This is a genomic window from Frankia sp. CgMI4, assembly GCF_001756285.1.
In the GTDB taxonomy this organism is placed as follows: Bacteria; Actinomycetota; Actinomycetes; order Frankiales; family Frankiaceae; genus Frankia; species Frankia casuarinae.
This window is the reverse complement of the sequence record NZ_MAQZ01000047.1, coordinates 57,672-115,342: the sequence shown is the minus strand read 5'-3', so window position 1 is coordinate 115,342 and position 57,671 is coordinate 57,672. Positions and strand designations below refer to the sequence as shown.

Annotated in this window: 44 protein-coding genes and 4 pseudogenes (2 of these 48 cut by a window edge); 30 read left to right on the top strand and 18 right to left on the bottom strand. The window is 71.1% G+C overall.

The genetic code is table 11. The annotated features are described in order from the left end of the window. Both hrpA and fxsT read left to right on the top strand, forming a co-directional pair. Positions 1-72, top strand: the end of a protein-coding gene (hrpA, locus tag Manayef4_RS05625; RefSeq protein WP_023840337.1) for an ATP-dependent RNA helicase HrpA. The gene continues 4,011 nt to the left of window position 1, outside the view; the window shows 72 of its 4,083 coding nt (coding positions 4,012-4,083); its start codon lies off the left edge, out of view; the stop codon is at positions 70-72. Between the two features lie 31 nt (positions 73-103). Then, complete coding sequence (fxsT, locus tag Manayef4_RS05620; RefSeq protein ID WP_023840338.1) at positions 104-3,259, top strand: FxSxx-COOH system tetratricopeptide repeat protein; 3,156 nt, start codon at positions 104-106, stop codon at positions 3,257-3,259. An 18-nt stretch (positions 3,260-3,277) separates the two neighbouring features. Here the strand turns inward: fxsT and Manayef4_RS24780 are convergent, their stop codons facing one another. From Manayef4_RS24780 to Manayef4_RS05605, 3 genes are all read right to left on the bottom strand, one after another. After that, positions 3,278-3,802, bottom strand: coding sequence for a hypothetical protein (locus Manayef4_RS24780; protein WP_070130870.1), 525 nt, complete (start codon positions 3,800-3,802; stop codon positions 3,278-3,280). Positions 3,803-4,397: 595 nt separating this feature from the next. Continuing rightward, entirely contained in the window at positions 4,398-5,750 is a 1,353-nt protein-coding gene (gene galK, locus Manayef4_RS05610) for a galactokinase (protein ID WP_023840340.1), read from the bottom strand. A gap of 66 nt (positions 5,751-5,816) precedes the next feature. Then, positions 5,817-7,034 (bottom strand): UDP-glucose--hexose-1-phosphate uridylyltransferase, encoded by a 1,218-nt coding sequence (locus Manayef4_RS05605; protein WP_254665478.1) that lies wholly within the window; start codon positions 7,032-7,034, stop codon positions 5,817-5,819. A gap of 252 nt (positions 7,035-7,286) precedes the next feature. Here Manayef4_RS05605 and soxR point away from each other — a divergent pair, with 252 nt between their 5' ends. The 3 genes from soxR (at position 7,287) to Manayef4_RS05590 (ending at position 10,133) form a co-directional block, all read left to right on the top strand. Beyond that, complete coding sequence (gene soxR / locus Manayef4_RS05600) at positions 7,287-7,778, top strand: redox-sensitive transcriptional activator SoxR (protein WP_011437832.1); 492 nt, start codon at positions 7,287-7,289, stop codon at positions 7,776-7,778. A gap of 140 nt (positions 7,779-7,918) precedes the next feature. After that, positions 7,919-8,656 (top strand): NADPH-dependent FMN reductase, encoded by a 738-nt coding sequence (locus tag Manayef4_RS05595; protein WP_254665477.1) that lies wholly within the window; start codon positions 7,919-7,921, stop codon positions 8,654-8,656. 220 nt (positions 8,657-8,876) lie between these two features. Then, entirely contained in the window at positions 8,877-10,133 is a 1,257-nt protein-coding gene (locus Manayef4_RS05590; RefSeq protein WP_070130868.1) for an ABC transporter substrate-binding protein, read from the top strand. Between the two features lie 24 nt (positions 10,134-10,157). On the opposite strand, the gene Manayef4_RS05585 is transcribed toward Manayef4_RS05590, so the two are convergent. Beyond that, positions 10,158-14,066, bottom strand: a complete 3,909-nt coding sequence (locus Manayef4_RS05585) for an ATP-binding cassette domain-containing protein (protein ID WP_070130867.1) — start codon at positions 14,064-14,066, stop codon at positions 10,158-10,160. Positions 14,067-14,456: 390 nt separating this feature from the next. On the opposite strand from Manayef4_RS05585, the gene Manayef4_RS05580 reads away from it, so the two are divergent. Beyond that, positions 14,457-15,437: a CAP domain-containing protein gene (locus Manayef4_RS05580; RefSeq protein WP_070130866.1), complete on the top strand. Its 981-nt coding sequence runs from the start codon at positions 14,457-14,459 to the stop codon at positions 15,435-15,437. Between the two features lie 414 nt (positions 15,438-15,851). Next, positions 15,852-17,801 carry a glycosyl hydrolase gene (locus Manayef4_RS05575; RefSeq protein WP_070130865.1) on the top strand — a complete coding sequence of 650 codons (1,950 nt, stop codon included), beginning with the start codon at positions 15,852-15,854 and terminating at the stop codon, positions 17,799-17,801. Between the two features lie 74 nt (positions 17,802-17,875). Here the strand turns inward: Manayef4_RS05575 and Manayef4_RS05570 are convergent, their stop codons facing one another. Both Manayef4_RS05570 and mshB read right to left on the bottom strand, forming a co-directional pair. Beyond that, the gene (locus tag Manayef4_RS05570) at positions 17,876-18,100 is read right to left on the bottom strand and encodes a DUF1918 domain-containing protein (protein WP_232235012.1); all 225 of its coding nucleotides are present in this window, start codon (positions 18,098-18,100) and stop codon (positions 17,876-17,878) included. 41 nt (positions 18,101-18,141) lie between these two features. Further along, positions 18,142-19,065, bottom strand: coding sequence for an N-acetyl-1-D-myo-inositol-2-amino-2-deoxy-alpha-D-glucopyranoside deacetylase (gene mshB, locus Manayef4_RS05565; RefSeq protein WP_023840348.1), 924 nt, complete (start codon positions 19,063-19,065; stop codon positions 18,142-18,144). 188 nt (positions 19,066-19,253) lie between these two features. Between mshB and Manayef4_RS05560 the strand changes: the two genes are divergently transcribed. Together Manayef4_RS05560 and Manayef4_RS05555 are read left to right on the top strand one after the other, a co-directional pair. Then, positions 19,254-20,339 (top strand): PLP-dependent cysteine synthase family protein, encoded by a 1,086-nt coding sequence (locus Manayef4_RS05560; RefSeq protein ID WP_070130864.1) that lies wholly within the window; start codon positions 19,254-19,256, stop codon positions 20,337-20,339. A gap of 97 nt (positions 20,340-20,436) precedes the next feature. Further along, positions 20,437-20,871, top strand: coding sequence for a response regulator (locus Manayef4_RS05555; RefSeq protein ID WP_011437840.1), 435 nt, complete (start codon positions 20,437-20,439; stop codon positions 20,869-20,871). 31 nt (positions 20,872-20,902) lie between these two features. On the opposite strand, the gene Manayef4_RS05550 is transcribed toward Manayef4_RS05555, so the two are convergent. The 3 genes from Manayef4_RS05550 to Manayef4_RS05540 form a co-directional block, all read right to left on the bottom strand. After that, a complete protein-coding gene (locus Manayef4_RS05550) occupies positions 20,903-22,000 on the bottom strand; it encodes an amidohydrolase family protein (RefSeq protein WP_011437841.1) in 1,098 nt (365 codons plus the stop codon). A 96-nt stretch (positions 22,001-22,096) separates the two neighbouring features. After that, positions 22,097-22,468 carry a hypothetical protein gene (locus Manayef4_RS05545; protein ID WP_070130888.1) on the bottom strand — a complete coding sequence of 124 codons (372 nt, stop codon included), beginning with the start codon at positions 22,466-22,468 and terminating at the stop codon, positions 22,097-22,099. 345 nt (positions 22,469-22,813) lie between these two features. After that, the gene (locus Manayef4_RS05540) at positions 22,814-23,764 is read right to left on the bottom strand and encodes a LysR substrate-binding domain-containing protein (RefSeq protein ID WP_011437843.1); all 951 of its coding nucleotides are present in this window, start codon (positions 23,762-23,764) and stop codon (positions 22,814-22,816) included. Between the two features lie 164 nt (positions 23,765-23,928). Here Manayef4_RS05540 and Manayef4_RS05535 point away from each other — a divergent pair, with 164 nt between their 5' ends. From Manayef4_RS05535 to Manayef4_RS05505, 8 genes and pseudogenes are all read left to right on the top strand, one after another. Next, the gene (locus tag Manayef4_RS05535) at positions 23,929-24,597 is read left to right on the top strand and encodes a succinate dehydrogenase cytochrome b subunit (RefSeq protein WP_349257426.1); all 669 of its coding nucleotides are present in this window, start codon (positions 23,929-23,931) and stop codon (positions 24,595-24,597) included. A 122-nt stretch (positions 24,598-24,719) separates the two neighbouring features. Further along, positions 24,720-26,657, top strand: a complete 1,938-nt coding sequence (locus Manayef4_RS05530) for a fumarate reductase/succinate dehydrogenase flavoprotein subunit (protein ID WP_070130862.1) — start codon at positions 24,720-24,722, stop codon at positions 26,655-26,657. A gap of 43 nt (positions 26,658-26,700) precedes the next feature. Next, a complete protein-coding gene (locus tag Manayef4_RS05525) occupies positions 26,701-27,447 on the top strand; it encodes a succinate dehydrogenase/fumarate reductase iron-sulfur subunit (protein WP_070130861.1) in 747 nt (248 codons plus the stop codon). Positions 27,448-27,629: 182 nt separating this feature from the next. Continuing rightward, positions 27,630-28,351, top strand: a pseudogene (locus Manayef4_RS25710) (transposase). A gap of 10 nt (positions 28,352-28,361) precedes the next feature. Next, positions 28,362-28,457, top strand: a pseudogene (locus Manayef4_RS05515) (transposase); the annotation flags it as partial. A 245-nt stretch (positions 28,458-28,702) separates the two neighbouring features. Continuing rightward, a pseudogene (locus Manayef4_RS26345) lies at positions 28,703-29,011 on the top strand (isocitrate lyase/phosphoenolpyruvate mutase family protein); the annotation flags it as partial. Between the two features lie 30 nt (positions 29,012-29,041). Then, positions 29,042-29,243, top strand: a pseudogene (locus tag Manayef4_RS22445) (transposase family protein); the annotation flags it as partial. A 247-nt stretch (positions 29,244-29,490) separates the two neighbouring features. Next, entirely contained in the window at positions 29,491-30,867 is a 1,377-nt protein-coding gene (locus Manayef4_RS05505) for an FAD-dependent oxidoreductase (protein ID WP_083282294.1), read from the top strand. Between the two features lie 75 nt (positions 30,868-30,942). On the opposite strand, the gene Manayef4_RS05500 is transcribed toward Manayef4_RS05505, so the two are convergent. Next, on the bottom strand, positions 30,943-32,985 hold the full coding sequence (locus Manayef4_RS05500) for a DUF4012 domain-containing protein (protein WP_254665476.1): 2,043 nt from the start codon (positions 32,983-32,985) through the stop codon (positions 30,943-30,945). After that, positions 32,982-34,793 (bottom strand): polysaccharide biosynthesis tyrosine autokinase, encoded by a 1,812-nt coding sequence (locus Manayef4_RS05495; RefSeq protein WP_023840355.1) that lies wholly within the window; start codon positions 34,791-34,793, stop codon positions 32,982-32,984. The genes Manayef4_RS05500 and Manayef4_RS05495 overlap by 4 nt, the downstream gene beginning before the upstream one ends. A gap of 117 nt (positions 34,794-34,910) precedes the next feature. On the opposite strand from Manayef4_RS05495, the gene Manayef4_RS05490 reads away from it, so the two are divergent. Continuing rightward, on the top strand, positions 34,911-36,911 hold the full coding sequence (locus Manayef4_RS05490; protein ID WP_070130859.1) for a nucleoside-diphosphate sugar epimerase/dehydratase: 2,001 nt from the start codon (positions 34,911-34,913) through the stop codon (positions 36,909-36,911). A gap of 159 nt (positions 36,912-37,070) precedes the next feature. Here Manayef4_RS05490 and Manayef4_RS24775 read toward each other — a convergent pair whose 3' ends face one another. Both Manayef4_RS24775 and Manayef4_RS05485 read right to left on the bottom strand, forming a co-directional pair. Continuing rightward, complete coding sequence (locus Manayef4_RS24775; RefSeq protein WP_023840357.1) at positions 37,071-37,238, bottom strand: hypothetical protein; 168 nt, start codon at positions 37,236-37,238, stop codon at positions 37,071-37,073. A gap of 723 nt (positions 37,239-37,961) precedes the next feature. Then, a complete protein-coding gene (locus tag Manayef4_RS05485) occupies positions 37,962-39,002 on the bottom strand; it encodes an NAD-dependent epimerase/dehydratase family protein (RefSeq protein ID WP_035731585.1) in 1,041 nt (346 codons plus the stop codon). A 164-nt stretch (positions 39,003-39,166) separates the two neighbouring features. On the opposite strand from Manayef4_RS05485, the gene Manayef4_RS05480 reads away from it, so the two are divergent. The 3 genes from Manayef4_RS05480 (at position 39,167) to Manayef4_RS05470 (ending at position 41,386) form a co-directional block, all read left to right on the top strand. Further along, positions 39,167-39,946 carry a NeuD/PglB/VioB family sugar acetyltransferase gene (locus tag Manayef4_RS05480; RefSeq protein ID WP_070130858.1) on the top strand — a complete coding sequence of 260 codons (780 nt, stop codon included), beginning with the start codon at positions 39,167-39,169 and terminating at the stop codon, positions 39,944-39,946. 71 nt (positions 39,947-40,017) lie between these two features. Further along, a complete protein-coding gene (locus Manayef4_RS05475) occupies positions 40,018-40,773 on the top strand; it encodes a tyrosine-protein phosphatase (protein ID WP_070130857.1) in 756 nt (251 codons plus the stop codon). Between the two features lie 85 nt (positions 40,774-40,858). Beyond that, positions 40,859-41,386 (top strand): lytic transglycosylase domain-containing protein, encoded by a 528-nt coding sequence (locus Manayef4_RS05470; protein ID WP_070130885.1) that lies wholly within the window; start codon positions 40,859-40,861, stop codon positions 41,384-41,386. A 50-nt stretch (positions 41,387-41,436) separates the two neighbouring features. Here the strand turns inward: Manayef4_RS05470 and Manayef4_RS05465 are convergent, their stop codons facing one another. After that, complete coding sequence (locus Manayef4_RS05465) at positions 41,437-41,643, bottom strand: RNA-binding S4 domain-containing protein (RefSeq protein ID WP_173645788.1); 207 nt, start codon at positions 41,641-41,643, stop codon at positions 41,437-41,439. A 279-nt stretch (positions 41,644-41,922) separates the two neighbouring features. Between Manayef4_RS05465 and Manayef4_RS05455 the strand changes: the two genes are divergently transcribed. The 7 genes from Manayef4_RS05455 (at position 41,923) to Manayef4_RS05425 (ending at position 50,477) form a co-directional block, all read left to right on the top strand. Next, positions 41,923-43,488, top strand: a complete 1,566-nt coding sequence (locus Manayef4_RS05455; protein ID WP_083282290.1) for a helix-turn-helix domain-containing protein — start codon at positions 41,923-41,925, stop codon at positions 43,486-43,488. Between the two features lie 216 nt (positions 43,489-43,704). Further along, a complete protein-coding gene (locus Manayef4_RS05450) occupies positions 43,705-44,736 on the top strand; it encodes an ACP S-malonyltransferase (protein ID WP_070130854.1) in 1,032 nt (343 codons plus the stop codon). Next, positions 44,733-45,680 carry a beta-ketoacyl-ACP synthase III gene (locus Manayef4_RS05445; RefSeq protein WP_175443329.1) on the top strand — a complete coding sequence of 316 codons (948 nt, stop codon included), beginning with the start codon at positions 44,733-44,735 and terminating at the stop codon, positions 45,678-45,680. The genes Manayef4_RS05450 and Manayef4_RS05445 overlap by 4 nt, the downstream gene beginning before the upstream one ends. Positions 45,681-45,872: 192 nt before the next feature. After that, positions 45,873-46,121, top strand: a complete 249-nt coding sequence (locus Manayef4_RS05440; RefSeq protein WP_011437861.1) for an acyl carrier protein — start codon at positions 45,873-45,875, stop codon at positions 46,119-46,121. After that, positions 46,118-47,344: a beta-ketoacyl-ACP synthase II gene (gene fabF / locus Manayef4_RS05435; protein WP_011437862.1), complete on the top strand. Its 1,227-nt coding sequence runs from the start codon at positions 46,118-46,120 to the stop codon at positions 47,342-47,344. The genes Manayef4_RS05440 and fabF overlap by 4 nt, the downstream gene beginning before the upstream one ends. A gap of 238 nt (positions 47,345-47,582) precedes the next feature. Continuing rightward, on the top strand, positions 47,583-48,992 hold the full coding sequence (locus Manayef4_RS05430; RefSeq protein ID WP_070130853.1) for a carboxyl transferase domain-containing protein: 1,410 nt from the start codon (positions 47,583-47,585) through the stop codon (positions 48,990-48,992). 132 nt (positions 48,993-49,124) lie between these two features. Continuing rightward, a complete protein-coding gene (locus Manayef4_RS05425; protein ID WP_070130852.1) occupies positions 49,125-50,477 on the top strand; it encodes an MFS transporter in 1,353 nt (450 codons plus the stop codon). Here Manayef4_RS05425 and Manayef4_RS05420 read toward each other — a convergent pair. Then, complete coding sequence (locus Manayef4_RS05420; protein WP_070130851.1) at positions 50,437-52,920, bottom strand: AAA family ATPase; 2,484 nt, start codon at positions 52,918-52,920, stop codon at positions 50,437-50,439. The genes Manayef4_RS05425 and Manayef4_RS05420 overlap by 41 nt on opposite strands. 2 nt (positions 52,921-52,922) lie before the next feature. Continuing rightward, entirely contained in the window at positions 52,923-53,642 is a 720-nt protein-coding gene (locus Manayef4_RS05415; protein ID WP_070130850.1) for a hypothetical protein, read from the bottom strand. A gap of 506 nt (positions 53,643-54,148) precedes the next feature. Between Manayef4_RS05415 and Manayef4_RS05410 the strand changes: the two genes are divergently transcribed. Further along, positions 54,149-54,571 carry a hypothetical protein gene (locus tag Manayef4_RS05410; RefSeq protein WP_011437867.1) on the top strand — a complete coding sequence of 141 codons (423 nt, stop codon included), beginning with the start codon at positions 54,149-54,151 and terminating at the stop codon, positions 54,569-54,571. Here Manayef4_RS05410 and Manayef4_RS25700 read toward each other — a convergent pair. Together Manayef4_RS25700 and moaA are read right to left on the bottom strand one after the other, a co-directional pair. Beyond that, on the bottom strand, positions 54,535-55,731 hold the full coding sequence (locus Manayef4_RS25700) for an NTP transferase domain-containing protein (RefSeq protein ID WP_254665475.1): 1,197 nt from the start codon (positions 55,729-55,731) through the stop codon (positions 54,535-54,537). The genes Manayef4_RS05410 and Manayef4_RS25700 overlap by 37 nt on opposite strands. Beyond that, a complete protein-coding gene (moaA, locus tag Manayef4_RS05400; protein WP_070130849.1) occupies positions 55,728-56,714 on the bottom strand; it encodes a GTP 3',8-cyclase MoaA in 987 nt (328 codons plus the stop codon). Before moaA ends, Manayef4_RS25700 begins: the two co-directional genes overlap by 4 nt. A gap of 272 nt (positions 56,715-56,986) precedes the next feature. On the opposite strand from moaA, the gene ppgK reads away from it, so the two are divergent. Next, on the top strand, positions 56,987-57,671 hold the 5' portion of the coding sequence (ppgK, locus tag Manayef4_RS05395) for a polyphosphate--glucose phosphotransferase (RefSeq protein ID WP_011437870.1). It continues 152 nt past the right edge of the window; only the first 685 of its 837 coding nucleotides appear in the window; its start codon is at positions 56,987-56,989; the stop codon falls past the right edge of the window.

Below are 57,671 nucleotides of genomic sequence, written 5' to 3'. Positions count from 1 at the left end.
CAGAGCCTGCGCACCCCGTACCCGGTTTCCGAGGAACGCGTCTACCGGGCGATCGACGCCATCCTCGGTTAATCCGTTTCGGTGACTATGCCATGCTGGGACGGTGACCGGCGGGGGCGATGGGCACGGCGCTCCCGACTGTTTCGTGTCGTACGCGGACGACGGGCGGGCCTGGGCCGAATGGATCGCCGGGACGTTGGAGGATGCCGGCTACCAGGTCCTGCTTGAGTCCTGGGCGCCGGCGGGGACGCATCGGGTGGGGTGGCTGGACCGGGCGGTGAGCCAGGCCCGGCACACGATCGCGGTGGTCTCCGACGGCTACCTGCGCTCCTCGCCCGCGGTCGCCGAATGGGCGGCGGCGTGGTCGGCCGACCCGACCGGAGGCGAACGCCGGCTGCTGGTGACCAGGGTGGCGGACCGGCCGCTGCCCGGTCTGCTAGGCCAACTCGTCCCGGTCGACCTGTTCGACCGCAGCGAGATCGCCGTCCGGGCCAGCCTGCTCGCGGCCCTGCGCGGCGACCGGCCACAACCGGAACAGCCGCCGGGCTTCCCGGGCCGGCGGGGGATCTTCCCGCCGGAGCTGCCGGCGGTGTGGAACGTGCCGGATCAGCCGGCCCGGTTCGTCGGCCGGACGGCCGCGCTCGCCCGGCTCGACGAGGCGCTGTCCCGCTCGCCGCTGGTCACCGTGACGGGAATCGCGGGGATCGGGAAGACCAGCCTGGTCACCGAGTACGTCCGCCAGCACCGGGCGGATCTCGACGCCGTGTGGTGGGTGCCGGCGAAACGCCCCGAGCTGATCGGCGAGCGGGTGCGCGAGCTCGCCCCGGCGGTGGGCCTGCCCGGCCACGCGGAACCGGCCGCCGTGATCGCGAACCTCGGCCGGGCCGACGGCCGCTGGCTGATCGTCCTCGACGACACCGCCGACGCCGACACGCTGCCGGACTGGCTGCGGCCCACCGAACCCGGCCGGCTGCTACTGACCTCCCGCAACCCCGGCTGGGACCATCTCGGCCCGGTCGTGCCGGTCGGACCGATGGACCGGGCCGAGTCCGTCACCCTGCTCGCCGGCCGGCTGCCCGCCGTCGAACGGACGGTCGCCGACCGGATCGCCGAGCGGCTCGGGGACCACCCGCTCGCCCTCGACCAGGCCGCCCACCGCATCAGCACCGGCCGCACCCCCGCCGAGACCTACCTTCAGGTGTTAATCGACCGGCCGGAGGTCCTCCTGGCGCAGGGGGAGGTGAGCGGGCGGCCCGGGGCCACCGCCGCCACCCTCTGGGACGAGCCGATCCGCCGGCTCGACGCCGAGGCACCGGCCGCCGGCCACCTGCTGCGGATCGTCGCGCACGGCGACAACGAACCGATCCCGATCCGGCTGTTCACCGCCGAGCCGGACGTGATCCCCGATTCCGGGCTGCGGGCGGCGGCCGGCGACCCGCTCGCCCTCGCCGACACCGTCGGCGTCCTGGAGCGGTACGGCCTGGCCCACCGCGACGCGGACACCGTGACGATGCACCGGCTGGTGCGGGCCGCCGTGCACACCCACACCGGCCCCGACCAGGCCGACGAGATCGTCGCGACCATGGCCCGGATGCTGCGCGCGGCCCTGCCCGACGCCGTCACGGCCAACCCGGAAGCCTGGCCCGCCTGGCGGGAGCTGCTCCCGCACACGCTCGCCGTGCTCGACGCCACCGACGCCGACTCCACCGACGCCGACTCCACCGACGCCGACGGGCCGGAGGCCGACGGGCCGGAGGCCGCCTGGCTGGCGGAACGCTCGGCGGCCTACCTGCTCGGGCAGGGCCGAGCCGATCAGGCCCTCCCCCTCGCGGCCCGCGCCCTGGCCGCCCGCGAGCGGCTCGACGGCCCGGTGCACGTCGACACCCTGGCCTGCCGGGAGACCCTCGCGCGGGTCGCCCTCGGCGCCGGACGGATCGACGCCGCCGGCCGCCTGGCCGAACACACCGTCGCCGACCGCGAACGCATCCTCGGCCCCGAGCACCCCGACACCCTGGTCAGCCGGGACACCCTAGCCCAGCTATTCCAGAAGGTCGGCCAGACCGACCGCGCGGTCGAGATGTTCCAGCGCACCCTCGCCACCCGGGAACGCATCCTCGGCCCCGAGCACCCCGACACCCTGGAAGGCCGGCACAGCCTCGGCCGCGCCTACGACGCCGCCGGCCGCGGCGACGAGGCGGCCCGGCTGCTGCGGGACACCCTCGCCGACCAGCGGCGGATCCTCGGCCCGGAGCACCCCGCCACCCTCGACACCCGCCACAGCCTCGCCGTCGCCTACCGCCGGATCGGCGCGGTGGGCGACGCCGTGCCGCTGTTCGAGCAGACCCTCGCCGCCCGCGAACGGGTCCTCGGCCCCGAGCATCCCGCCGCCCTCGGCACCCGCCACCAGCTCGCCGTCACCCATCACCAGGCCGGACGGCTCGACGACGCCACGCGCGAGTTCGGCCGCGCGCTGACCGGCCGCGAGCGCACCCTCGGCCCCGACCACCCCGACACCCTCGAAACGGTCGACGGACTCGCCCGCGCCCACCTGTACGCCGGACGGCTCGACGACGCCGCACGCGAGTTCGGCCGCGCGCTGACCGGCCGGGAACGCGCCCTCGGCCCCGACCACCCCGAGACCACCGAGACCCGCGAGAGCCTCGCCACCGCCCACCTCAGGCTGGGCCGGCCCGGCGAGGCCGTCCCCCATCTCGAACGCGCCCTCGACCGCCACGAGCACGTCCTCGGCCGCGCGCACCCTTACACTGTCGAGGCCCGGAACGCCCTCGCGACGACCTACCGGCGCACCGGGCAGCTTGAGGCGGCCGTGCCGCTGCTCGAACGGCTGCTCGCCGACCGGAGCCGGGCGCACGGCGTCGGCGACGCGCGCACCCTGCGCACCGCCGACGGGCTCGCCGAGGTCTACCGGACCACCGGCCGGCTTCCGCAGGCCGTCGGCCTGAACGAACGTGTCCTCGCCGTCCGCGAGCGGCTCCTCGGCCCCGGCCACCCCGACACCCGCGCCACCCGGGGCGCCCTCGCCGACACCTACCGCCAGGCCGGCCGGCCCGCCGACGCCGTCCCCCTCTACCGCGCCGCGCTCACCGACGCGCTGCGCGAGCACGGCCCGTTCTATCCGGACAGCACCCGGGCCCGTCGCACCCTCGCCGACACTGTCGGCGAGACCCGCCACGATCAGCCGCCGCCCCTCGAACGGCCGATCCCGGTGGAGCCGAGATTCCGCCACCGCGACCCCTGACTGGCGCCGGCACGCCGGTCACCGCGGGTCGGCTGGCTCGTCGGATGCGGCCGGCTCGTCGGGGTCGACGGGGTCGACGGGCGGAAATCGATCAAGCAGCTCCAGCTTGCGGAGCAGCGCCTCGTCCGCCGCCCCCCGCGCCGGCCGCCCGCCCTCCGCCACCGCCCGCTCGCGGTCCTCCGCCCGGCGCCGTGCCGCCTCCCGGGCGGACTCCGCATCCATCCGGTCCAGCAGCTCCTGCCTATACCRCTCGAACCACTTCCGGTTCTCCCGCCGCTCCTGTTCGGCGGCAAGCTCATTCGTCAGCTCCTGGCCATGCCGCGCCCTCCACACCCTGCTGAACGAGCCGTCCCAGTCGACCGGACGGAAGTCGAACCTGCCCGCAAACGTCGCCCCAGCCTCATCCGCCCCCGCGTCGGCGTCCGGCCCCGGCTCGGCATCGGGCGCCGGCTGCCCGGACGGTTCCCGACCGGCTGGCGACCGCGCCCCCGGTTCACGCTCGGCCGCGGGCTCACCTGACGGATCGGCGGTTTCCTCRGACATCACAGTCTTCTCCCGTCCCTGAGGCTCACCGTCATGATCCCACCATCACCGGCCCGCCGTGCCCCCCACCACGGTCCCTCCAGGGATGATCAGCGACATCTTGATGTGCCGGACCGGCCGCGGTGGTACCGGTGTTGCGATCCCTCCAGGGATGATCAGCGACCCGCTGGTAAAGCTGCAGGTCAACGCCATGATCTACGATGGTCCAGGGGCTACTTTTGCAGCGGTCCGGCGGTAGTGCAACAGCCCAGGCCAGAGCCATGATCGACAGCCATGAGCATCGAGCTCCGGCTGCCCATTGCGACGCCGAGCCACTCCGTCTCGACAAAATCYGGGATGCGGCAGACGTGGACGCTGTCAACGGCCTGAGGATCGGGTGGGACTTGGGGATCGGACGGGACTTGGGGATCGGACGGGACGAGTGGCCCGCGGGACATGAGAAGGGCCGCACGAGTGCGACCAGGTGTGACGCGGGCCTGGGCCGTGCGGCCTGCTGTTCCCATCCCGCCCTGACCATGATCTTCCGTGCGCCCCTCGCCGATCTGGCCGCGGAGCTCGCCCCCACCATGGGCCGCCGACTTCCGCCCCCCGGTCGCTACCCGAGGTCCAGGACGGACGTGCCGGCGACCGCCGAGCAGACGTGCAGCACGGCCCGCCGGTCGGTGAGCGCGGTATACGCCGGCTCGAACGCGTCGGTGAAGGCGGTCAGCCGGGACCGGTCGACGAGGGCCACCGCACAGCCCGCGAAACCACCGCCGGTCATCCGGGCGCCGAAGCACCCCGGAGCCGCCGAAGCCGCCTGGACCGCCGCGTCGAGTTCCGGACCCGACACCTCGAAGTCCTCCCGGATCCCGCGATGCCCCGCCAGCAACAGCCGCCCGGCCGTTGGGGCGTCGCCCGCGCGCAGTGCCGCGGCGACGGCGTCGACCCGGGCGTTCTCGGCGACGACGAACCGGGCCCGGCGCAGCGCGGCCGGATCCAGCGCGACCGGATCCAGCGCGACCGGATCCGGCCCGGTCCCGCCGGCCGCTCCGCCCGGCCGGGTTGTCCCATCCGACCGGGCGGACCTGCCGAGCCGGGCCACCGCCTCGTCCATCGACCGGGGCGTGAGGTCCCGCAGCGCGGCGACGCCCAGCGCCCGCGCCGCCCGCTCACACTCCGCCCGGCGGGTGGCGTACTCGCTGGTCACCACCTGTCGGCGCGAGCCGGTGTCGATGACCACCACGGCCAGCCCGCCCGGCAGCGGCACCGGCTCGGTTGTCAGCGTGCGGCAGTCGATCCGCAGCGCGTGGCCGGCCACGCCTGCGGCGCAGGCGAACTGGTCGAGCAGGCCCGTCGCCGCCCCCACCCAGAGGTTCTCCGCCCGCTGGGCGAGCAGCGCGAGCTCCGTCGGCGATGGCGTCAACCCGGCGAGATGCGCACCGGCCAGGGCGACGGCCAGCTCCAGCGCGGCCGAGGAGGACAGTCCCGCGCCGACGGGGATGTCGCTGGCCAGCGTGCCACGCCAGGGCACCAAGCCCCCTCCGGCGGGGAAGCCCGACCCGGCGGCGGCACGGGAGCCCCCCGATCCGGCGGCGGCGCGGGAGGCCGACTCGGCGGCCAGCATCACCGCGACGCCTTCGACATAYCGGACCCATCCGGGTGCCCGGGCGGACACCGGCGTGTCGAGGCCCGGCGGCGGCAGCGGGATCACGGCGGGCACCGCGTCCTGCTCGGACACCAGCCGGAGCTCGGGTGCCTCGTTACGGCGCAGGGCGATGCACAGCTCCCGGTCGATGGCCACCGGAAGACAGAAGCCGTCGTTGTAGTCGGTGTGCTCGCCGATGAGGTTCACCCGGGCGGGCGCGCGGACGAGGTGGGTGGGCCGCTCTCCGTAGGTCTCGACGAACGCGCGCACCGCACGCTCGGTGGCCGGATGCTCGGTGGCCGGATACTCGGCGGCTCTCATGACGCCAGTGTCGGGGAGTCGCGGGCCCTGCGGCACGCGGAATGACCACGGCCGCGCGGGCTCGGCTCAGGTCCGGTTCGCGGCGACGGGAGCCATGACGGCGCGCAGCCGGTCCGCGGCTGCCTCCGGGGTGAGGTCGCGCTGCACGTCGGCGAGCATCTCGTAGCCGACCTGATGCTTGCGAATGGTCGGGGAGCRCAGCAACGGCGGATAGAAGTGGGCGTGCAGCTGCCAGAACGCCGCGGGTGGATCGCCGGGTCCCCAACCAGGATCAAGGTCCGGCCCCAGCCCCCACTCCGGCCCCAGCCCCGACTCCGGCTCCGGCTCCGACCCCAGCTCCGGCCCCGGCCGGGGTCCGGGCGCGGGATGCGGCCCGGGAGCCCCGTGCCAGCCCATCGAGAACGGGAAAGGATGGTCGAACAGGGCGTCGTAGCCGGTGAGGAGGCGGCCGAGCAGGCGGGACAGCCCGTCCCGCTGGTCGTCGGAGAGCGCGGCGAGGCGGTCGACCGGATGCCGGGGCAGGAGCAGGGTCTCGAACGGCCACAGCGCCCAGAACGGCACGACGACGAGCCAGTGCTCCTCCGCCAGGATCACCCGCTCCCCCGCCGCCGTCTCGATCTCGGCGTAGTCCATCAGCAGGGAGCTGCCAGACCGGGCGAAGTGCTCCCGCTGCCGCGCGTCCTCGGCGGCTGGCTCGTCGGGCAACGCGTCGCAGGCCCAGATCTGACCGTGGGGGTGCGGGTTCGACGCGCCCATCGCGGTGCCGCGGTTCTCGAAGACCTGCACCCAGCGCCAGGTGCGGGAGAGTTCCTCCTCCTGCGCCGCCCAGGTGTCCACGACCGCCCGGACCTCGGCCGGAGTCATGTCGACGAGCCCGCGATCATGACGAGGGCCGAAGCACACGACCCGGCAGGTCCCCCGGGCCGGTTCGCTGCGCAGCAGGCCCGATCCGGGACCCGCCGGCCACACCGGGGCCGGGTCGGCGGACGGGGCGACAGGCGGGTCGGCGGGCGGGGCGACGAGCAGGGCTGCGGGCCGAACCGGGTCGGGACGCAGCGCCGGGAAGTCGTTGGTGAACACGTAGGTACCGGAGTAGGAGGGGTTACGTTCACCGCCGGCCCGGAGGTTACCCGGGCAGAGGTCGCATAGAGGATCATGGGCGACCGCGGCCGGCACCGGCGGTGGTTCCTGACCGCCGTGCCACGGTCGCCGCGTCCGCCCCGGCGAGACCAGAACCCAACGGCCGGTGAGCGGGTTGAACCGCCGATGCGTGATGTCGTCCATTGCGACGAAGCCTGCCATGGGCGGCGACCGCGGCAAACGCGCTGCCGGGACGGCCCGGGGTGATCCCCGTTACCACGAAGCCGAGGCGTGACGAGGGGCGACGCGGGGCAACGAGGGGCGGCGAAGCATGACGATGCGTGACGGGACATGACGGGACGAGGCGTGACGAGGCGTGACGACCAGCCCGTCGCGGCGCCGCCGGGTTCCGGGAACCTCATGTTGAGTTCAACTTCAACGCCATAGTCTGCGGGCATGCTTCCTACCGATATGATGACTGTGGGTGAGCTCTCGCAGCGAAGTGGCTTCGCCGCGTCGGCGCTGCGCTTCTACGAACAGCAGGGCCTGCTCACCGCCACCCGGACCTCGGGTGGGCAGCGCCGGTACGAGCGCCATGTCCTGCGGCGGCTGGCGTTCATCCGCGCCGCCACCGCGGTCGGGCTCAGTCTCGACGAGGTGCGGGAGACCCTGTCGACGCTGCCCGAGTCGCGCACGCCGACCAAGGCGGACTGGTCCGCGATCTCGCGGCGGTGGCGCGGCCGGCTGGACGACGAGATCGCGGCCCTGGTCGCTCTGCGTGACGGACTCAACTCGTGCATCGGCTGCGGCTGCTTGTCGCTGCGAAGCTGCCGCATCTCGAATCCRCACGACCGGATCGCCGAGCTGGGGCCGGGCGCTCGCGCGCTGCCGGCTGCGCTGCGCCGGACCCGCAACCCCCTCGATCGGTGTGGTCAGCCCGTCCGATAGGACATCGGACAGGACATCCGCGATAGGACAGACGCGACGGTACGCGGGTGGCGGTCCATCGCCGGACCGACATGAGCCAGATCCGGGACGCCGGACCGGGATGCCGGACCGGGATGCCGGATCCGGGACGAGGAGGGGTAGTGGGAGACACATTCGGCATGTTCCAACCGGGTGCCAGCAACGGCGAACCGAGGAGCGGGCGCAGCCAGACGGTCGGTACGGATCCCGTCTCCKGGCTGCCCAGCCGGGTCTCGGCGCACCGTTCGCCCGACATGCCGCCGGACGGTCCCGGTCCGGTGCGGGCCCGTCGCCRCCGCCCGTTAATCGTCGGCATCGGTGGCAGCAGCCGGGCGAACTCCACCACCCACCAGGCCCTGGCGACGGTGCTGGCGATGATGGGGCAGGCCGGCGCGGAGACGATGCTGCTCGGTGCGGCGGACCTGGACCTGCCGATGTACGCGCCGGAACGCCAGGAACGTCCYGCCGCCGCGCTGCGCCTCCTCGCCGCCGTCGAACGGGCCGACRGCCTCGTGATCGCGACTCCCGGCTACCACGGCGGGATATCGGGCCAGGTCAAGAACGCCCTGGACTATCTGGAGGACCTGCGCGGCGCGCCCCGGCCCTACCTGGACGGCCGGGCGGTCGCACTGATCGTCGGCGCCCGGGGCACGCAGGCGGCCGGGACGACGCTGACGGCCCTGCGCTCGACGGTGCACGCCCTGCGCGGCTGGYCGACCCCGCTGGGCGTCACCCTGAACACCGCGGTGCCGCTCTTCGACCCGCACGGGCGAGTGCTCGACCGGACCGTCGCGGCCCGCCTGGACACCCTCGCCGACCAGATCATGGGGTTCACCTACGCCTGGTCCCAGGTGCTCTGAGGTGACCTCAGGTGACCTCAGGTGCTCTGAGGTGCTCTGAGGTGCTCTGACGCCGGGACGCGATCCCACGCCGAGGCTCCCGCGGGTCCCAGCCAACCCGGGCGTATCTGTCCTGAGCAGGCAGGTCTACCGTGGCGGGGCCCGGCAGGGGACAGCGGGGCCCGGCAGGGGACCGGAACACGGAACGCGGACGAGGCACGCTCGACGAGGAGGCGGCACGGTGGGACGACGGTACGGGCTCCGGTGGCTCGCCGCGGCGGTTCTGGGCGCCGTGCTGGCGGGAACGCTCGCCGCGTGCGGTGGCGACTCGGACGGCGAAGCCACCGGCACGTCCTCGGCCGGATCAACGGTCAAACTGATGATCATCGCCCCGGTGGGCACGTCCGGAACGAACTACCCGGAGATGGTGGCCGCCGCCCGGGCCGCCGTGCGCGGGGTCAACGCCCGGGGTGGGATCGCCGGCCACCGGGTCGAGCTCGTGCACTGCAACGAGAAGAACGACGCCGCCGTGGCCAGGAAGTGCGCCCAGCAGGCGGTGGATCAGCACGTGCTCGCGGTCGTCGGCGAGGTCAGCGGCTCGGGTGGGATCATGCCCATCCTGGAGAACGCGGGGATCCCGTCCATCGGTTCGGCCGGGATCTCGGCCGACGGATCCGAGCTCAGCTCTCCGATCAGCTACGTCATCAGCCCGCTGGCGCTCTACCCCGCGGTCTGCCCGTCGTTGCTCGCCAAGGCGGGAGCCACCCGCCTCGGGCTGGTCGGCTACGACCTCAGCGCCAGCGACCGGCTCATCATCATGGCCGAGGGCGGCGCGAAGGCGGTGAACCGTCCGATCAATCCGAAGATCCGTATTCCGATCACGACGAGCGACTTCACCCCGGCGATCTCCCAGCTCACCCGGTCCGGTGCCGACGGAGCCGTGCTCGTCGTGTTCGACCAGGCCGCCTACGCGGTGATCTCCCAGGCCGGCCAGCGGGTCCGGACCTGCCACGCGGCCGGAACCCTCTCGCCGAAGTACCTGTCGACGCTCGGTCCGGCCGCGGACAACCTCGTGGTCGCGACCGCGTTCCCCGAGCTGAGCCAGGCCGGCCAGTTCCCCGAGGTGGCCCGGATGATCTCCGAACTGGACGCCGAGCAGGCCGGCGGGGACGCGGACGCGGCCCCCGCGCTACGCACCACGACGACCACCACCGGCGCGTGGCTGTCCGTGCAGATCGCCGAGAAGGTGGGCAACAAGGTGTCCGGCCCGCTCACCGCCCGCACCCTGCTCGACCAGCTCAACCGGACCACCGACCTGGACCTGGGCGGCATCGTCCCGCGGCTGAACCTCACGGCGACGACGCCGATCCCCGGGGCGGAACGGATCTTCAACACCACGCTGCGGGGAGCCCGCTGGGACAGCGCGTCGAAGAGCTTCGTGCCACTCGGCCYGGAGACCTACTCCGGCCTGGACATCCTGCGCCGGGCCGCCTCCTGACTCTGAGGCACGCGCTGACCCGGGTCAGGCACGCGGGCCGCTGAGGGCGCCATTGCCGGATGGGGCGCCATTGCCGGAGTCCGCCGGCCGTCCGGGTGACAGATAGGCGCCGAGCAGGGTCTCCCGGTCGGCACGGGCCTGGGCGGCGGTGCCCGACCAGGCGAGGGCCCCATGCCGCAGGACGTGCACCCGATCGGCGATCGACAGGGCGCTGYGGACGTGCTGCTCGACGAGGATCACGGCGAGCCCATCGTCCGCGGCGGCGCGCACCGCCGCCAGCAGACGGTCCACGACGCGCGGCGCGAGGCCCAGCGAGAGCTCGTCGGCGAGCAGAACCGTGGGCCGGCGCRCCAAGGCGCGCGCGAGGGTCACCATCTGCTGCTGCCCCCCGGAGAGCAGCCCCGCCCGCCGATCGAGGTGCTCGGCAAGCTCGGGGAAGACCGCGAGGGCGAGGTCCGGGTCGCATCGACCGACCCGGAGATTCTCCCGGACGGTGAGGTCCATGATGACCGAGCGTTCCTCGGGAACCAGGCTCAGGCCACGTCGGCACCGTTCGTGCAGCGCGGCGGTCGTCACGGCCCCGGCGAGCAGGACCTCGCCTCCCGCCGACGGGATCGCGCCGGCCAGCGCCAGCAGTGTCGTCGTCTTGCCGGCGCCGTTCGGGCCGAGCAGGGTCACGACCTCGCCGGCGTGAACCTCCAGGTTGAGGTCGCGGACCACCGGGCCGTTGCCGTAGCCGGCGGACAGGCCCCGCGCCGCCAGCACCGCGGGGCCGGCCGCGAACCGGGCCGGGTCCGTCCTGTCGGCGACGCGGTCCCCGGTCCCGCCCGCGGACGGGCCGGCCGGCCGGGTCCAGGAGACGGCCCGCCGGGTCCAGGAGACGGCCGGCCGAGTCCAGGAGACGGCCGGCCGAGTCCAGGAGACGGCCGGCCGGGCCGGGACCGCCGCCTCCCCCAGGCAGGCGACCCGCACCCGGGGGTCGTCGCGCACCCGCTCCGGCGTCCCCTCGGCGATGCGCTCCCCGGCGTCCAGCACGACCACCCGGTCGCAGACCCCCATGRCCACGTCCATGTCGTGTTCGTTGAGCAGGATGCCCAGTCCCCAGTCGTCGGCGAGCCGACGCAGCAGGCCCGCGACCTCCGCGCTCTCCGATTCGTCCAGCCCGGCGCACGGCTCGTCGAGCAGCAGCACGGCGGGGCGCGCCGCGACGGCCCGGGCGATGGCCAGCAGCCGACGACGACCGTAGGGAAGCTCCGCCACGGTGCGCAGGAGATCGTCGCGCAGCCCRAAGGCGTCGACCGCGGCGACCGCGGCCGGCTCAAGCGGACGTCCCCGGGGGAACAGCAGGTCGGTGAGATAGGCGCGGGTGTCCCGGCGGTCGCTGGCCGCCTGGATGTTCTCGATGACCGTCAGATCGTCGAACAGCTCCAGGTTCTGGAACGACCGGCTGATGCCGGCGCGGGCCCGCCGGTGCGCCGGCAGACGGTCCAGCCGGACGCCGCCCAACGTCATCGACGTGACCGACGTGACCGAGGACGGGGTGTAACCAGTGATCGCGTCGATGACCGTCGTCTTGCCCGCGCCGTTCGGGCCGATCATCCCGACGATCTGACCGGGTTCCACCCGCAGGTCGACCGAGCGCACCGCGGTGACCGCGCCGAACCGGACCGTCAGACCCCAGACCGACAGGACGGCGGGCACGGCGGGCAGCGCGGCGGGCGGCGCGCCGAGCAGGCGGGCCAGGCGGGCGGCATCGCGGCGACGGCGGCGGGCGGCCGCCGCCGGGACCCGGTCGTGGAGCAGCCTGGCGGTGCGGGCGTTCTCCGGCGCCATGCCCCCACCCGACCGGGACAGCACGACGACGAGGACGATCCCGCCGATCAGCGGCACGTAGCGGTCGAGCTCGGCCAGCCAGTCCCGCACCCAGCCGCCGAAGACCGCTGCGACCAGGGCGGCGACGGCGGCGACGGCCCAGGGGGCGTACCGGGCGGCGGCGCCGAGCCGGCGGCGCGGGCGCGGCGCGCTGACGAGCGAGGCACCGGCGGCGAGGCCGAGCAGCCCGGCGAGGGCCGCCACGACGACCCGCAGCAGCACGCCGAGCCGGGCGAGCAGGTCGCCGACCCAGCCGCCGAGCCGGGTCGCGAGCGCCCCGGCGGCCATCGTCGCCCCGGCGAACGCCCCGCTGACCCAGCCGACCCCGCCGAGCACCGCGTAGGCGATGAGCATGATCGACGAGAACGGCGCGAAGGCGCCACCGCCATAGTCGATGTTCCCGCGCTCCCCGTAGACGTAGAACGCATAGAGCACCCCGCCGAATCCGGCGATGGCCGCCGACAGCGCGAAGGCGTAGAGCTTCGCGCCGACCACGCTGATGCCGAGCGCGGCGGCGGCCCGCTCGTTGGTCCGCACCGCGATCAGTCGCCGGCCCGCGCGCCCGCGCCGCAGGTTGGCGACGGCCAGCGCGACGAGGACGAAGGCGAGGACGGAGACGGTCGCGAACCCGCGGGGGTTGGCAACCTTGTCCAACTCGATGCCGAGGAATGTCTGACGGCCGACGACCGTGCCCTCCGGGGAGGCCAGATCGCCGAACAGCGAACCGATGGAGCCCGCGCTCCTCGGTGCCGGGGAGTGGTAGCCGCGCTGGAACAGCAGAGCGTCGACGGCGGTGCCCAGGCCCAGGGTCACCACCGCGAGCTGCAGGCCCCGGGTCCGCAGCGCCGGCAGGGCGAACAACAGTCCGACCGCGGCCGTGCCGGCGACCCCGACGAGCATGGCCGCCTCCAACGGCCAGCCGCGGGTCGCGACGAGCCGTCCGGCGATCAACGCCGCGATGCCGGAAARGGCGAGCTGCGCCAGGGACAACTGCCCGGTGAACCCGACGAGCACGACGACGGACAGGATGACCAGCGCCCACAGGGCGTTCGCGTCGATCGCGTCGACCCAGTHAACCGGCAGCAGCCACCAGATCGCCGCCAGGGTGGCCGCCACGGTGACCGCGAGGGCGCGCGGATGCACCCGGCCGCTACCGAGGGCAGGCTGACGTTCGGCGAGGTGGCCGCGTTCGGGTATTCCCTGCCCGCGGATCGCGAGGTAGAAGACGATGACCGCCAGCGGCACAGCCCGGTCGACCCCGCGCCACCAGGGGTGCTCGGCGACCAGCTGGAACTGGGTCTCCACCTCGACGACCCCGAGGGCGAGCCCGCCCGCCAGCACCATCGGGAAGGAGCGAAACCGCGCGACCAGCGCGACCGCCAGCGCCGGGACGATGAGCAGGAGCAGGTTCGCCGAGGACAACGGGTTCTGCAGCGGCGCGAGCAGGACCCCGCCGAGACCGGCCAGCGCGCTGCCGGCGCCCCAGGCAGCGGCGGCGACGGTGTCCGCCGACCAGCCGAAGGTCGCGGCGGCCCTGAGGTTCTCCGCCGCCACCGTCGCGGCGAGGCCCACCGTGGTGAACCGGAACACCGCCCAGAGCCCCGCGACCAGCACGGCGACCACAGCCAGCCGGACGAACACGGACACGCCGACGGGCTCGTCGAACAGCGTTATCCTGCCGGTCGGCAGCACCGTCGGGGAGGTACGCACGGCACCGGCGAACATCAGCGTCAGCAACGACTGCAAGATGATCAGCAGGCCGAGCGTCGCCATCAGCCGCAGCAGCGAGGTCGCCTCGCGCAGTGGCCGCATCACCAGCAGGTGGAACACGACCCCGATGACGGTCGTCGACAGCACGGCCAGCGGCGCCGCGAGGCCGAGCGGCAGCCCCCACCCGGCGTGCAGCCCATGGAAGGCATAGGCCGCCCAGGCCAGCAGCGCGCCCTGGGCCAGGTTGAGCACGCCGGCCCCGCGGGCGATGACCACCACACCCGAGGCCACGAGGGCGTAGAGCGCGCCCGTGCCCAGACTGAGCAGGGCGTAGCCCATGACGTCATTCAACGGCGGTCCACCCTGCTCCGGGCACCGCGGAACGGTGCCTCGATCATCCCTCAGCGGCCCCCCACCAATGGTCGCCGGCTCTCCTCGATCGCGATGAGCGGCGTGAGCCCACCGGAAAATCCGCASGCCAGACCATTGATCATATGATCACGGCAACCGAGGTGACGGTACGACCGGACAGACCGACAAGGCAATCAAACCAGCCACAACAGCCACCGAACCCCACGAGAGCCACCGAATAGCATAAGAGCCACAGAACCTCGCGAAAGCTACCTAACCCCACGGATTGGTCGGGGGTGACGGAACGTGGGCACACCGCGAAACGTCCGGGATGGCACCATCGGACGAACGCTYGATGGCGGACGACCACGGCTACAGGGGTGGAAACGGATGAGGGACCTGGTGCCTGGCGCGAACGGGCCGTTGCCTGCCGGCCCCGTCTCGGTCCGGYTCGCCGGTCCCTTCGACGTCTGTGCGCTCGTCACCGGCGCGAACGGCAAGGTCGCCGCGGACAGCGACTTCGTGTTCTACAACCAGCCCAGGGCGCCAGGCGTGGCACTCTCGGGCGGCGCGGTGACCGTCGATCCGGGCCGGCTGCGCCTGGGCGCCGAACGTGTCGTGATCGCCGCCAGCCCCGAGGACGGTACGACGCCCTTCGGACGGCTGCCAGCTCTCGCCGTCACCATCCATAATGATCATGATGACCTCATCGCCCGCTTCGCACCACCGCCGTTGTCCCGCGAGACCGTGGTCACGCTGGTGGAGATCTACCGGCGCGGCCCCGCGTGGAAGATCCGGGCGGTGGGGCAGGGCTACGCGGACGGCCTCGCCGGTCTCGCCCGGGACTTCGGAGTCGACATCGACGACGGCGACCAGGGCGACCAGGGCCACCAGGGCCACCAGGGCCACCAGGGCCAGGGTCAACGCCGTGACCCTCCCGGGTACCCCGATTCCACGGGTCGGGGTACCCGGGAGGGTGATCTGACCCTCGTGCTCGCGCGGGTCGTCACGCTCACCAATGCCGAGCGCGCCCGGGAGGGTCTCGCGCCGCTGACCGTCGACGACCGCTTGGCCGCCGCCGCGGAGGCRCACAGCGTGGACATGGCGACCCGTGGCTTCTTCGCGCACACCAGCCCGGAGGGACGCACGGTGTCCGACCGGGTGAGCGCTCTGGGCTACCGCTACGCCCAGGTCGCCGAGAACATCGCCGCCGGCCAGAGCAGCGCGGACGAGGTGGTGACGGGATGGATGAACAGCCCCGGCCACCGGGCGAACATCCTCATCCCGCGGCTGCGCCAGATCGGCGTCGGGCAGGCCACCGGCGGCGAGTATGGTCGCTACTGGACGCAGGTCTTCGGCACCCTGCTCTGACCGCTGGCACTCTGACCGCAGGCACTCAGACCGCAGGCACTCAGACCGCAGGCGTACCGGAGGTAGGTCRCACCTTCGGCTACAAAGGTATCGGCATTCCCGCGCGGGCGTTGACCGACCGGGCCGAACGGATCACGATTTTCCTGCGCCGACCCCAAGGAACCGCCAGAACCGGTGACACCGCCGCCGCGAGCGGAGAATCTGCGCAATCCGGCTGTGCACGTTCCACCCGAACCGCCGGGAAGGACGACGTCACAAGTCTTCGCCCACCCCTGKAGAAGTGCGCGTCGAATCTCCGGACAACGACGTTCGACCATGYCCGCGAACCATTGATCTAGCTTCCTTCCTGGTTGATGAGTCAGCTTTCATCGACAAGCTCGACACGCGTTCCACAACCCAGGACAGGACTGGAGAATGCGCACAGAGAACAAACGGGACGGGACAGCGTCCCAGCCCAGGAGATATTCGAACGGCCGTCACGCGCGGACTCGAGCACGTCGCCACCGGATCGGCGGGCTGCTACTCACCCTCACCGTGGCCCTGATGACCGGGGCATTGACCGGGCCTGCCCGCGCGCAGGCCCCGACGATCATCGAGGACAGCGCCATCGGCACCGGGCTCAACCAGGTCTCCTACACGGGGACGTGGACCCGGTGCACCGGGTGCATAGCCGGGCCCCTCGACGACGGCTTCCGGTACTCGTCGACCTACGGCAGCRTCGCCTCGTTCCAGTTCATCGGCACGCGGGTGACCATCTTCGGGGTCAAGGGGCCGTGGAGCGGCCAGGCCGCGATCAGCATCGACGGCAGCACCCCGCAGCTCGTCGACACCTTCGCTACGGTCGCGGTCGCGAGCTCGATCTTCACCTMGAACACGCTCACCGCGGGCACCCACACAGTGCAGATCACCAACCTGCACCAGCGCAATGCCGCGTCCCGGGGCTACGACGTCGCCTTCGACCGCGCCGAGGCGATCAACGAGGTGGCGCCGCCCCCGCCGACTCCGCCGGTGCCCACGGCGCTCACCATCGAGGACACGACGATCGGCACCGGCACCAACCAGGTCTCTTACTCGACCGGGTGGACGAAGTGCACCGGCTGCATTACCTCCCCGAACAACAGCTTCTACTACTCGGCGACCGCCGGCGCGGTCGCCACGATCCGTTTCAGCGGAACGCAGGTCAACATCTACGGCGCCAAGGGCCCGATCGGGGGATTCAGCACGATCCGCCTGGACGGCGGCCAGCCGGTCAACGTCGACACCTACGCGCCGACCTCGAGCATCACCCTGTTCTACAGCTCGGACAAGCTCGCCGYCGGCACGCACACCCTGACCCTGACGAATACCGGGCAGCGCAACACCTCCTCGCAGGGCAACAACGTCGGTTTCGACCGGGCGGAGGTCACCACCGGAGCGAACCCGCCGCCGGCCCCGCCGTCCTACGCCGGGCCCCGCTCGGGCAAAGGGTGRCTGACCGGAACCTATCCCGATCCGGTGATGAACCAGCAGAACCTGGAGGCGTTCTGCACCTGGCGCGGGGCGCCCTGTGACTTCACCCTGCTTTACACCACCCGGAACAGCTGGGCGAACGTCAGCCAGCCGGTGGATCTGCTGCGCACCTTCGCCAACTGGCCCGGCCGGTTGATCATCTCCATCCCCCCCTTCCCGGAGCACATCGGTGCCAGCAACGCGACCTGCGCCACCGGGGCCTACGACGAGTACTGGAAGACCYTCGGCCGCGTACTGAACGCCTACGGCCGGYAGAACTCCTACCTGCGAATCGCCTGGGAGGGCAACGGCGACTGGTACGAATGGTCCGCCACCAACCCCAAGGACTACGTCAACTGCTGGCGCCACGTCGCGGACGCCATCAACTCGACCGCGGAGCCGGACCCCACCCTGTGCTGGTGCCTCAACGCTCACTACTCGCAGAACCCGCCGAGCCACAACCCGATGGACATGTATCCGGGCGACGCCTGGGTGGACGGGGTCGGCCTCGACGCGTACGACCACTGGCCGCCGTCCCGGACAAAGGCCGAGTTCGACGCCCAGGCCAACGCCCCCGGTGGGCTGAACTACTGGTTCAACTTCGCCCGCGCGCACAACAAGCTCTTCGGCGTCGGCGAATGGGGGGTGGTGAGTACCAGCGGCAACAACGGTGGCGGTGACAACGCCAATTACATCCAGTGGATGTACGACTGGTTCGTGGCCCATGCCGGCAAGGGGCTGGCCTACGAGTATTACTTCAACAACTGCGACCCGAACAACGTCGGTTCGAACCTGTACCGACCGCTCAGCGCCACGTGTCTCTACCTGAACCGGCAGGCGGGCGCCCGCTATAAACAGCTCTACTCCGGGCAGTAGGCTCCGGAGGTGACGCCGGGTGCCGCCCGCCGGCAATGATTCAGTGGGCGGCACCCCTCCACCCGAGGGGGTCCTCAGCCGGGCCGCCGGTCGCGGCTGGGACGTAGCTCGACCGATTCATAGGCGGCCGGGATGTACCACGATTCGCGGCCGTCGTCCCACCGGACGATGAACGGCGCTCGGCCGCTCTCGCCGCGAATCTTGAGTATCACACCGTGGCGCTCGGTACGACCTGTTGCCGAATTACGCACGACGAGGCGGTCCCCGACCCTGGCGTACATGATGTTCCCAGTGTACATCAGGATTCCCTCCCGCGGTCCGTTCGCGGTCCGTTCCGGCATCAGCGCGTCGCCACTCCGTCGAACAGGTCGGTTTCCACGCCGGAACCCGAGCCCGGGCCCACCGCCCCCCGGGCCAGCACGAAGTTCTCGGTGGCCTTCGCCGACCGGCCGTTCCCGTCGACCAGAGCGAAGAAGAATCCGTCCACGGTCATCTGGCTGCGGTGGGCCCGCATTGCCGCGATCTTCGCGGCGAAGAAGCCCGGCGCCTCGATCGTCGTGGTGACCTTGGTATCGGGAACCGACAGCAGCATGTCCGAGGGCATCGTGATCCCCTCGGGGACCGTCTTCGCCAGGTCGGACCGCCAGATGCGGTCCACCGCGGACTCGACCGCGGAGTGGGACAGCGCCGTCTCGTACAACTTCGAGACCTGCCAGGTCGGACCCGCGTCGGGAGCGAAGTCCGGATCGGCCGCGTCGGCGAAGGCCCGGACGGTGACGTCGTGCGCCCTGATGTGATCGGGATGACCGTAGTCCCCGATCGCGTCGTAGGTCACGATCACCTGCGGCCGGACCTCCCGCACGATCCGCACGAGCGCCTCGGACGCGTCGTCCATGTTCGCCCGCCAGAAGCAGCGCGGGTCGTCGTTCGCGGGGCTGTCCAACATGCCGCTGTCCCGCCAACGACCGGCGCCCCCGAGGAAGCGGTAGTCGGTGACGCCGAGCTCGGTACACGCCTGTTCCAGCTCCCCGATCCGGTATCCGCCGAGCTGGTCCGCGCGGTCCGCCCGCAGGTTGGCCAGCTCGGGGACCAGCACCTCGCCCATCTCGCCCAGCGTGCACGTGACAAGGACCACCTGGGTGTCGGGATCGGCGGCGTAGCAGGCCATCGTCGCCCCGGTCGCGATCGTCTCGTCGTCGGGATGAGCATGGACGAACACGATCCGACGGGCCGGCAGCGCACCGGAACCTTGAGTAACCGGCATAGCTTGACGGTAGGGGCGACCCACGGACGGCGCATCTCGACCATCGAACCGGTAACTTGCGGATACAGAGCCCGCAACCGCATCGATAACCCATAAGAGACAAACAGCTCACAGATCAACGAATCGACGAAGGCGGGCGGAAAGAACAAAGATCTTCATCCAAGCATGATCCGGGGAACGGGAAGGGCATGAGTGATGCACCCACCAGACAGGACGTCCGATGGACTCGGGAGGCCATTCGCCGAGTCGAGGCCGACACCAACAGGTCGGCGGACACCCACCTGTTCCCCCTGCACCTGTGGCCGGCGGAACGGGGCGTGGACATCTATCTGAAGGACGAGTCGACGCATCCCACCGGCTCGTTGAAGCACCGCCTGGCCCGGTCGCTGTTCCTCTACGGACTGTGCAACGGCTGGATCCGGGAGGGGACGACGATCGTCGAGGCGTCCTCCGGGTCGACGGCGGTCTCGGAGGCCTACTTCGCCCGCATGCTCGGACTCCCCTTCATCGCCGTCATGCCCGCCTCGACCAGTACGCAGAAGATCGCCCTGATCGAACGTGAGCGGGGTCGCTGCCACCTGGTGGCGGACGCCACCACGGTGTACGCGGAGGCCAGGCGGCTGGCCGAGGCCACGAACGGTCACTACATGGACCAGTTCACCTACGCGGAACGAGCGACGGACTGGCGCGGCAACAACAACATCGCCGAATCGATCTTCAATCAGATGGCGCTGGAGCGCCATCCCATCCCMACCTGGATCGTCGTCGGTGCCGGCACCGGGGGCACCAGCGCCACGATCGGGCGTTATCTGCGGTACCGGCAGCACAACTGCGCGCTGTGCGTCGTCGATCCCGAGKGCTCGGTGTTCCACCGCGCCTGGTCCACCGGCGACCCGCACGTCACCGGCGGGCACTCCCGCATCGAGGGCATCGGCCGCCCACAGGTGGAGCCGAGTTTCCTCCCCGACATCGTCGACCGGATGATCACTGTGCCCGACGCGGCGTCCGTCGCGGCCATGTTGTTCCTGGAGACGCTGACGGGCCGCCGGACGGGTGCCTCCACCGGGACGAACCTCTGGGGCGCGGTACGGCTCGCCTGCGAGCTGGTGTCCTCCGGTCACCGCGGCAGCGTGGTCACCCTGATCTGCGACGGCGGCGAACGGTACGCCGACACGTATTACTCCGGTTCCTGGCTCGACGCGGCCGGCCTCGACCCGCGGCCGTTCACCGAGATCCTGTGCCAGGCCGTGACCTCCGCGGCCTGGCCGGGCTGAAGCGGCCTGGCCGGCGCGGTGGCGACTCACCGAAAGCGATGCTACGGTTCCTCTGGCCACTAAATGCAACCGGCAAATTACCTACTGCGGTGATTTTATGCGGAACCTGTCGCAGGATCCGGCCGGGCAACGACCGGCCGACTCCGAGCCCGCCCGGCACGGCGAGACGGTCCTGATCGCCGAGGACGATGCCGCGTTGCTCGAGGTCGCCCGGCGGATCCTGAGCCGCAACGGCTACGAGGTGCTGGCGGCTTCCACCGCCCTCGACGCGTGCTCGATCGCGATCGAGCACCGGGGCGACATCCACCTGCTGCTCACGGACGTGATCATGCCGCGCATGCAGGGCAGGGAGCTCGCGAACCGCATCCGGGCCCAGCAACCCGGCATCCGGGTGCTCTACATGTCGGGATACGCCGATCCCGTCCTCACCGCGCAGGGGAAGCTGGACCCGGGGGTATCGCTGTTGACCAAACCCTTCTCCGAACGCACCCTGCTGGACAAGGTCCGGCAGGTCCTCGATGCTCCCCGCTGACCAGCCGCATACCCGGGGGACGCGGGGACGTTCAGGCAGAGACCGGCCGTCCGCGCAGAACGATGAGGTCCGGGGCGCCGAGCACCGCGACGTCGGCCCGCGGGTCGCTCGGATACACCACCAGATCGGCCCAGGCGCCCTCGGACAGGCCCGGATAACCGAGCCAGGAGCGGGCCCCCCAGGTCGCCGCGTCGAGCGCGGCCGCCGCCGGCAGCCCGGCCAGGCGAAGCTCGGCCACCTCGGCGGCGACCAGCCCGTGCGGGAGGCTTCCCCCGGCGTCGGTACCGACGAAGATCGGGATGCCGGCGTCGTAGGCCGCCCGCACCGTGTCATGGCGCCGGGCGTACAGGGCACGCATGTGCCGGGCGTAGGCGGGGAACTTCGCCTCGGCGCCCGCGGCGATGTCCTCGAAGGTCGCGATGTTCACCAGGGTTGGCACGATGGCGACCCCCCGCTCGGCGAACAGCGGGATCGTGCGCTCGGTGAGACCGGTGGCGTGCTCGATGCAGTCGATCCCTGCCTCGACCAGATCCGCGAGGGAGTCCTCGGCGAAGCAGTGGGCGGTGACCCGGGCTCCGGCGGCGTGCGCCGCGTCGATCGCGGCCTTCGCCACGTCCGCGGGCCAGCACGGCGCCAGGTCACCCAGCCCGCGGTCGATCCAGTCGCCGACGAGCTTCACCCACCCGTCGCCCCGGCCGGCCTGCGCGAGGACCTCGGCGACGAGGTCGGCCGGCTCGACCTCCGCCGCGTAGTTGCGGAGGTATCGCCGGGGCCGGGCGATGTGCCGGCCGGCCCGCACCAGCCGGGGCAGGTCGTCACGGGCGTCGATCCACCGGGTGTCGGCCGGGGAACCGGCGTCGCGCAGCAGCAGCGCGCCCGCCGCCCGGTCGGTGATGATCTGCTGCTCGGCGGTGGGCCTGTCGACGGCGCCGTGCGCGGCGAGGCCGACATGGCAGTGAGCGTCGACGAGGCCGGGCAACACCCACCCGGAGACCGTCCGTACGTCCCGGGCCGCCGGGCCGGTGGGGGCGGAGAAGGTGATCCGGCCATCGACGACCCAGACCTCGTCACGGACCTCCGTCGGACTGACCAGCACGCCGCCACGGATCCGCAGCGCCGGCACGTTCATATTCACGTCATATCCCTATCACCGTCGTCCGGTCACCGGCGCGCCGGCACCAGGCCCGTGGCGAGGACGCGCCGCCCGATCGGGCCCCGGAAGCACTCAGACGTCGAGCTGCGACTCGAYGGCGCGCAGCCGATGACGGGCCAGCGCGAGGTTCGCGCGCGGCTTGTCGAGCACCAGATAGAGGAACAGGCCAYGGCCGGAATGGCTCTGCAACAACCGGATCAGATGGTACTGGCGACCCAGCGTAATCAGGATGTCCTCGATGGTGTCCTGAAGCCCGAGACTCTCCATCGTCCGAATCTTCGCCCGGATAACCTCGGTGTTTCCGRCCGCGGCGATCTCAAGGTCGATCACATGCGTGTTACCGGCCGTTCCGAGGGTCATTCCACTGGTGAAGTCGACGAGGGCAACCCCAAGCGCCCCGCTTATCTCGAGCGATTCCTTCAGGGCAATGTCGACGCTGTTCATATCGCCTCCCGTGTGTTCGAGGTCGACGGCAGCTCCGACGCTGCCCCCGTTGTGCACTGGCGCCAGTTCACGCGAACCGCGCGTTGACAGTCGTCCCCGCAGCCAGTCATCCCCGCAGCCAGTCCCCGTAGACCGGAAACCGCCCGATCTACGACCGCTCGCACAACTTTAAGCCCACCCGACCGGATCGCGTGCGGGTGGGCGGAAAAAATGGGCTCGGTGGACAGGCGGACCACACGCCGAACCAGAAAAAGCGATGGCGATTCACGCGAAAAGAACCTGATCGTCACGCCATGAAAAGTCTGCCTCATCGAATACGTTGCACGAGAGCCCGAAGATGACAGATCACGTGCCGGCGGAGGTCGGTCCGGCGAGGAGCCGGGTGCCGTCGGGAAGGTTGCCCGAGGCCGCGGCGTCGCGGAGGTACTCCCACAGGACCCGTTGCAGCTCGACGGCGGCACGGGTCGGCTCGACGTCGCGGCGACGCGCCAGCCCGATGGTGCGTTGCAGCCCCGGGAGCACGAACGGGGTGACCCGCATGCCGAGCCGGTGGGCRACCGTGCTCGGAATCACCGCGCTGCCCAGACCCGCCGCGACGAAACCGAGCACGGCGTCCATCTCCCCGCCCTCGATCGCGAAAATCGGCTCGAATCCGGCCTCCCGGCAGGCCGTCACGGTGGCCTCCCGCAGGTCGTAGCCGCGGCGGAACATCACCATCGGGTGGTTACGCAGATCGGCCACGGTCAGCGGGCGTCCGGCGACGATCGGTGGCTCGTCCAACGACGAGACGAGGACCAGGCTCTCGCGGATCAGCGGCGAGGTCGCCAGGGCCGGGTCGCTGCTCTGCAGCGGAAGGATGATCAACGCCAGGTCCAGGCTGCCCGCGGCCAGATCGCGGACGAGGTCGCGTGATCCCCCTTCCTCGACCAGCAGGCGGATGCCCGGGTACCGCTGGTGGAACAGTCGCAGCACGTCGGGCAGGAAGCCGGTGCACAGGCTCGGGGTGGCACCGAGGCGCACCGTGCCGTGGCGTAGGTCGAGCAGCTCGGTGACCCGCTGGCGGGCGGTCTCGGTATCGGTGAGGATGCGCCGGGCGAGCGGCAGGAGCGTCTCCCCCGCCGGGGTCAGGCTGATGTTCCCCCGCGCGCGGTTRAACAAAGGTGTGCCCAGCTCCTGTTCCAAGGCGCGGATCTGCTGGGACAGGGACGGCTGGGCGACATGCACCCGCTGGGCGGCCCGGGTGAAGTGCCGGGTCTCCGCGACGGCGACGAAATAGGCGAGCTGGTGGAGCTGCACGCCGCCAGCGTAGACGTCGATAGGACGGCACTATCGAGTCCAGGTTTATCATGTCTTGGACCACTGGAGGGAGTGCGCTCTAGGGTGCGCTCGTGGCTGTGACAACCCCGGCGCGGTCGGCGTCCCCTGCGCCCACCCCGCGGCCCCCGCGATCTTCGTCCGTCCTGCGCAACCTGTGGCGGTCAACCATCGGCAAAAAGACCGTGATGGCCGTCACCGGGCTGCTGATGCTCCTGTTCCTGATCGCTCACATGCTCGGGAACCTGAAGATTTTCTTTGGCCGCGACGACTTCGACCACTACGCCGGCTGGCTCCGGACGATCGGCGAGCCGGTCCTGCACGATACGTGGTACCTATGGATCCAACGCGTCGTGCTGGTGCTGGCCGTGGGCCTRCACACGGTGTCCGCGTACCAGCTCAGCCGGCGTGACCTGCGGGCCCGGCCGACAAAGTACGTCCACCGCCAACGAGCCCGGGCCAGTTATGCCACGCATGTGATGCGCTACGGTGGAATCACCCTCGCGTTGTTCATCGTGTACCACATCCTCGATTTCAYGACGCTGACCCTCAACCGACACGGGGTCGAAGGTGCCGCCTACGACAACGTCGTGTCGAGTTTCAGCGTGTGGTGGGTCACGCTCATCTACATCGCCGCCATGATCTCCCTCGGGCTCCACATCCAGCACGGCTTCTGGAGTGCGGCCCAGACCCTCGGTGTCAACAACCCGAAACGGGACCGAGTTTTCAAGGCCACCGCCAATGTCCTCGCGGTTCTCCTCACGGTGGGATTCGTGATCGTCCCGGTGTCGGTTCTCGCCGGCCTGGTGGATTGACGGCACGGCACTGGACCGATGGGTCACTGCACCGATGGGTCACTGCACTGGTGGATTGAACAGCCGACGGCTCCGCGGCCGACCTTGCGTGGCGCGGTGCCGGAAGCATGGGAAGGGCTGACATGTCGTTTTACAACCTCGGTGCCGACATCGCCGACACCGCGGCGCCGGACGTGCCGATCGAGCAACGCTGGGACAAGCGACGCTTCACCGCCAAGCTGGTCAACCCGGCCAACCGGCGCCGCCACACCGTGATCGTCGTCGGCACGGGGCTCGCCGGTGGCGCCGCCGGCGCCACCCTCGCCGAGCAGGGCTACCGGGTCATCCAGTTCTGCTACCAGGACTCGCCGCGCCGGGCGCACTCCATCGCCGCGCAGGGCGGCATCAACGCGGCGAAGAACTACCGCAACGACGGCGACTCGGTCCACCGGCTGTTCTACGACACGGTGAAGGGTGGCGACTTCCGCTCCCGGGAGTCCAACGTCTACCGTCTCGCGCAGACGTCCACCCAGATCATCGACCAGTGCGTGGCGCAGGGTGTGCCCTTCGCCCGGGAGTACGGCGGCCTGCTCGACACCCGCTCGTTCGGCGGCGTGCAGGTCTCGCGGACCTTCTACGCCCGGGGCCAGACGGGTCAGCAGCTGCTGATCGGCGCCTACCAGGCGCTGTCCCGGCAGATCGATGCCGGCGGCGTGGAGATACACCCGCGCACCGAGATGCTCGACCTGATCGTCATCGACGGGCACGCCCGCGGCATCGTCGCCCGCGACCTGGTCACTGGCCAGGTCTCCACCTACCTCGCCGACGCCGTCGTGCTCGCCACCGGCGGGTACGGCAACGTGTTCTACCTGTCGACGAACGCCAAGAACTCCAATGCCAGCGCGATCTGGCGGGCGCACCGGCGCGGGGCGTACTTCGCCAACCCGTGCTACACCCAGATCCACCCGACCTGCATCCCCCGCTCCGGCGACTACCAGGGCAAGCTCACGCTGATGAGCGAGTCGCTGCGCAACGACGGCCGCATCTGGGTGCCGAAGAAGGCGGGCGACACCCGCTCGCCCGACACCATCCCGGAGAACGAGCGCGACTACTACCTCGAGCGGATCTACCCGGGATTCGGCAACCTGGTCCCCCGTGACATCGCGTCGCGGGCGGCGAAGTACCAGTGCGACGCCGGTCGCGGCGTGGGTCCGGGCGGGCTCGGCGTCTACCTCGACTTCGCCGACGCCATCAAGCGGATGGGCGAGGACAAGGTCCGCGAGAAGTACGGCAACCTGTTCGAGATGTACGAGCGGATCACCGCCGAGGACCCCTACAAGGTGCCGATGCGGATCTACCCGGCCGTCCACTACACCATGGGTGGGCTGTGGGTGGGCTACGATCTACAGAGCAGTATTCCGGGGCTCTTCGTGATCGGGGAGGCGAACTTCTCCGACCACGGCGCCAACCGTCTCGGCGCGAGCGCGCTGATGCAGGGTCTCGCCGACGGCTACTTCGTGCTGCCGCCCATGCTGGGTGACTAYATCGCCTCGACGAAGCTGGGCGCGGTCGACGCGAGCCATCCCGCGGTCGCGGAGACGGCGGCCGAGGCGAYGGGCCGGCTGACCCGCCTGCTCGCCGTGAACGGTGACCGCACCGTCGACTCGTTCCACCGTGAGCTCGGCGAGATCATGTGGGACGAGTGCGGGATGGCGCGCAGCGAGGACGGCCTGCGCAAGGCGCTGGGGCGCCTTCCGGAGCTGCGCGAGGAGTTCTGGCGCCAGGTCAAGGTGCCGGGCGACGCGGGTAGTGTCAACCAKAGCCTGGAGCGGGCGAACCGGGTGTCGGACTTCCTCGAACTCGGCGAGCTGATGTGTGTCGACGCCCTGCACCGCGAGGAGTCCTGCGGAGGGCACTTCCGGGTCGAGAGCCAGACCCCGGACGGCGAGGCCCTTCGCGACGACGACCGGTTCGCCTACGTCRGAGCCTGGGAGTTCGCCGGCACGGAAACCCCGCCGGTGCTGCACCGCGAGGTTCTGGAGTTCGAGCACGTCCACCTCGCCCAGCGTAACTACGCGTGAGGCGGTACCGGTCAATGGATCACGACTGTACGAGGAGYCGACCGTGAAGCTCACCCTTCGGATCTGGCGCCAGGCCGGACCGGACGAACCGGGCCGCATGGTCACCTACGAGGTGCCCGACGCGAACCCGGACATGTCCTTCCTCGAACTGCTCGACGTGCTCAACGAGCGGCTGACCCTGCGGGGCGAGGAGCCGGTCAGCTTCGACCACGACTGCCGCGAGGGCATCTGCGGCGCCTGCGGAGTGGTCATCAACGGCCAGGCCCACGGCCCCCGGGAACGGACCACCACCTGCCAGCTGCATGTGCGGGAGTTCTCCGACGGKGACGTCATCGACGTCGAGCCGTGGCGCTCGGTCGCGTTCGGCGTCGTCCGCGACCTGATGGTGGACCGCTCCGGCCTCGACCGGATCATCCAGGCCGGCGGCTACATCAGCGCCCCGACGGGCARCGCCCCCGAGGCGCACTCCACCCCGGTGCCCAAGGCCGTCGCGGACACCGCGTTCGACAACGCCACCTGCATCGGCTGCGGCGCCTGTGTCGCGGCCTGCCCCAACGGCTCGGCCATGCTGTTCACCTCGGCGAAGGTCGTGCACCTCAACAGCCTGCCCCAGGGCGCCCCGGAGCGGGCGAGCCGCACGCTCAACCTGGTCGAGGCCATGGACGCCGAGGGCTTCGGCGGGTGCACCAACACCGGGGAGTGCACCGTCGCCTGCCCGAAGGGCATCCCACTGGACAGCATCGCCACGCTCAACCGCGAGGTCCTGCGGGCCTCGATCGGCCTCCGGTAGATCCGGTAGGCATCCCCCGACCTGAAGATCGGCGCTTTCCGTCCATAGGTGTCCACCCGACGTCCGTAGGTTTGACTGGACGAATGGCTGTACGCGCAGCACGGGTGGAAGATCACTGAAAATCTTGCGGGTCCGGGTTCTGGTGTGGTGGTCGACGCCAGTGTTGGGATCATGCAGGGTGAGTGGGTGGGCGAGCCGGTCGGGCCGGATGCGTGGGAGACCTGCCGGGAGTTGATCCCGGCAGGCAGTGTGTTCGCGTTCCTGGCGGAGCACCGGGAGGTGCTGTTCCCGGCGGGGATGTTCACCGACATGTACCCGTCGTCGAACGGGCGGCCGAGTATGCCACCGCAGGTGCTGGCGGCCACGGTGGTGCCGCGGAGCCTGCACGGGTTGTCGGAGTCGAGACGGTGCGGGCGTTGCGCTGTGATCTGCGGTGGAAGGCCGCGGGCGGGCTGGGGCTGCTCGACGCCGCCGCCACGGTCACCTGCCCGGCCGGACACACCACCCCTCTGGGGCGTCCCCAGGCCCACGGTCACCGCCAGGACCAGTTCAGGACCCTGTGCCGCACCTGCCCGCGTGACCGTTGCGCCACCTCCCAAACCGGGCGAACCCTCACCATCCACCCCAAACACGCCCTGCTGGCCGCCGCCCGCCACGAGGCCACCGACCCGGCCTGGCCGGACGAGTACCGCCGCTGGCGCCCCCGGTCGAACGCGGGATCRCCTGGCTGACAGCCCACGGCAACCGCCGGGTGCCCTACCGCGGCGTGGCCCGCAACGACAGCTGGCTCCACCACCGCGCGGCCGCTCCCAACCTCCGCCGGCTGGTCAACCTCGGGCTCACCCGCACCAGCGACAACAGCTGGATCCCGACCACAGCAGCCGCGGAACAAGATTTCCCGTGATCTTCTAGACGAAATCATGCGGGCCGTGTGCGTCGACGTCGAGACCGAACTGGTCGAGTTCAACGGCGAGCGCGACCACGTCCATCTTCTGGTCAACTTCCCGCCGAATCATTTGACAGGGCACTGACATGACACTCGACTGGTTCTCGACCGATACTCCTGTACGTCTCGGGTTGGGGGTGCATGATGGCCTGTCCGCTTGTGTGACTGACAAGCAGAACATCGACTTCGTCTGGGTGAGCAGTTTCTGTGTGTCCGCCGTGCTGGGCCTTCCCGATCTCGGACTAGTGGATTCCTCCGAGATGGCCAGTGTGGTACGGACCGTGGTGAGGGCGACGCGTTATCCGGTGGTTGTGGACATGGATTCCGGGTACGGGGGGCCCGCGCAAGGTAGACCTGGCGGCGCGGACAATCTCCCAGGCCGGCGCGAGCGCGGTGTRCATCGAGGACAACACGCTGGACAAGCGGTCGAGCCTGTACCCCGGTGAGCGGGACCTGGCCAGCGTGGAAGAACAGGAGAAACGCCTCCGCGCCACGCGCCGCGGGCTGGAGCCCAGCTGTTTCTTGATCACCCGAACCGGAGCGTTGGTGGCCGGRCACGGCGTGGCCGAGGCCTTGAACCGCGCGAACCGCTATGTGGATGCCGGCGCGGACGCGGTGTTTGTGCAAGCCACGCGACCCGACGGGGCGCCGAGGGGCGGTGTCCTGACCGGCGAGCACAAGGGGCACAACATGATTCACAATGCGCTGCGCCGTCGGTGAACGAGGGAACGGGCTGCTCAAGGRCACCTTCAGCGTCCTGCGCAACGTCACGATCGACCCCTGGAAGATTGGATCCGTCGTGAAGGCCTGCCTCGTGCTGCTCCACATGGAACACCAGCGCACCACCTAGAGATCAACCCGCTCCCATGGCATTGTCGCTACGGAACGCGACGAAAGGTTGGGTGATGTCCCCGAGCTCGGCGAGGAACACCGCGGCCTGGGTCCGGCCGATTCCGTGCCCGGTGAGCAGGGCCTGGTGGCCCCGGTCGCGGGCGAGGCTGCCGGTGAGGGGACTCGACGACGGACTATAAGTCGGAAGGCCGGTGAGGTGGTGCTGTAGACAGCGGATCCGGCGTCGCGGGAGGATAATGGCGGCGGTGGGAAATCACCCGATTGAGGCGGACGTGACGGAATCGRCGGACACGACCCGACTGGCCGGGAACGCCGCGGGGCTGAGCGCGCCGCACGGGTCACGCCCGCGGCCGGGRCACGCCGTTCCCGACCAGGTCGCGGTGATCGGCGGCGGGATGGTCGGGCTGTGCGTGGCGTGGTTCCTCCAGGACCGCGGCAGGCGGGTGACGGTCTTCGACCGCGACCACCTCACCGCCGGACCCACCTGGGCCGGGGCCGGATCCTCCTGGGGCAATGCCGGCTGGCTCACCCCGGGGCTCGCGACGCCCCTGCCGGAGCCCGCGGTCCTGCGCTACGGGCTGCGGGTGCTCCTGCGCCCGGACTCACCGGTGTACGTGCCGCCGGTCGCCGATCTGGGGCTCGCCCGTTTCATCGCCGGATTCGTCCGGCACAGCACGACCGCGCGGTGGCGAACCGCCATGCGCGCGCTGGTGCCGTTGACCCGCGCTGCTCTCGGTGCCTTTGACGAGCTCGCGGCGGGCGGCGTGACTGCGCCGACCCGCGCCGCCGCCCCGTTCCTGGCCGGCTATCGCGACCGGTCCGGCCTCGACGCCCTCCTGACGGAGCTCGCCGAGATCCGGGCGACCGGCCAGCCCGTCGATGCCGAGGTGCTGGACCCGGTGGCCGCCCGCGACCTCGAACCTCTGCTGTCCGAGCAGGTCCGGTACGTCGTATCCGTGCAGGGGCAGCGGTTCTGCGATCCCGGCCGCTTCGTCGCAGCCCTCGCCGACAGCGTCCGGGAACGCGGCGGCCTCGTGCACGAGGCGATGGCCATCGACGAGGTGCGCGAGGCAGGTGGCCGGGTGGAGTTGCTCGGACCAGGGGGGCCCGCTGGGCCTTACGACGCGGCAGTGATCGCCACCGGCGCCTGGCTTCCCCGGCTGGCCCGTCCGTTCGGGGTCCGCCTTCCCGTCCAGGCCGGTCGCGGATACAGCTTCCTGGTCGCGACCGAACAGCCGCCGAGCGGTCCGATCTACTTCCCCGCCTCCCGGGTGGCCTGCACGCCCCTGAGGGACGGCCTGCGGGTCGCCGGCATGATGGAGTTCCGCCATCCGGACGCGGCGGYCGACCCGCGGCGCATCCGGGCGGTGGTCGAGGCGACCCGCGGCCTGCTGCGCGGGGTGGACCTGGACACCCGCGCCGCCGAATGGGTGGGACCACGCCCGTGCACCCCGGACGGTCTGCCRCTGATCGGCCCGACCATCTCGCCGCGGGTCTTCATCGCCGGCGGGCACGGCATGTGGGRCATCACCCTCGGCCCGGTCACCGGCCGCCTCCTCGCCGACGCCATCGCCACCGGTGCGCCCGCGGCCGAGCTGTCCCCGTTCGATCCGCTGCGTTGAGGACGAAGCGGATCAGGCCCCGATGCGGGCGACTCGATGCGGGCGAAGGTCAAGAACTCTCTGTAGTCAGAGTAGTCAGTTCTGGGTTTGGGACGACCCTTGGGATGACCAGGGAGGGACGACCGGTAGCCCCTGCACCTCCAGGCGCTCCGCGACGGGCAACGGCTGTGGACGCACGGTGAGTGCCGGGCCGCCTACCGGCTCCCGGACCTTGATTTCCAGGGTCCGGGTCTGGCCGCGATCGACGGTGAGATAGGTGGAGAGCACGGGATGCCCGGACTCGGAACCGCCGGCGAGGCCGATGGGCACACCGTCGAGCCGGGCAGCGACGAGYCAGCTGCCTCGGCCCGTGTACACCGAGAGCCAGAGATTGTTCTGCGCCCGGAGATTCCCAGCGGCATCCTTGAGATCCTGCCGGTGGCGCACATAGGCCGGCAGCCCGCCGGGGGCGGCGTTGGTGAGCCGGATCGTGATCGTCGCCAGGCCGGCGCCGTTCGGCTGCCGCTGCATGCGGTAGGTGGTCTGCCGCCGTAGCCAGTAGTCCAGCTTGCTCGCCGTCGCGTTCTGGGTGACGACCCCGAGAAACGGCCCAGGCGCGTCCGGCAGCGCACCACCCAGCGCCGTGGACGAAAGAATCCGCTGCTCCTCGGCGTGGTTGCTGGATATTTCCAGCCGACCCTCGCGAGCGGCCCGTCCCAGCRCGGTCACCAGCTTCGTCGTGTCGCCGGCTCCCGACTCCACGGCCGCATAGACGGCCTGACCGACCTGGGCGAAGAAGCGGTCGCGGGCGGCCGCGTCCATGATCTCGCCATAGACGCGCGACTCGACGAGATCGACCAGGTGCCCCGCGGCCACCGACGTGCCGTCGGGGAGCACCGCGGGCCGGCTCGCGGCGAGAAGATACGACAACGTCGTGGGGTCGAGGCTGATCGTGCCGTCGACGTCGAGGCCCGTGCCGGCCCGGTAGAACGCGCTGTAGAGCCTGCCGGCCATCGGATAGTCGGGGGTCAGGTTGATATTCGCCCAGATACGGTCGGGCCAGAAGGCGCCGTAACGGGCCGCGAACGGGACCGGCAGCCCCGTCGCCGGTCGCTGCTGGGTGGGGCCTCCCGGCAGAGCACCGTTGCCCGAGATGCCGTCGATGGACAGCCGCCCGTGCTCCGCGGTCAGCAGGCCGAACCCACCGATGATCCCCCCGTTGGCGCGGGACTCGGCCGGGTTCTGGACGATCAGCAGGTAGCGACGGACACCGCCCCCGCCGAGCATCTCGGGACCGACCCGGGCGGCCAGAACAACGGTGTCCAGCGCACCGGCCAGGCGCCGGCTCCGATCGATCATCTCGGCGCGGGCGTCGGCGATGCCGCTGACCCGCCCGGCCCATCCGCAGTCCGGTACGTTCTCCGCCGCCGCCCGCAACGCGGAGAGGGCGTTGAAGGATCGCTCGGCCGGGCGGCGGACCGCGGCGAGCGCCCGGACATTGATCGTCATACGCTGGCGCAGCACCCGCGGATCGAGGGAGGGACCCAGGTCGGCCACGGCCGGCAGGCTGGTGCCGGCGGCCGCGTCCACCTCTCGGATCAGCGTCGCCGCCGAGCGCATCGGGCAGCCAGCGACGGGCAGCCGCCCGAACGCCGACCACACCGGATCCGAGGTCAGGGCCCGCGCAGCGGTGGCCCGCCGCCGGATCTGCTCGATCTGCGATCGCAGCTCGGCCTCGCGGGGAAAGTCTCCGCTCAGAACCTGCCGCTGCAGGACGGCGATCCGCTGCCTGGCCTCGTCGAGACGGGACTTGGCCAGCACTCCGCGCACGACCACCCAGGCGGTCATCGCCACCAGCACAACGAGGGCCGTCGCGACCCCGGCGGCCAGCCGGCGGTACCGGGCTCGGCGACCACGGTGACGCCGGCGACCACGGCCGACGCGGTGCTGCCCCGCCCTGGCCTCAGCACCTCCACCCATGTCCCGCCCACCCACGTCCCGCCCACCCACGTCCCGCCCACCCACGGGCGCCCGCGTGAGCAGGTCCGGAACCCGGTCCAGGTCCGGAACCGGATCCAGGACCACCGGATCCAGGCCCGGAGCGGACCCGGTTCTCTCCCCCGGTGGCGAATCCGTCATGGGGAGGACGGCGGCCGGGTCGCGCCGTTGTCATCCGGCGTCGTCCCGCCAGCCGGGTCCGTACCGCGCGGTGTCCTTCCACCGACGGAGATGATCTCCTCGGCCGATCCGCGTGCCGCCGGCACCCTGACGTGCGGTCCGCCGCTCGGGACAGTCGTGGCGCTCGGGACAGTCGTGGCGCTCGGGACAGTCGTGGCGCCGTCGGGCAGCGGGTCCCGCGCCGAGCTCGACTCGTCGCCACCGTCGGCTATCCCGAGACGCGCCGTGGCGGCGGGAACCGGCGTCACGGCCGAAGCCGGAGAAGCAGGAGCCGGAGAAGAAGGAGCCGGTGACGGCAGCGACGGAGGCGAGGTGACCGGCCAAGCAGGCCGGACCCCGGAATCGGGCGCCGGGATCTCCAGGGTTCGGGGCGAGGAGGTCCTGGCGTGCCGGCCGCGTGACACGTAACCGTCGCCCGGGCCGTAGTCGTAGGCGTCGGGTCCCTTGACCGGCACCATGTTCAGCACGGTGCCGATCATCCGGGCGTCGACCGCCCGCAGCGCCTCGACGGCCCGCCGGAGGTGCTCGCGGCGGGTCCGCCCGGCCCGCGTCACCAGCAGAACCCCCTCGACCCGGGTGGCGAGCACGGCCGCGTCAGTCACCGGTAGCAGGGGCGGGGCGTCGACCAGGAGGATGTCGAAGCGGGCGGACAGCAGGTTGATGAGTCCGGCCATGCCCTTGGAGCCGAGCAGCTCGCTGGGATTCGGCGGGATGGGGCCGCTGGCGAGGACCTCTACGCGCCCCTCCCCGACCCGACCCTCCCCCCAGGGCTGCAGGACGTCGTCGAGGTCCGCGGCGCCGATGAGGACCGAGGTGAGCCCGGCGGCGGACTCGACCCCGAGGTACTCGCCGAACGACGGCCGTCGCAGGTCCCCCTCGATCAGGCAGACCCGCGCACCGCCCTGCGCCAGGGTGATCGCGAGGTTGCAGGCCACGGTGGTCTTGCCCTCGCCGGGGACCGCACTGCTCACCAGGATCGATCGAGGTCCGGTGTCCACCTCGACGAACTGCAGGTTGGTCCGCAGCTGGCGGAACGCCTCCGCCCGGGCCGAGCGGGGCTTGGCGTTGATGATGAGGGGATGCCGGTCGGCGGCACCGTCGTAGCCGATGACGGCGAGGTTGGGCAGCTCGGTCGTCTCACGGGCGTCGTCCTCACTGGACACGCTCGTGTCGAGGCGGTATCGGACGATCCCGGCGGCGCTGCCGACGATCAGCCCGAGCAGCGCTCCGAGCGCGAGGTTGCGGATCGGCTGGGGCGAGACGGGCGAGACGGGCAGCTTCGCGTGTTCCCAGACAGTCACCCGCACGGAGGGTGGTTCGTCGGCCGACGGCGTCTCGATCTTCGCAATGGTGGTGGAGAACGTCTCACCGACAGCATCTGCGATGATCATGGCTCGTCTCGGGTCGGAATCGCGCACGACGGCCTGGAGCAGCACGGTGTCCGGGACGGCGTGCGCGCTGATCTGGGCCCGCAGGGCCTCCGGAGTCGCGTGCAGGTGCAGGCGTGCGATCACGGCCGTCGCCACCCGCTCGCTGGCCACCAGGTCGGCATAGGACTTGACGCGTTGCTGGGAGAGCAGGCCTCCCTGGTAGGCCGAGGCGGCTCCGGCGCCCCTGTCCGGCGAGGAGACGACCATCGTCACCGAGGCGGCGTACTCTTTCGTCGTTCGCCAGGTCGCCATGGCGGCCAGCAGCCCGCCGAGGACCACGCCGGCGATCATGATCGTCCAGCTTCGGCGCAGAACACGGACGTAGTCGCGCAGCTCCACCCGTCGACCACCCTCCCAGGACCTAGGTCCCGACCACTCACCGTCATCGAAGACCGACTCAACATACTCGATGAGTAGTCATTCTTTTACTCTTAGACACGCTTACTCTATGGCCTCATGTGGAGACGTAGAGTAGACGGAGTGGGTCATGGTCGGTGGACAGCGCACATCGCACGGCGCGTCTCCCGGCTCAACCTCCGTCAGCGGGTCGGCCTGCAGATCACTCTGGACAGTGCGGCGCTGGTCCTGGGCCTCATCTCGGCCCAGATCGGCCGCCTGGACTTCACGCTCGGCGCGCTGAGCGATCTCGGCTTCTGGGTCATCTGCACGCTCGCCGTCTGCGTGCTCCACTTCCTGGGCACCGCCCTGCACCTCTACCTGGGGCGCTACCGCTTCGGCGGCTTCGAGGAGGTCCTCGGCCTGCTCGTGTCGGTCCTGCTCACGGTCGTCAGCGTGGCCGTCGTCATCGCCGCGTTCGGCTCCCCGAGACCCGTCCCGCTGAGCGTGCCGCCACTGGGCGGYGCGGTGGCCCTGGTCGTGATGTTCGGCATCCGCTACCTCTGGCGGCTGACCGAGGAACACCTCCGTCGGCCGAGCAGGGAGCACGCCGAACCGCTCCTCGTGTTCGGCGCCGGTGACGGGGCTGAACGGGTACTGGCGGCCATGCTGCGCACCCGGAACAGTCCTTACTACCCGGTCGCGCTGCTCGACGACGACCCGAGCACACACAACCTCCAGCTACTCGGGGTCCGGGTACGTGGTGGCCGGGAGCGAATCGGCGCCGTCGCCGAGTCGACCGGGGCCAGGACCCTGCTCGTGGCGATCCCCAGCGCTGACGGCCCACTGCTGCGGGAGATCAGCGCAATCGCCGAGGGCGCCGGGCTGACCGTGAAGGTGCTTCCCCGCGTCGCGGACCTGATCGACGGGCGGGTCGGCGTCGGGGACATCCGCGACCTCGACCTCGCCGACCTCCTCGGCCGGCGGCAGATCCGCACCGACATGTCCGCCGCCGCGAGCTACCTCRCGGGCCGACGGGTGCTCGTGACGGGGGCGGGCGGATCGATCGGTTCGGAGCTGTGCCGTCAGATCTCCGGCTACGGGCCGGCCGAACTGATCATGCTGGACCGGGACGAGTCGGCACTGCGCGCGGTGCAGCTGTCGATCTCCGGCCGGGCGATGCTCGACGACGACGCCATCGTGCTGGGCGACATCCGCGACATCGACCTGATGACCACGCTGTTCACGGAGCGCCGGCCCGAGGTCGTCTTCCACGCCGCCGCGCTCAAACACCTCCCGCTGCTCGAACGCTTCCCCGGCGAGTCGGTGAAGACCAACGTCTGGGGCACTCTGACGATCCTGGAGACGGCCGTGGCCTGCGGCGTCGACCGGCTGGTCAACATCTCCACGGACAAGGCGGCGAACCCGACGAGCGCCCTCGGCTACTCGAAGCGGATCACCGAGCGGCTCACCGCGTGCCTCGCCCGCCGGGCCCGCGGAACGCTGGTCAGCGTCCGGTTCGGCAACGTCCTGGGCAGCAACGGCTCCGTCCTGACCGTCTTCGCCGGCCAGCTGGCCGCCGGCGGGCCGATCACCGTCACCCACCCCGAGGTCACCCGGTACTTCATGACCATCCACGAGGCGGTGCAACTGGTCCTGCAGGCCGGGGCGCTGGGATCACCCGGCGAGGCCCTCGTGCTCGACATGGGCGAGCCGGTGCGCATCGCGGACGTGGCCGCCCGGCTCGTGGCTCGGGAGAACCGGCCGATCGAGATCGTCTACACCGGGCTCGGCCCCGGCGAGAAGCTCCATGAGGAGCTCCTCGGTGCGGGCGAGGACGACCATCGACCACACCACCCGCTGATCTCGCACGTGGACGTGCCCGCCCTGGACCCGACCCACGCCCTCGCCCTCGATCCCTGGGCCCCGCCGGAGGAGGTGCTGGCCGAACTCGCGGCCCTCGCCGGCGCGGACGCCGCGGCGGACGAGGTCCCGGCAGGCGCGGACCGACCCGGGGACGGGGGCGCGACCGCAGGCGGACCCCTGGCCGCCGCGGACGTGACCGGGCGGATTCCCGTCCAGCCCACGGCGTCCAACCATCAACCGCATCCRGCCCGGTGACGTTTGGGATCATCGGGTCCTGGCGGGCGACCACACATCCGGCGCAGCCTTGAGCCGTCGCCAGATCAGCGGCGGCCGGGCAGTCCTCATCATTCCTCCGGTGGAAGCAACTGGGCCAGATCCAGTCCGCGGAGGCCAGACAGATCTGGGCCTGGATTGTCATCGGTCGAGGCCGTCGACCGCACGGGACCGGATCGCGGCGAGGATCTGATCCCAGATCGTGGCGGGCAGGCGGATCTCCCGAAGGCCCAGATAGCCGTAGCGCAGGTCAACGTGACCGTCCGCGTGGCGGACCAGGCCGCCGGCTTTAGCCGGCGGAGGAGTCACGGCCGTCGGAGCCGCTGATGCAGGAACTCGGCCGCCGGGTTGCCGCCGTCTGAGCCCGCGCCGAGTGGTTACAGATCCGGTACGTCTGGTTCCGTCCAGACCGTGCCAAGGCTAGCCTCCCAGCATGGTCTGGAACAAGCGCGGGAACACCGGTGGCGGCGCCTCGTCCGGCAGCGGGGGCACGAAGCGTGGCGGGTCGGGAAGGACTCCGCTCAACGACGGCGAAAGATCAACAACCCTCACCTGCCCCCGCTGCCAGGGCGAGGGGCAGATCGGCAACCCGGCCGCGGAAAAGGATGAAGACGGCACGTTCACCGGCCGTGACCTGATCAAGTGCCCCCGCTGCGGCGGCAGTGGGACGGTGAAATCCAAATGAGTGAGCCGGTGCCGTTCATCCGCATCCGGTGCAACGCGTGCCGCCGACGGGTGAGTCGGGAGATGGAGAACGCGCGTAAGGGTGGTGCGGGCCTGCCGAGGCTGGAGCGTGATCTCGGACCGTGCCCTCACTACCGAACGGTGTGGCGGGAGGGGATGGGTCCGGGGACGGAGCCGCCGCCGGACCCATCGACGCCGGAGGAACGTCGCCAGGGCCCAGTCTGACCCCGGGCACGCCAAACGACGGCCCAGGCACCCGCGAGGGACGGCCAAGACATCTTGGTGGTGCGGGAGTGCCTGGACGGCCGAGAGTTTGTCGGATGCCGGCGGATGATCCGCCATCCAGGCTCAATCCCGGTCACCGTGGACGGCGGACGCGGGCAGCATCGCGTCCGGCGGCCCGGCGGCTGGCGGCCCGGCGCGGTCCGCCCCCAGCCGGTCGGCGTACCAGGTCACGGTTGCCGCCAACGCGGTGGTGAGATCCGCCCCGGTCACGTCCGGGAACAGCGAACGCATCGTCGTCGTGTCCGCCTGGGAGTCCCAGATCTCCCCGGGCCGGGGCGCGGCGTGCTCGACGACCAGCCGCCGGCCGAGAATCTCCTCCAGCCGGGCGATCAGGGTGAGCAGATCGGTACGGGTCCCGGACCCGATGTCGACCGGGTGTGGATGGGTCAGCCGGCGGCACACCGCATCGCACAGCATCCCGGTGACCAGCTCGACAGGGATGAAATCGCGCGTCTGCCGGCCGTCCCCGCGCACCGTCAGCGGCCGGCCGGCCAACGCGGCCTCGATGAAGGTCGGCACCACGGCCGCGTACGCGTGCCCGGCGGACTGGTACGGGCCGAACACGTCGAACAGCCTGACCGTGAGCACCGGCAGACCGAAACTGGCCTGGTAGGACAGCGCATATCCCTCGGCGGCGAGCTTCGAGGCCGCGAAGGGACTGCGCGGAAGGCACGGGGTGCCCGCCGAGGGCGACAGCGGACCCGCGCCAGCGGCGGCCGACCGATCGCCAGCGGCCGACCGGTCACCATAAACCGATGAGGAGGATACGACGACGACGTGCGTCTCGGCCCGGTGGGCGACGCCGAGCACCGTCAGGGTGCCGGTCGCGTTCACCGCGTGGGTGGCCATCGGGTCGAGCAACGACCGTTCGACCGACGGCCGGGCAGCCAGATGCACGATGCTCGACGCCCCGGTGCACGCCTGTTCGACGAGCGTCCGGTCGGTCACGCTGCCGACGACGAGCTCGGCCGGCAGCCCCGCGAGATTCGACAGCGCCCCGGTACTGAGATCGTCGATCACGACGACCTCCGTGCCTGCCGCGAGGAGCGCTCTGGTCAGGTGGGCCCCGATGAAGCCGGCCCCACCCGTCACGACTACCTTCACCATTCATCACCCTTCGAGATCACGATGATACAGATAGTAGTATGATCGGTCGCCTACACCGGCCATCTCTTCACGAAGAGCGACACCACGCCAGCCAGGATKGCTCATCCAACTACTCTGAGTGTCAGATTGAACTCGCCTAGATCGGGGTCTACGGTCGCCGCGTGCCCGCTCACCTGCGCTCGCTGGTCATCGTGGGCGCGGGAGGGCACGGCCGGGAGCTGCTCGATCTGGTGGAGGCGGTCAACGCGGCCACCGAGGGTCCCCGCTACGACATCCTCGGCTTCGTCGATGACGACCGTGTGGACCCGGATCCACTCGCCCGGCGCGGAGCCGTGCTCCTCGGTGGACTCGACCTACTCGATCGACTTGACGCCGACTACCTGATCGGCTTCGCCGACGCGGCCACCCGGTCCCGCGTCGACCGGTACGCCAGCGCCCGCGGCCGACRACCGGCGACCCTCGTCCACCCCCGGGCCAGCGTCGGAGGTGACGTGAAGCTCGGGCCGGGTACCGTCGTCTGTGCTCTCGCCAGCATCACCACCAACGTCGAAACTGGTCGGCACGTAGTGGTGAACATCGGCGCCAGCGTGGCGCACGACTGCCGCCTGGGTGACTACGTCACGGTCGCGCCGGGGGCCCGGCTCTCCGGTGCGGTGGCCGTCGGCGCGCGGGCGTGGATCGGCGCRCAGGCGAGCATCGTCGGCCTGCGCAGCATCGGCGACGGGGCGGTTGTGGGAGCTGGGTCCGTCGTCACCGACGACATCCGGGCCGCGCAGGTCGTCGCCGGGGTGCCCGCCCGGCCGATCCACGTCGCACCCGAGCACGTCRCACCCGAGCACGTCGCACCCGACCAGCCGCAACCCGAGTCGGGTGGGGCACGCACGACGGCGAGGCTCGCCAAACCTCCGCCCAGTCAGCGGGGCGCCCCACCGTGCGGCTGATCCGGCTGCGCCCCTGACCCARCTGCGTCCAACGGGCCCAGCGGCACCGTCTCGGGCTCTACGATCAGCGTGTGGAGCGATGGTTCAACATGTCGGGTTGCGACAACGCGCGAGATCTGGGTGGGCTGCCCACCCTGGACGGTGCAACCACCCGATGGGGGGTATTCCTGCGCACCGACTCCGTCCAGGCCCTGACAGACGGTGACGTGCTCACGCTGCGGGAGACATTCGGGCTACGCATGGTCATCGACCTACGGGCCAAGGAGGAGGCGGAGCGGGAGGGCCGCGGGCCGCTCGCCTACGAACCGGTCACTTACCACAATCTGTCCTTTCTCCCCGGTGAATGGGTGATGMCGGACGATCCGCGCTACCCTGCCATCGTCAAGGACCGCGACTCAGCCGACCGGATCGAGCACTACCTGGACTACCTGCGCCTGGCCGGGGACTCGGTGGCCAGGGCGCTGCGCCTGCTGGCCCAGCCGACGGCGGGCCCGGCCCTGTTCCACTGCGCGGCGGGAAAGGACCGTACCGGCGTGCTCGCGGCCCTGCTCCTCAGTCTCGTCGGCGTGCACCCCGAGGCGATCGTCGCCGACTACGTCCAGACGAACGAGCGCATCGACCGGGTCAACGCCCGCCTGGCCGACCGACCGTCCTATAACCACTCGGTGACCTTGCTCACCTCGGGCCACCTGGCTTGCCGGCCCGAGGTCATGCGGGGCTTCCTGGCCGGTGTCGACGCCGGTTGGGGCGGTCCCGCGGCCTGGGCTCGGCACGCCGGTCTCACCGAGACCGACCTGCGGTCACTGCGCACGGCCCTGGTTGGATAGCTTCGCGTTGACGAAGGCCCCCGGGACATGGCATGACGACGTGGGCAACGAGACATCCCCGATCCCGGGGACGGACAATGTGCGGATGATCAATGGGGTGCCCGCACGTTCTACCCTGGCCGCGTTCATCGTCATCACCCTGATGAGCGGCTGCGGCGTACTGCGGTACCCCCACGTCGACGTGCCCGACGACCTGGTCCCGGTCTTCCGGTCCGCGGCGGCGACCTACGGTGTCCTGACCGCCGCGCAGCTCGCGGCGCAGGCCCGGGTGGAGAGCAAGTTCGACGCGCAGGCGGTCTCGCGCGCCGGCGCCCGGGGCATCATGYAGTTCCTCCCCACCACCTGGGCCGAGTTCGGGATCGACGGTAACCACGACGGGATCACCGACCCACTCGACCCGCTCGACGCCATCCCGTCCGCGGCCTTCTACGAGGCCCGGCTCGCCCAGGAGGTCGGGTATCTACCCGGTGACCGGGTCTCGCTGATCCTCGCCGCTTACAACGCCGGCCCGGCCGCCGTGCGAACCGCCGGGGGCATCCCCGACTTCCAGGAGACCAGGGCCTACGTGACAAAGGTCCACGACTGGGCGGCCACCTACTCCGACCGGCTCTGATGTCCGGCRACCGGCAGACGCCCGGCGACCGGCAGAGTCGTGGCGATGGCTCACAGGACCCGAAGTGCCTCRCCGGCCACGGCAACCTCGTCCCCCGGCGCGAGCTGCCGGCCCCGCCGGGTCTCGACCTCCCCGTTGACCCGCACCATCCCGCCCGCGAGCAGCTCCTTCACCTCGGATCCGGCCTCGACCACATCCGCGAGCTTGAGGAACTGCCCCAGCCGTATCCCGTCTCCACGAATGCTCACCTCGCGCATACCCGCAGCATCCCGCATCGCCTCCGCTCCCGCCCCACTCCCACTCCCACTCCCACGCCCACGCCTACGACTCCTGCTCCTGCTCCTGCTCCTGTGGCCTTTCCCGCCTCGACACCATCCCCCGTTCGGTGAATTCCACGCCCGGGACCAGGCCCGACCGACCGGGGCATCCCGACCGATCAGGATCGGGCCCCCATCCGCACCACCCGTCGGAGCCACATGACAGGACCGGCAATATGACGGGACCGGCAATACACAGGGGTGCGGGACGGCTGAGGCATGCTGACGGACGTGGCAGCCTCTTCCTCGGATTCCTCCTCGGACACAGTGACTGGGACAGCCCGCCTTGAACCGGGGGCGCCCCCCGTCCCGACACCGGCAGGCGAGATCGAGCCGAGCCCCGAAACCGAGCCGAGCCCCGAAACCGGGCCGGTGCCGGAGCAATCCGTCGACTACCCGGAGCCGCGTATCCCCGATCTGGGCAACCCGTGGTCGGCCGGCGGGGCCAGCCCCAGACCCGCCGGCGACCAGGCCCGACCCACATCGACCGGGAGCACATCCGGCGGAGAAAGCACCAGCGAGGTGATCCGCCGGGTGGAACGGTCGAGCGGGATGCTCGCATCCCGGGCGGCGGCCCGGATGGCGGAGGCGCTGCCCTGGTTCCCGGCCATGTCGGCGAGTCACCGCGCCGGAATTCAGCTCGTGGTGCAGGCCGGCATCTCGTCGTTCGTGGAGTGGTGCCGGCGGCCCGAACACGCCCGGGATCTGTCCGAGGACGTCTTCCGRGTCGCCCCGCGGGAACTCGTCCGCGCCGTGACCTTCCGCCGACTCGTCGATCTGGTCCGGGTCGCGGTGGAGGCGATCGAGGCCGAGGTGCCGAACCTGGCCGGCCCGGAGCACGAACAACGGCTGCTCGCCGATGTCCTGCGTTACTCCCGTGACATCGCGTTCGCCGGCGCGGTCGTCTACGCCCGCGCCGCTGAGGAACGCGGTGCCTGGGACGCCCGGCTGGAGGCGCTGGTCGTCGACCACGTGGTCCGGGGCGAGGTCGACCGGGCGCTGCCGTCACGGGCGGCCGCGGTGGGCTGGCGTAACCCGCCGTCCGTCACCGTCATCGTCGGCACGGCCGGGAGCAACTCGCCGGAGGTGGTGGTCGATGAGGTGCACCGGCTCGCCCGCATGGCCCAACTGGAGGTTCTCGCCGGGGTCCACCACGATCGCCTGGTGATGGTGGTCGGCGGGAATTTCACTGCCGGCAGGGACGGCGTCGGCCGTCCCGAGATGACCCTCCAGCCGGAGAACAGCGTCGAACCTCCCGCCACCGCGGGTACCCGTCCGGCCGGCGGCACCGCGCCGGTGAACACTGTCCTGGACGCGGCCCGGGCACTGCTTCCCGCCTGCGGGCCGGGCCCGGTGGTGGTCGGCCCGGTGGTCGGTGACCTGACCGGGGCACCGCACGCGGCGCGGGTCGCCCTCGCCGCCACGGACGTGGTCGCCGCCTGGCCAGCCGCACCCCGGCCGGTCATGGCCCGCGCTCTGCTCCCGGAACTCGCCCTCGCGGGGAACGTCGACGCCCGGCGGGCGCTCATCGACGAGGTGTACGCCCCGCTGCGCGACGCCGGTACCCCACTACTGGAGACCACCGGGGCCTATCTCGACTTCGGCTCGTCGCTGGAGGCGACGGCCCGGGCGCTGTATCTCCACACCAACACGGTCCGCTACCGACTCCGTAAGGCCGCCGAGGTGTGCGGGCTGGATCCGGCGGACCACCGCGAACGCTTCATCCTGCATATTGCGCTCGTTCTGGGACGCCTCGACGGTGTGTTACCTACAGGCAAAACATGATCATTCAAGTCGTCCCACGACCCTCTCACCCCCGCGCGAGAATGGTCACATCGAACTACTTTGCAGGTCCGTCATGCCATTMCAGGCCGATGTCGGCGTCGCGCAGTAACGTCCGATCCAAACAGATCGGTTTGTAGGACACCTACAACAGCCGGTCGACACATCGGTGAGTGGCCRCCAGCGACAACCGGTCCTCGTGAGGGGTTAGGTGAACAGGTGCTCGCGATCCTCGCGCCCGGCCAGGGTGCACAGACCCCCGGACAGCTCCGCGCCTGGCGCGGTCTCGAGGGGGCGGAAGAACGGCTGCGCTGGTGGTCCGCCGCAGTCGGGATCGACCTGCTCGAAGCCGGGTGCGAGGCGCCCGCCGAGACGATCCGGGATACGGCGATCGCCCAGCCGTTGATCGTCGCGAGCGGGCTGATCGCGGCCGAACATCTCGGGCTGCCGGTCACCTCCCCGGTCGRACCGGACACCCTGGTGCTGGCCGGTCACAGCGTCGGCGAGATCACCGCCGCGGCCCTCACCGGCACCCTCACTGCCGAGGAGGCCCTCGTCTTGGTGGCCCTGCGGGGACGCGCGATGGCCGAGGCGTCCGCCCGGGTCGAGACCGGCATGACGGCGCTGCTCGGCGGTGATCCCGAGGCGGTGGCCGCCCGGTTGAGTGAACTCGGCCTGACCGCAGCCAACCGCAACGGTGCCGGGCAGATCGTCGCCGCCGGCACCGCCCGCGACCTCGCCCGGCTCGCCGCGGAGCCGCCCGCGGGTGTCCGGCTGCGTCCCCTGTCCGTCGCCGGCGCCTTCCACACCCGGCACATGTCCTGCGCGCGCGACGCGCTGGCCGCGGTCGCGGGTGGCCTCCGGCCCGGGGTACCGCGGGCCGCCGCGCTGTCCAACGCCGACGGGGCGATCGTCACCGACCCGGCCGAGCTGATCAGCCGGCTGGTGGCCCAGGTCGCGGCGCCGGTCCGGTGGGACCTGTGCCTCGCGACGCTGCGCGATCTCGGGGTCGGTGCGGTCATCGAACTCCCCCCGGCCGGCGCTCTCGCCGGGATCGCCCGCCGGGAACTGCCCGGTGTCACGATCCACGCGGTGAAGAGCCCCGACGACCTGCCCGCGGCCCGCGAGCTGGTCRCCGAGTACCTCGGCGCCGAACTCCTGAGCGCGGTCCCGGCAAGCCTGGCGGACCCAACCCCCGGAACTCCACCGGGCTCGACGACGGACGACGCCCTGGTGGGAGCGCAGGCATGACCGAGCTGACCGGTGCCCGCATGCTCGGCCTCGGCGTCTACCGTCCGGCCCGGGTGGTGACCAACGACGAGATCGCCCAACGGGTCGACACCTCCGACGCCTGGATCCAGGCCCGTACCGGCATCGCCAGCCGGCGCATCGCCGACGACGAGGAAACCATCGTCGCGATGGGCGCCGCGGCCGCGGAGAAGGCGCTCGCCGCCGCCGGCCTCACCGCCGACTCGATCGATCTGGTGATCGGGGCGACCTGTACCTCTCCCTCCCAGATCCCGGGTGCCGGTCCGCAGATCGCCCATCGCATCGGGGCCGGCCGGGCCGGGGCGTTCGACATCAACGGCGCCTGCGCCGGTTTCAGCTACGCGGTGTCGACGGCCGCCGACATGGTGCGCGCTGGCACCCTGCGCAACGTGCTCGTGGTGGCCACCGAAAGGCTGTCGGACTACACCGACTGGGACGATCDCAGCACCTGCATCCTGCTCGCCGACGGTGCCGGAGCAGCCGTGATCGGCCCGGCGGAGACCAACGAGATCGGCCCGGCGGTCTGGGGGCACGACGGATCCCGGCCCGAGACGATCCAGGYTCCCGGCTACGGCGACAACTCCTTCCGCATGGAGGGCCAGGCGGTGTTCCGCTGGGCGATCTCCCTGGTCCCGGTCCTCCGCCAGATCTGCGAGCAGGCCGGCGTGGCACCCGAGGACCTCGCGGGTATCGTTCCGCATCAGGCTAACCTGCGGATCGTCGAAGCGTTGGTGACGGGTATCGGCGCCACGAACGCTGCCGTTGCCCGCGATGTGGTCGATGCYGRCAACACCTCCGCCGCAAGCATTCCGCTGGGACTCAGYCGGTTGCTGGAGAGCGGCGAGATCCGCCGGGGAGACCCGGTGCTGCTGTTCGGCTTCGGTGCCGGCCTGACCTACTGCGGGCAGCTCGTGCGCTGCCCCTGACAACCTCGACCAACCCTCGACCAACCCTCGACACCGCACCGCGACCGTCCCGCACCGCACTGCGGCGAGGCGTCCGATGACCATCAGCCCGACCGCGCCCCTGATCCAGGCGCCCACGCTTCCGCGCTGGTACGCGGCAGCCCCGCGCACCACTCGCCACCGACCGACAACATCCCATCAGGAGGAACGATCATGTCCCAAGCTGACATCCTCGCCGGTCTCGCCGTCATCCTCGAAGAGGTCGCCGGTGTCGACCCGGCCGACGTGACGGCCGACAAGACCTTCATCGACGACTTGGACGTGGACTCGCTGTCCATGGTCGAGGTGGTCGTCGCCGCGGAGGAGAAGTTCGGGGTGAAGATCCCGGACGACGACGTGAAGACCCTCAAGACCGTCGGTGACGCGGTCTCCTACATCCAGCGGGCAGGTGTCGCGGCGTGACCACGCCCCCCAGGCAGGTCGTCGTCACCGGCCTCGGGGCTACTACTCCCCTCGGTGGCGATGTCGCCTCGACGTGGGAGGGTCTGCTCTCGGGCCGCTCCGGCGTCCGGCGTCTCACCGAGGGCTGGGTCGAGCAGCTCCCGGTCCATATCGCCGCGCCGCTGGCGGTCGAGCCGCCGCTGGGTCGGGTCGAGGCTCGTACCCTCGACCGCAGCCAGCAGATGGCTCTGACCGCCGCGCGTGAGGCGTGGGCTGACGCGGGCTCACCCGAGGTCGACCAGGAACGCCTCGCCGCGTGTGTGGCCTCGGGGATCGGGGGCGTGCTCACCCTGCTCCACCAGCATGACGTGATCCGGGAGAAGGGCCCCCGGCGGGTATCCCCGCACCTGGTGCCGATGCTCATGCCGAACGGCCCGGCCAGCACCGTGGGCCTGGCGTTCGGCGCGAAGGCGGGGGTGCACGCCCCGGTCAGCGCGTGCGCCTCCGGCTCGGAGGCCATCGCGCTGGCGCTGGACATCATCCGGGCCGGGCGCGCCGACGTCGTGATCGCCGGCGGTACCGAGGCGGCGATCTCGGCGCTGACCATGGCCGGCTTCGCGCAGATGCAGGCGCTGTCCCGCCGCAACGACGCACCCGAGGCCGCCTCCCGTCCGTTCGACAAGGCGCGGGACGGCTTCGTGCTCGGCGAGGGCGCGGCAATCCTCATCCTCGAGGCGGCCGAGCACGCGGCCGCCCGCGGTGCCCGGGTCCACGGCACCCTGGCCGGCGCCGGCATCAGCTCGGACGCCTACCACATCGCCGCGCCGGAGCCGACCGGTGCCGGCGCGGCCCGGGCGATCCGGGCGGCGCTGCGGTCCGGCTCGTTGGAACCCCGTGACGTCGTCCACGTCAACGCCCACGCCACGTCCACCCCCGCCGGTGACGCGGCGGAGGCGCTGGCGTTGCGCAGCGCCTTCGGTGACCACATCGACGAGATCGCGGTGACGTCGACCAAGTCGACCACCGGGCACCTGCTCGGTGCCGCCGGCGCGGTAGAGGCCGTGTTCAGCGTCCTGGCGCTGCGGGAGCACCTGGTTCCCGCGACGCGCAACCTCGACGCTCTCGACGACGAGATCGCGCTCGACGTCGTGCGGATCGACAACCGGACCATCCGCCCGGGCGCCGCGCTGTCGAACTCGTTCGGGTTCGGCGGTCACGACATCTGCCTGGCCTTCACCGCCTGACCGTCGGCAGGCTGGTCGGCTGGTCGGCTGGTCAGACGTCCACCGCCCGCACCACCACCAACCGATGTCACCCGCGGCGGCGCCGGCCACCCCACCGCCGCCGCGGCACCGCCCGCCGTTTCGGCGAGCGTCATGGTCGCCGGACCGAGTGCCCAGCGGAAGCCGGCGCATACCACAGGTGGTCGCGTATCGGCCTCCTGCGAAGCAGTCCGACGCCGCTCAGGCAAGGAGACGCACGGTGAGTCTGTCCACGATCGACCGAGTCGACCCCCGCACACCTCAGGCTCGGCTCGCCCGGTTTTTCGATCCAGACACCCTGTCGCTGTTCGCGGTCGGCGACCCGTCCGGAGTCGTTGCCGGGCAAGGGCTTGTCGGCGGGAACGAGGTTGTCGCCTTCGCGACAGATCCGACGGTACAGGGTGGCGCGATGGGGCGCGACGGCTGTGCCCGCATCGTTCATGCCATCGAGTCCGCCGTCCGGATGAACTGCCCGGTCGTCGGGATTTGGCACTCGGGAGGCGCCCGGCTTCAGGAGGGTGTCGCCTCGCTTGACGGAGTCGGCCGGATCTTCGCCGCCACGGTGCGGGCCTCCGGCCGGATCCCGCAGCTCTCGCTCGTGCTCGGGGCCGCCGCCGGCGGAGCCGCCTACGGGCCGGCCCTGACCRACATCGTCATCATGGGCCCAGGGGCGAAGGTGTTCGTCACCGGCCCGGACGTGGTGCGTTCGGTGACCGGTGAGGAATGCACCGCCGACAGCCTGGGTGGGCCGGACGTGCACTCCAGGCGCAGCGGCGTCGTGCACGTGACCTGCGACTCCGAGGACGAGGCCGTGGAGCGGACCCGGGCGGTCGCGGTGCTGCTGGCCGATCAGCGCGACATCGGCCCCGTCACCGGACGCGAGCTCGGGGAACTGCTGCCCGACAATCCTCGGCGGGCCTACGACGTGCGCCCGCTCGTGAAGGCGGTGCTCGACGACGAGGACGAGGCCGTCGAGCTCCACCCGAGGTGGGCGCCGAACATCGTGACGGTGCTGGGGCGCCTCGGCGGACGTACCATCGGGGTGGTCGCGAACAACCCGCTGCGCCGTGGTGGATGCCTCGACGCGACCTCGGCCGAGAAGGCCTCCCGGTTCGTCCGGATGTGCGACTCCTTCGGTGTTCCGTTGGTCGTGCTCGTTGACGTGCCCGGTTACCTGCCGGGTGTGGGCCAGGAATGGGAAGGCGTGGTCCGGCGGGGAGCGAAGCTGCTCTACGCCTTCTCCGAGTGCACCGTGCCGCGCGTCACCGTCGTGACCCGCAAGGCGTACGGCGGAGCGTACATCGCGATGAACGCCAGCAGCCTGGGCGCGACCGCCGTGTATGCCTGGCCGACCGCCCAGGTCGCCGTCATGGGCGCCGAGGCCGCCGTCGGCATTCTGCACCGCCGCAAGCTCGCCGAGGTCCCGGCCCAGCGCCGCCCCAGCGTCCTGGCGGAGCTGACCGAGGAGCACATCCGCACCGTCGGTGGCATCGACCGCGCCGTGGAACTCGGCGTCRTCGACGCGGTCGTCACCCCCGCCGCCACCCGGGGCGCGGTTGCCTCCGCCCTCGCCGACGCACTGACCCGTTCCCGCCCCGACAAGAACGTGCACGGCAACATCCCCCTGTAACATCCGGATCCCTGTTACCGGATCCCTGTTATCAGAGCCATTCTGTTACGAGAGTCCACCCTGGAGGAAAATGTTTACCTGATGCGAAATAACGATCTGCCGGCCGGCGTTGCCCTCCCTGGAGGTGCACGTATGACCCTGCAGATGGAGAAGGTAGCCGGTTCGGCATCGAAGGCGACAGGTGGCACGTTCGCTGCCCTGCGGGTGCCGAACTTCCGGCTCTTCCTCGGCGGCCAGATCGTTTCACTCTGCGGGACATGGATGCAGACCATCGCCCTCGGCTKGCTGGTCCTCTCGCTCGGCGCCTCCGGCACGGCGCTCGGCCTGGTCACCGCCGCCCAGTTCCTGCCGGTGCTGTTCTTCGGGCCCTACGGCGGTCTGCTCGCCGACCGGACGGACCGGCGCCGCCTGCTGATCTGCACGCAGGTGGGCTCCGGACTCGCCGCGCTGGCACTGGGCATCCTCGACCTCACCGGTACGGCCCAACTCTGGATGGTCGGGGTGGCCGCCGCGCTCATCGGCCTGTGCAACGCCATTGACAACCCGGCCCRGCAGAGCTTCGTCCAGGAGATGGTCGGGCCGGAGCACCTTCCGAACGCGGTCACCCTGAACTCGGTCGCGATAAACGCGGCGCRCATCGTCGGCCCGGCGATCGCCGGCGTCGTCATCGTGCTCGCGGGCACCGCCGGCTGTTTCCTCATCAACGCGGCCTCCTTCGGCGCGGTCCTGTTCGCCCTGCACCGCATGGACATCTCAGCGCTGTATGATCATCCGCCGATACACCGGGCGCCGGGGCAGCTGCGGGCCGGCTTCGCCTACGTGCGCCGCACGCCGGCGCTGCGCGTACCGTTGGTCATGATGGTGATGATCGGCACGCTGTCCTACGAGTTCCAGGTCGTGCTGCCGCTCCTGGCCCGGGAGACCTTCGGGGGCACCGCGGCCACGTACAGCCTGATGACCTCGGCCATGGGGGCGGGCGCGGTCGTCGGCGGCCTGCTGGTCGCCCGCCGCCGCCGGATCGGGCCCCGAGCGCTGAGCCTGACCGCGATGACCTTCGGTGTCATCCTGCTGCTCGCCGCCGCCGCGCCGACGCTGCCACTCGAGATCGCGACGATGGTGCTGCTGGGCGCGACGAGCGTCGCCTTCATCTCGACCGGGAACGCCACGGTCCAGCTCTCGGCCGACCCGGCGATGCGTGGGCGGGTGATGGCGCTGTGGTCGGTCGCGTTCCTCGGCACAACGCCGGTCGGCGGCCCGATCGCCGGCTGGGTCGCCCAGGCCTTCGGCGCGCGCGCCGGGTTGCTCCTGGCCGCGGGTGCGGCCATCGGCGCGGCGTTGTACGCCTTCGGCTCCCTTCGGGCCACGGCCGTGAAAGGCATGGCCGTGAARGGCATGGCCATGAAGGGCACGGCCATGAAGGGCACGCGCCCGGACCCGGGTCGGCTCAGTCCGATCCGGCCCCGGGTGCCGCCTCGGCGGGGCTGACGGCCGCCCGGCCGAGGTCGGGGAGCGTGTGCAGCTCATGGGTCTGCCCGCGATGAGCCTGGACCGCGTTGGAATGATAGCTCTCGGCGACAGCAAGGAAGTCGGGCTCGTGGTAACGGCGGCCGTCGACGGTGGGGCCCAGGTACCCCTCCATGATGGCCTCCACATCCTCACCAGTGATCGTCTTGTGGGTCTCCAGCGCGTGGGTGAGGGCCAGGATCTCSCGCCGGTTCGCGGCGAGCACCTCCTCGGTAYGGGCATAGAGCTCCCGAAGTTTGCCCTCGACCTGCTCGCCGAACGGCYGGTCGGCGTCGATGGAGGCGTTACCCATCTCCTGTTCCAGCATGGACAGGCGCGAGGCCAGGGTCTCCCCCATCGCCGCCGAGGAGATGAAGTTGGCCACGAGCAGGGTCGCGCTGCGCAGGTCGCCGCCGACACCGACGGTGTTGTCCCCCTCGAAGAACATTCGTTCGCCGACGAGCGAGGCGAGGGAGACCATCACCTGCACCTCGATCTCGGACTTCCACATGAACATGCGGTCCTCGACCGCGACGTGCGCCACGAACCCGCCGACGCCACCGCGGCGTTCGATGGTGGCGAGGTCGATCACCCGCCCACGCTGCATCCGGTAGGCGACGACGGCGTGGCACGCCTCGTGCAGGGCGATGCTGTGCCGTTCCCGGTCGATGTGCTCGTGGTCGTCGGCGAGGCCGTATTCCTTGATCACCCTGGCCCGGAGCATGTCCTGCCAGGTGATGACCTCCCGGCCGTCCTTCACCGCCTGGACCAGGGCCTCGTTGACGGTGTCCTTGATGGTCGCCCCGGTGGMCTCCGGGCTCATGATGGCCAGCCGGTCGATCTGATCCGGCGTGAGCTCGTGGCGCACCTTCGACAGATAGCCCTCGAAAGTGCGGATCCGCCCCTCCTTGCTGGGATAGCMCACCTTGTACTGCCGGTCGATGCGGCCGGGGCGCAGCAGTGCCTCGTCAAGCGACTGCGGCATGTTCGTCGCCATCATGACGAGGATGCGGTATTTGGGCGGTGGCTTGGGCCGCATGCCCAACGTCCGGCGCACCACCCGGTTGAGGAAGCCCCGCGGCTTCTTCAGGCCGGACATCTCGGTGAGCAGCGCCTGCAGGGTGCCGTCGAAACCGCCGCCGCCCCCGCCCATCACGAACTGCTCACGGGTGATCTCCGCGCGGGCCGCCTCGCTCAGGTAGGACAGGCCGTTGCACAGGTCCCCCGGACCGCCCTCGCCCACCGATCCGGGCCGGCCGGCGAACCGGCGCCCGGCGCCGGTCGGGAACGCACTCGCCGAGACCCGTCCCGCCGGGGCCGCGCTCACCGGGACGAATGCGGGCGACCCGGAACGGGCAAACCACGACCGGGCACCGGTTCCGGCCCCGCGGCCGAATCCCCCGGCGAGCTGACCCCGGCTCCCCAGCGTGTCGGCCTCGTCAAAGAAGACGATCACCCCGCCATAACGCAGGGAGAGCTTGYGCAGCTTGCGGAACAGCGATTTCACCTTGAGGATGCCGACCCCGATGAACATCGCTTGGAAGGCACCCGGGTCGACGAACACGAAGGGCTTCCCGGTCTCTCCCGCGACCGCCTCGGCGATGAGGGTCTTGCCGGTGCCCGGTGGCCCCCAGAGCAGGATACCGCCGGGAACATGACCACCCCGGCTCTCGATCTCCTCCGGCCGCTCCAGGTAGAAAACGTTCTCCTTCACCCGGCTGACAACGTGGTCCTGCCCCCACACGTCGGCGAAGCGGGTAGTGATGTCCTCGGGGAAGTAGACGTCGACGCCGCCCTTGGACAGGAACCAGAACATCACGACGAACTGGCCGACGACGAGGGCCATGAGCAGGACGATCTGCAGGACCGCCGGGATGGCCTTCCAGACGGCGCCGGGGACGTTCACCATCGCGTCGAAGACCGAGGTATCGGCCAGGCGGGCGTAGACGAACAGGGCGAGCGCGGCCCCGACGATCCACTTCAGCGCACGGCTGACCCGGTACCGGTTCCAGTCGTTGAGCCGCAGCAACCGACGCTCGGCCTGCCCGAAGACCCGATCGGTCCAGAAGACGTAGTAGCCCGACCACCGTTCGCCCAGGAACATGTGGAGCTGGTGCACCAGTTCCACGCCCAGCAGGGCCAGGACCCACCAGCTGTTCCTGGCCTGGATGCGGATCGAGTCGGCCCACGTCATCAACGGGTTGCCGGACACGTCGGCCGCCACGACGAAGAYGAAGACCGCCCCGAGCAGGAGCAGGAACTTCACCCGGTCCCAGAAGGCGAGGGGACGGCGGCGTGGCTTGCCGGCGGTCGCGCTCGCCGRCTTCGCATCCGTGCCACCGGGGTCGGGACCAGCCAGACCGGCGGCATTCGGCTTCGGGTCCCCGCCGTCGGCGGTCCCACCTGCCTGGTCTCTCACGCCCATGACTACTGACCTCGGTCCGTCGGCTCGATCGTGAAGGACTTGGCGACATCGCCGATCTGCTGACCATGCGTGGCGTAACACAGCGACGAACACGCGAGGATCAGCTGGTAGAGCACTCGCTGCCCGTTGTCGAGCAGGCTCGTCTGGTCAATGGTGACCAGCCCGGCCTGGGTCTGCACCTGGTAAACGAGGTGCACCCCGTGCACACCATCCTTCTTGTGCACAACCTCGTCCGCGAGTAGCAGGAAGTTCGGCGTCAGCCGCGCACCGTAGGGGTTCTGCCGCACGGCCTGCTCCTGCGCGGCCACCGCGTCGTCGACGGAGAGGACGARGTTGCGCAGATCGTTGGTGGAGACCGCGTTGGCCTCCTCCGGGAGCAGGTGGCGAACCTGGACGAACCCCTTCGGCTGCGTTGCGTCCGGCACGAGGAGCCGGGTGTTGTCGAACCGCTGGGCCGCGTCGATGCCGACGACCCATTCCCGCGACATGAGACCGCGCAGCATCTCGGGGCTGACATTGCGGGCGTCGATCCCGAAAAGCGCAGGTCCGGGCATCTCCTGGTGATTCCACCCGGTCGGGACACGCACAAACGCGCCGTCCTTCTTGTTGGTTACGTATTCGTAACTCGGCGAGCCGCAGGCAGCGGCGGCGAGGAACACCGAGACGATTACGCTGAGCAGCAGCAGGGTGCCAGGGGCGGACTTTCGGCGCGGACGTGTCATCCGACGTCGAGCCTCCACGGCGAACCTCCAGCTTCGCGAGGTTGAACACATGGTGCGGCGCCGGGCCATGGTCCTTTGCTTTCCTTCGAAAAGTGTGACTCAGGACGGGGTCGACCTACGCAACCTTCGCCAAAAAGAGAGGAAGTACATACCCTCCGCTGTCGGATGCTCCGGGTGCCCGACGCCACTCCGGCACGCCGAACCCCGATTCGGTGACCGCAGGAGTCAAGGAGATCACAATAAGTCATGATCTTCCTGCGGGGCAACACGAACGCCAACCTGGAGGTGGACGCCGCTGCCCGGGCCTCGGATCGGCGTGTGCGGCATACCCCGATCCCCCCGTGGTCGAACCAACGTCCCCGGGCATACCGCACGCCTCCTCCAGATCGGGCGCCGGATCGGGCGCCGGGCCGGGCGAAACGCCATCCCGGGTGAGGCACCGTGGCCGCACTCGGACGGTGCGGCCACGGTCGGGCCGAACGCGGCATCCCAGGCACACTGTCGGTATGGCGCACTATCGGCATGGTCGTAAGGTTCCCGCGCTTCGTCCCGCGCGGCGGCACCTCATCGGCGGACTGACGGTGGTCGCGGTGTTCGTCCTGGTGGGGCTGGCCGCCTGGAACCCGATCGCGGCCCTGCCAGCACTCGCCGCGATCCTCATACTCGGCGTGATCGACTGGGTCGTCGTGACGGCCTCCCCCACCTCCGGCGACCTGCCCTCCGGACCTGCCGCGTTCACCGGGGACGAACCCGGCTGGGAGGGCGGGATGGACACACCGACGCAGGTGCTGCCGCGACTGACCTTCGGATACGCGCGGGCGTCGGCGCGTGGCGAGGAGTACGCGGAGCCGGACCAGGACGCGGTGCGCACCATGGCGATCGACATGCGCGGCTACCTCGACGAGGCGGGTCCGGGCCGGATGGGCTGAGCGGGTCCGGTCCCCGCCCGCGCCCGCGCCAGGAGGCCGARCACGGCCGACGTCGCCGCGCGCGCAGCCGCGGCCTCCCGCTCACCATCCGTACCCCCCTCGCCTCCGCCCTCCTCACCGTGGGCACCGCCCGCGTTCCGGCCGGCGGCCAGACCAACCAGGAACGCGGTGAGTGGCGCCGCGGGACGCGCGACCCCGTGGGCGACGTCGCGCGCGAGATCGAGGACGGCGCCCACGTCGATCCGTGCCGCGTCGAGGCCGAGCTCGGCGCAGACGTCCGACACCCACTGCGCCAGGACGTCCCGCTCCAGGAGGTTCTTGTCCCGAACGTTCTTGTCCCGAACGTTGCCGGCACCCGAGCCGACGGCCGCGKCGGGCGGCGGGCGATGACGTCCGGCCTCCGGGGGCGGCGGGCGATGACGTCCGGCCTCCGGGGGCGGCGGATCCGCCGAAGCCCGATGATCGGACCACGACTGGTGATCAGGCTGCTGGTCATCGGCGGAGGTCATAGGCCTATCGTGCCGGGCCGGGCCACGCTCGCCCACCGCGGCCCAGCTGCGGGCCCGCGCCACATCCGCCGGTTCGTCGCAGTCGAGGCAGGTCCGGGCGTGCGCCCGGACCGCGGTCACCGGACGGTCTGCGAACAGGCCGCGCACCGGGCGCCCGATCGGATCGGCGGGTAGCGCCGCCCACAGCGAGGCCGTCCGCCACACCGCGGCCAGAAACTGCCGGCGGCCGTCCGGGTCGACCAGCAGCGCGGCCTGCGCCGCGGGGTCCGCGACCCCGCGGCGCAGCAGCGCGATCTCCCGGCCGGTCAGGAACGGCAGGTCGGCGGCGAGGACGGCGACGAACGGTGTGGTGATCTCGACAAGGCCGGCGGCGATCGCCGCGACCGGTCCCCCGCCGGGCGGATCCTCCCGACACCAGCGCACCCGACCAGGCGGAATCGGATCGACGGCCAGGTCGCGCCGGGGACCGACGATGACCACCCGTTCGGCGTCCAACACCGCGGACAGCACCCGCTCGAGCAGGGTGGAACCGCCGACCATCACCGCCGGCTTGTCCCGGCCGCCGAGCCGGCGCGCCCCACCCCCGGCCAGCACCAGGGCACTCCAACCCGCGGGGACACCGGCATACGACCCGGACCGGGCCACCGTCATCCGCCGATCGCGGACATCGGCCGGTCCGGCTGCCGAAAGGTCGGTTCGTCGATGCCGTGCCCCGCCTTCTTGCCCCGCACGGCCGCCCGCCACAGAGCCGCGAGCCGCTCGTCGTCCGCGCCGGCACGCATGGGGGTCCGCAGATCGCTCTCCCGCCGGGCGAACAGACAGTCACGTACCTGGCCGTCGGCGGTCAGCCGGACCCGGTCACAGGCCGCGCAGAACGGCGCCGACACCGAGGCGATCACCCCCACCCGCCCGGGCCCACCGTTCACCTCGAACAACTCGGCGGGCGCACTGCCGCGGCCCGGCAGCGGCGTGAGGGTGAACTCCGCCCGCAGGCAGGCAAGGATCTCGCCGGCCGTCACCATCGTGTCCCGACGCCACGCGTGCTGCGCATCCAGCGGCATCTGCTCGATGAACCGCAGCTCGTAGCCCTCCCGCAGACACCAGCGCAGTAACCGGGGGGCTTCGTCGTCGTTGACGCCCCGAACGAGGACGCTGTTGACCTTGACCGGGGTGAACCCGCTCGCGGCGGCGGCGGACAGTCCTGCCAGCACGTCACCGAGCCGCTCCCGGCGGGTGATCCGGACGAACCGGTCCGCGTCCAGCGTGTCCAGGGAGACGTTGATCCGGTCCAGACCGGCGGCCCGCAGCGGGCCCGCCAGGCGGGCCAGGATCAGACCGTTCGTGGTGACGGACAGTTCGGGCCGCGGCCGCAGGGCCGCAAGCCGCGCCACCAGCTCCACCAGACCCGGACGCAGCATGGGCTCACCGCCGGTGAGGCGAACCTCGGTCACGCCGAGCCGCCCAACCGCGACGCCAACCAGCCGGACTACCTCGTCGTYGGTCAGCATCCGCTCGCCAGGGAGCCACGCGAGTCCCTCGGCCGGCATGCAATAGGTACACCGGAGGTTGCAGCGGTCCGTCAACGACACCCGCAGGTCCGTCGCGATGCGACCATGGGTGTCGGTGAGGCTCATTCCTCCAGGGTAAGAGCCGTTCGTCTGAGTCGCGGCTCGTCCCGAGTCGGGCCACGCGGCGGCGGACTCACCGGCGGGACGCGATCGGGACGGAGAGGCCACGACGTGGGCAGTCGGACCGTGGCCGCCCCGATCGCCTGCGAGACTACAACTCGTGCGGTCGACGGACGTCCGCGGTCACTGGGCGGCGGTTCGGCCCACGGCACCGCGGCAGGGTCGGCGGGGTCGGCGGGGTCGGCAAGGTCAGAACATCGGTAGGGGAGGGCTCGGCGATGCAGGTCTTCGGGGTTGACGTCGGCGGAAGCGGAATCAAGGGCGCTCCGGTCAACGTCGAGGACGGGTCGCTGGCCGCGCCCAGGTTCCGGCTGGCGACTCCGCAGCCGGCCGAGCCCACCGCGGTGGCCGCGACCGTGGCGGAGGTGGTTGGCCGCTTCGGCTGGTCGGGACCGGTGGGAGCCACCCTGCCCGCAGTGGTCAAGAACGGGGTGGCGCTCACGGCGGCGAACATCGCCCCGTCCTGGATCGGCACCGACGTGGTGTCCCTGTTCGCCGAGGCGCTGGGCGGGTCGGCCGCCGCCACGGGCCCGGTGGACATCACCGTGATGAACGACGCGGACGCGGCGGGCATCGCCGAGATGACCTTCGGCGCCGGACGCGACACCACCGGCCTGGTCGTCGTGACGACGTTCGGAACCGGGATCGGTACCGCGCTGTTCCTCCACGGCCAGCTCGTGCCCAACACCGAACTCGGCCACTTGGAGATCTCCGGGCACGACGCGGAGACCAGGGCGTCCGATGCGGCCCGGGAACGCGAGGGCCTCTCCTGGGAGAAGTGGGCCAAACGGGTGACCAGGTACCTCAACACCATCGAGGCGCTGCTCTGGCCCGACCTCATCATCATCGGTGGTGGGGTGAGCAAGAGAGCGGACAAATACCTCGACCAGCTCGAGGTGCGTA

What these genes read in the sequence shown, in the direction of transcription:
- Manayef4_RS05570 (WP_232235012.1), bottom strand. Translation starts at nt 18,100, where the DNA reads ATGTACACTGGGAACATCATGTACGCCAGGGTCGGGGACCGCCTCGTC.
- mshB (WP_023840348.1), bottom strand. Translation starts at nt 19,065, where the DNA reads ATGCCGGTTACTCAAGGTTCCGGTGCGCTGCCGGCCCGTCGGATCGTG.
- Manayef4_RS05555 (WP_011437840.1), top strand. Translation starts at nt 20,437, where the DNA reads ATGCGGAACCTGTCGCAGGATCCGGCCGGGCAACGACCGGCCGACTCC.
- Manayef4_RS05550 (WP_011437841.1), bottom strand. Translation starts at nt 22,000, where the DNA reads ATGAACGTGCCGGCGCTGCGGATCCGTGGCGGCGTGCTGGTCAGTCCG.
- Manayef4_RS05440 (WP_011437861.1), top strand. Translation starts at nt 45,873, where the DNA reads ATGTCCCAAGCTGACATCCTCGCCGGTCTCGCCGTCATCCTCGAAGAG.
- Manayef4_RS05410 (WP_011437867.1), top strand. Translation starts at nt 54,149, where the DNA reads ATGGCGCACTATCGGCATGGTCGTAAGGTTCCCGCGCTTCGTCCCGCG.